The following is a 41,044-nucleotide window of genomic DNA, read 5'->3' on the forward strand; positions in this document are numbered from 1 at the left end:
CGGCGGCGCTCGATCCGGCCATCCACCAGGGTGGCGATGCCGGCGGAATCATAGCCGCGATACTCCAGGCGTTTCAGCGCCTCGACCAGGCGGGACGCGACCGGCCGGGTCCCGACGATGCCGACGATGCCGCACATCAGCTCTTCTCCTGCACACGCCTGGCCTTCTCGGCCTTCTTCTTCTCGCGATAGCCGGGCGCCCAGCCGGGCTTGTCCTCCTGCCGGGCACGGCCGATCGCCAGCGCATCCGGGGCGACGTCGCGGGTGATGACGCTGCCGGCGGCGATGTTGGAGCGGTCGCCGACCGTCACCGGCGCCACCAGCACGGTGTCGGAGCCGACGAAGACCTCGGCGCCGATGCTGGTGCGGAACTTGTTGTAGCCGTCATAGTTCGAGACGATGGTGCCGGCGCCGATATTGGTCTTCGCGCCGACCGAGACGTCGCCGAGATAGGTCAGGTGGTTGGCCTTGGCGCCGGCGGCGAGGTCGGCCGCCTTCAGCTCGACGAAATTGCCGATATGCGCCCCCTCGCCCACCACCGTGACCGGGCGCAGCCGGGCGAAGGGCCCGATGCGGGCGCCGGTGCGGATCGTCGCCCCCTCGATATGGCTGAAGCCGAGGATCTCGACCCCGTCCTCGACGGTAACTCCGGGGCCGAAGAACGTCGACGGCCCGATCAGCACGTCGCGCCCGAGCCTGGTGTCGGCCGAGAGCCAGACGGTCTTAGGGTCGACCAGCGTCGCGCCGCCGAGCATGGCCTGGCGGCGCAGCCGGTCCTGCAGTATGGCCTCGGCATCGGCCAGTTCGACCCGGGAGTTGATGCCCAGCACCTCCGCCGGGTCGCCTTCGACCACGCTGCAGGCCCAGCCGCGGGCCCGCGCCGCCTGGACCGTGTCGGTCAGGAAGAACTCGCCCTTGGCGTTCTCGGCCTTCAGCGCGGCGATCAGGTCCGGCAGGCGGCGGCCGTCGAAGGTCATGATGCCGGCGTTGCACAAGCCGATCTGACGCTCGAAATCGCTGGCCTCGGAGAATTCGACGATGCGGTCGAGGCCGCCATCGCCKGTCAGCACCAGCCGGCCATATTGCAGCGGGTCGGCCGGGCGCATGCCGAGCACCACCACCGCCGGGTCCTCCGCGGCGCGCCGGGCCTCCACCAGCCGCCCCAGCGTCGCCGTGGTCAGCAGCGGCGTGTCGCCGAACAGGACGATGACGTCGCCGTCAAAACCTTCGAGTGCCGGCAGCGCCGCGCGCACCGCGTCGCCGGTGCCCTTCTGCTCGGGCTGGACCACGGTCGGCACCGGGAGGACGCTCTTGGCCACCGCCTCCATCCCCGGCCCGACCACCACGGCGATCCGCTCGGGCACCAGCGCCTGGGCGGCGGCGACCACATGGCCGAGCATCGACCGGCCGGCGATCTCGTGCATCACCTTGGGACGGTCGGATTTCATCCGTGTGCCCTTGCCGGCGGCGAGGATGAGGCAGGCGACAGCGCTCACGGGGGCTCCACAATCACGGACCATATCCCGCGTGGTCTGCCACGAACGCCGCCAAAGCGAAATTCAATTATTGTTTCGGCGAATTACGCGCCGCGGTTGAGCCTAGGACGCACCCGCCACAACCGCACGGAGGTGCACCACCACAAGGCCCCAGGGAGAGTCACTCTGAATCCGCACCGGCACCGCCGGCAGGCCGGCGCCCGGCGAGGCCAGCCAGGTGTCGACCACCCGCTGCTCCGATGTCCGCGAGCTGCGCTGGAAATACTCGGTCGGCCTCGGGCTTCGTCGCTCGTCGCCGAAATTGAAGTCGCCGACCACGGGGGTCAGCGACGCGGTGCAGCGCAGGGCCGACCCGCCATACAGCCCCAGATCCGATTTCTGCAGGGTCACCGTGCCGCCGTCGGCCAGGTCGGCGCGGTATAGCCGGCGCCCGTCGAACACCGGCACCTGGCCCTTGCAGGCCTCGGTGCCGAGACGCAGGGCCTGCAGGATCGAGACCACGCCGCTCAGCGGATCCACGGCATGGACAAGCTGTTCCGGCGGAATGGTCTGCTCGCGCTTCGGCTTCTTGCGCGGGACGATGTCGACATCCATCCGGCCGCCGCCGAGGAAGGTGATGGTGGTGGTGCGGGCGTCGTCGCCGTTGATGCGCTCGACCACGTTGCGGGCCGGGCGCACTCGGGCGCCGTCCAGCGCGCCGCTGGACTGCACGTTCGAATGCCAGTCGCTGAAGGCCGCGGCGACGCCGACGACATGGGCCGACAGGCCGACGTCGTAGCGGTCGCTCGCCAACGACACGCCGGAGGTCACCTCCAGCATGCGCACGCCGCCGACATAGACGTCATAGGTCATGCGGGCATTGGCATCGGCGGCCGCGGCGGGGCCGGCTCCCATCAGGACGCCGGTCAGAGCAGCGATGGCGGTGGGGAGGAGACGGAACATGCGCGTCTTGTACCTCGCAGCGGCGACGGGTCGCCAGACTGGGAAGAAACTGGGGCGCGATTGCGGCGATAACCAGGGGTCCCGGCCAAGAGCCGGCTCACCGTTCGGCCGAGCCGGACCTCAGCCGAGGAAATCCGAGGCGTGTTTCGACGCCTCGACTCCCGGATCCGCTAGAGCCGCCGCATCCAGAACGAGGCCGGCTCCCGTTCGCCGCCATGATAGAGGACGGGGCAGGCCTGCTTGAGCCTTTCCGGATGCCGATGCCACAACCAGTTCATCGCGCACAGCACCTCGAATTCCCGGTTGAAGCTCAGGAACGCTTCAAGCAGGTATTGCTCGTTCCACAGCCGCCGTTCCTCCAGGACCCAATCCGACCGATAATCGCGCGGCGTGAAGATGTCGTGGATGTGAACAAAGCATCCCGATGGGATGATTTGCAGAAGATACAGGTATTCATACAAAACGTCGCCCTGCGGCCGAATGACATGCGTCGAGTCGATGAACAGGATGTCGTTCGGCTCCAGCTCCTTGAAAATGGCCGGATCGATCGCTTCGACCTTTTCGCGGAGGACTTCGACACCGATCCGCTCCAGCCAGGGCTGCTCAAACGGCTCGATGCAGACATGGCGGCAACGATAGCTGCTGTCGTCCTGGATATTCCGCTCTATGGCCAGCCGCGCCATCAGCGTAGACTGGCCGCTGCCGATCTCGATGATACGCGCCGGCTTGAAATGCCGAATCATGTTGTAGAGCGTTTCGGAATCGCCGGGGCCGAAGGTGTCGTTGATGTAGCCGTAGGCGTCTTCCGCCGCCTTCTTCATCGGGATGGATTGCAGTTCGTCGGTGAAGTGGAATTTCTCCATCAGCGCGAACTGGCCCTGATCATTGAAGTCTAAGCTCGGGATCACCCGCTCCTGCTCCAAGGGCCGGGTAATATCCGCCTTTGTCACGAACGGCGAATAGTAGTGATGGCGAATCAGGCTGACCCCGATCCGGTCCACGAGCCCGCGTGACCGCGGCAGCCTGTGATTGCCTTTGACCAGGGCCCATAGCACGGGCGCGGTCAGCGCCACGACCGGCAACGCGAGCAGGTCGAGCACAGGCCCGGCCCGCTTCAGCATGGTCTTCACACCTGCCCTCTTCACCATCACCTCGCTCTCTGATTACTTCAAGGTCTGCACTTTTACTTCTAACAGGAAAAGCAGGCCGGTTAGTGGCGACAGATTATCTGAGGCGGCCGCCGAGGCAAGCCCGGCGACGCAGGTTCGACGAGAAATTTGGAGACAACGATGCACGATTGGGTCGAGGCCTTGTCGCCTCGGCGGCGGGCAACGGACGGGATGAACCGGGCATGCGATCAGTGCGTTCCCCGGAATGGACCGATCTGATCCAATCCCGGCCACAATCGTATCGTAGCAACTATCGTTGCGGGCATCCCATGGATGCATTTGACACCGCGTCGCTCATGCATCACCGTCTGTCTATTCCGATATGGGGGAAGTTGATTGCTGCTTTCAATTCAAGCGTGCAGAGGCATTGCCGCGCTGCTGGTCGTGCTCTACCATTTGAATACGGAAATATTCCATAGGCCGAAATACTTTCCCGGCCGGCCGTTCGGGTCGGTATTTGATTTCGGCCATTCGGGCGTTGAGTTCTTCTTTGTTCTCAGCGGGTTTATCATTGTCTTCGCTCACGGGCGCGACATCGGTCGCGTCGATCAGTTGCCCCGCTATCTGTGGCGCCGATTCCAGCGCATCTATCCGATCTACTGGGTCGTGTTGGTCGGGGTCGCTTCGATCTATTTTACGGTCCCGTCATTCGGCAAGGGCTACGAAACCGACCCTGTTACGATCCTGTCGTCCTTTACGCTGGTCTATGCGGATGGCAACACCGTCGTCGGGGTGGCCTGGACCCTCTACCACGAAATCCTGTTCTACGCGGCCTTTGCTGCGCTGATCTGGAACCGGACAGCCGGCTTCCTTCTTTTCGGCGCCTGGGGCGTCGGCATCGTCGTCTTCCATGCCGTCTCTCCGGACGCACCATCCTTCATTGGTTTCCTGGCCTCGCCGATGAACCTGCTGTTCCCGCTGGGCATGCTGTCGGCCGTCGTCTACAGATCGGACGTCAAGCTGCCTGCCGGAACCGTCGCCTTGGTCGGCGCCTTGGTTTTCCTGGCTTGCGGTGCCGCCGAGCTGGCCTACGGTCGCTCGAAGGCCGGACCGCTGGTCTATGGCCTGGGAAGCGCACTGCTGATCGTCGGTCTCGGGCGGCTGGAGGCGACCGCTCGAATCCGCATTCCGAGACTCCTGGTATACCTCGGTGCGGCGTCCTACTCGATCTACCTGACGCATTTTCCGCTGCTGTCTCTGTTCGCCAAGATTGCGGTGGCGGCCGGCCTGCGATCGGTGCCGGACTGGCTGTCGTTCTTCCTGATCGGCAGCGTCGCGGTTGCGGTTGGATGCGCATTCCATGCCGTCATCGAACGCCCGTTGCTGCGCTGGATCGGGAATGCCCGGAAAGTGTCGGGGCCGCATCCGCAACCGGCGCAGACACGCTGAGCACGGCCAAATCGGTGCCGGTGTCCGGAGAGGCACCGGAAGCGGTGCCGAACTGCAGCTGAGTGCTTGAGAAGAAGTGGTGGGCGCGACAGGGATTGAACCTGTGACCCCTCCCGTGTGAAGGGAGTGCTCTCCCGCTGAGCTACGCGCCCCCGTATCGTCGGGGCCGCTTAAGTACGAGGCGGCATCCCGGCTGTCAAGGCCGCAATGCGGCGGCCTAGCAGAGTTTTCGTCAGGCCGCCCGGCGCTGCTCGATCGCCGTCTCGACCAGGTCGACGGCGGCGCGTAGGACCTCCGGCCCCGCCCCCGGGCGGTGCGCGTTCTCGGCCAGATGCCGGCGGAAGGCGCGGGCGCCCGGCACGGCCTGGTACAGGCCGAGGATGTGGCGGGTCATCGAGCCCAGCGGGACGCCCTTCGAGCGCATCGCCTCGACATAAGGCAGGAAATCGTCGACCACGTCGCGGCGGCCGCGGACGGCACCGTCCTCGCCGAACAGGCGGCGGTCGGCCTCGGCCAGCATCCAGGGGTTCTGATAGGCCTCGCGGCCGATCATCACGCCATCGACATGCTCGAGCTGCTCCGCGGCGGCGTCGAGCGAGGTGATGCCGCCGTTGATGGCGATGGCGAGATGCGGGAAATCGCGCTTCAGCCGGTGCACCACGTCGTAGCGCAGCGGCGGGATCTCGCGGTTCTCCTTCGGGCTCAGCCCGCTCAGCCAGGCCTTGCGGGCGTGGACGATGAAGGTGTCGCAGCCGGTCTCGGCGACCGTGCCGATGAAGGCCACCAGCTCTTCATAGCTGTCGCGGTCGTCGATGCCGATGCGCGACTTGACCGTGACCGGCACGTCGCAGGCGGCGCGCATCGCGGCGACGCAGGCGGCAACGGTCGCAGGTTCCGCCATCAGGCAGGCGCCGAAACGGCCGGACTGCACCCGGTCGCTGGGGCAGCCGACATTCATGTTGATCTCGGCATAGCCCCAGTCGGCACCGATGGCGGCGGCGCGGGCCATCGCCTCCGGGTCGCTGCCGCCGAGCTGCAGCGCCACCGGCTGTTCCGCCTCGGAGAAGCCGAGGATGCGCTCGCGGTCCCCATGCAGCACCGCCCCGGTCGTCACCATCTCGGCGTACAGCCGGACACGGCGCGAGACCTGGCGCAGGAAGAACCGGCAGTGCCGGTCCGTCCAGTCCATCATCGGCGCCACGGAGAAGCGGTGCGTGTCGGCGTTCGGGGTCATAGCCGCAGTCTAGCGGGGAGGACGCCGGGACCGAAACCCCGGCGCACCCTTTTGGTTACCGACCGACCGGCCGGCGGCGCATCGGCGCCGAGCCGGCGTCGTTGGCCGGCGCAGCACGGCGCTCGCCGCCCTGCTGCGCCGGGCGCTGGCCCTGACCCTGATGGCCATGGCCATGCGGACGCTGGCCCTGGGGCCGCTGCCCCTGGCCGTGCGGGCGCTGGCCCTGATGGCCCTGCGGGCGCTGGCCCTGGCCCTGCGGCCGGCCGCGATGCTGGCGCGGAGCCGGGCCGGCGCCGCCCTGGCGGAACGGGACGGTGGAGCGGTAGGCGTGCTCCTCCACCACCGGCACCGGCTGGCGGATCAGCTTCTCGATGTCGCGCAGGAACGCCCGCTCCTCGACGTCGCAGAACGAGATCGCCATGCCGTCGGCGCCGGCGCGCGCGGTGCGGCCGATGCGGTGGACATAGCTCTCCGGCACGTTCGGCAGCTCGAAGTTGATCACGTGGCTGACGCCGTCGACATCGATGCCGCGGGCAGCGATGTCGGTGGCGACCAGCACCCGGACCTTGCCTTGGCGGAAGCCGAGCAGGGCCCGCTCGCGCTGGCTCTGCGACTTGTTACCGTGGATTGCGTCGGCGTTGATGCCGGCCTGGGTCAGCTGCTTGGCGACGCGGTCGGCGCCGTGCTTGGTGCGGGTGAACACCARGACGCGGCGGATGCTCTCGTCGTCACGCAGGATCTCGGTCAGCAGCGACCGCTTGTCGTCCTTCTCGACGAACATGACGCGCTGGTCGATGCGCTCGGCCGTGGTCGCGACCGGCGCGACCTCGACCCGCACCGGGTCGGTCAGCAAGCGGCCGGCCAGGTCGGAGATGTCGGCCGGCATGGTGGCGGAGAAAAACAGGCTCTGCCGCTTCGCCGGGATGGTGGCGACGATCTTCCGGATGGCGTGGATGAAGCCCATGTCGAGCATCTGGTCGGCTTCGTCGAGAACGAAGACTTCGAGATCGCTGAGCCGGATGGCGTTCTGGGACATCAGGTCGAGCAGGCGGCCGGGGGTGGCGACCAGGATGTCGACGCCCTGCGCCATGGTGCGGATCTGCGGGCCCATGCCGACGCCGCCGAACACGGTGGTGCGGGTCAACGGCAGGTGCCGGCCGTAGACGCGGAAGCTCTCAGCGATCTGGCTGGCCAGCTCGCGGGTCGGGCTCAGCACCAGCACGCGGCAGCCGCGACGCGGCGGGGTGCGCCGGTCGGCCATCAGCCGGTGCAGGATCGGCAGGGCGAAGGCGGCGGTCTTGCCGGTGCCGGTCTGGGCGACGCCCAGCAGGTCGCGGCCCTGCAGCAGGTGGGGAATGGATTGCGCCTGGATCGGCGTCGGGGTCTCGTAGCCTTCAGCCGACAGCGCCTTGAGAAGGAGCGGGTTCAGGCCGAGATCGGTAAAGTTGGTCAAGGGATGCTTTCGGTAACAATGACGCCGAACCACTGGACTCCGGGTCGTGCCGGGGTCGTGGCGATAAGCGCGGGGTTGACGATGACGCCCCGCGCGATCTGGGCAGTCGGATGGGTTCGATCGGGACCGACAGGACGCATCCCGGAGGGAGCGCTCACGCGATCGGTGGCCGACGGCTGCTGTGGCAGCGACCGGAATGTCGTTGCGCAGTGCACAAAAGTCAAGCCTGTCGGGACTTTGCATTCCTGCCCTGCATGACGGGTCAGGATATTTCGTTCGGTTTTGCCGATCGGGAACGGCTGCGATCGATTCTCCTTGCCGTCGGTCCTGGATCACGGGACCGTCAGGCATGAACGTCACCCTGCGCCAGATCGCCTACTTCACCGCGGTGGCGGAGGCCGGGTCGGTCTCCGGCGGCGCCGCTTCGGTCGGCATCTCGCAATCGGCGATCACCGATGCGCTGAAGGCGCTGGAGGAGCAGACCGGCGCCCGGCTGTTCGAGCGCCATGCCCGTGGCGTCATCCTGACCTATCCCGGCCACCAGTTCCTGCGCCACGCCCGCACCATCCTGGCCGCCGTGGCCGACGCCCAGAACGCGCTGAAGACGCTGCCGGAGGCGGTGCAGGGCACGCTGCCGCTCGGCGTCACCACCATGGTCTCCGGCTATTTCCTGGCCGACCTGCTGGCCCGGTTCCGGCGGGTGTTCCCGAACGTCACGGTCGAGGTGATCGAGGAGGAGCGGACTTATATCGAGCACCTGATGATCAACGGCGAGATTGCGGTCGCGGTGATGATCGTCTCGACCCTGGACAACCGCGACGCGCTGGAGAGCGAGATCCTGGTCCGCTCCGAAAGCCGGCTGTGGCTGCCGCCGGACCACCGCTTCATGGGGCGCGAGGCGATCCCGCTGGCCGAGATCGTCGACGAGCCGCTGATCGCGCTGGCGGTGGACGAGATCGTCGAGGCCAGCGACCTGTTCTGGCGCGCCGCCGGGCTGATCCCGAAGCGCGTCCTGCGCACCGCCTCGGTCGAGGCCGTGCGCAGCCTGGTGGCGACCGGCGCCGGCGTCGCCATCCTGCCCGACATGGCCTATCGCCCCTGGTCGCTGGAGGGCGACCGGATCGAGGCCCGGCCGCTGGCCGACCCGCTGCCGACGCTCGATGTCGGCGTGGTCTGGCGCCGCGGCTCTCCCCTCTCGACCCAGGCCGAGACCTTCATCCAGGTGGCGCGCACCCATCCGGCGCCGCGCCTGCGGTCGCTGTAGCTCCGCCTCAGTCGGCCAATCCCATCACGAAGGCGATCGCCACGTTCAGCCGCGCGATGTCGGCAGGCGACAACTGGCCGATCCTGCGGCCGATGCGCTCACTCCGCACGGTCACCGGCTTGTCCACCATGATCTGGGATAGGGTCCGAAGGCCATTGTCCGGGCCAGGCTCGATCGTGATCCGGAAGTCAGGGGCGTCGGCGATCTCCGAGGTCATCTGGCAGACGATCACCGACGCATGCTCGGGCGGGAACACGTCGGACTGCACGATGACGGCCGGCCGCGGCTTGCCGTAGTCGCCCGATGCAGCGACGGTCACGATGTCACCGCGGCGCATCGTCGTCGAATTCAGAGACGGTTTCGATCCATGCCAGTGCGTCGTCTTCCACAGCTCGATCGAGAGCTGCGACCTGCTTAGCGACGCGCTTCCGGACGAGGGCCGTCCGGGCATCGGGGACGCTCAACCGGACATCGCGGAGCCCGCGCGACCGTTGCCGCTGACGCATCGCCTTCATACGTTCCGCTGCCGTCACTGCAATCTCCACTGATGTCACGCGTGACGGAGTGTAACGCGTGACATCGGAGAGCACCAGAGGGCCGACGCGAAGGAGCAGGCAAAGCCATCGGTTTCTCCGATAGCAAATCAGGATATTTCATATTTCTCGGCAATCCGGCAACGGACCTACCATTCTCCTCAACAAACAACGGGGAGATCAAGATGGGATCGCAGCTTCGCCGGATGCTCGCCCTGGGCAGCGCCCTGGTGTTTGGCAGCACCACCCTGGCCGGCGCCGCACCGTTGACCAAGGTCGGAGATGGCGAGGGCCAAGTCGATATCGTCGCCTGGGCCGGCTATATCGAGCGCGGCGACAGCGACAAGGCCTATGACTGGGTCACCGGCTTCGAGAAGGAGACCGGCTGCAAGGTCAACGTCAAGACCGCCGGCACCTCGGACGAGATGGTCGCGCTGATGAACGAGGGCGGCTTCGACCTCGTCACCGCCTCCGGCGACGCCAGCCTGCGCCTGATCTACGGAAAGCGGGTGCAGGAGATCAACACCGAGCTGGTGCCTGGCTGGAAGACGATCGACAAGCGGCTGCAGAACGCGCCCTGGTTCACCGTCGACGGCAAGCATTATGGCGTGCCCTATCAGTGGGGCCCGAACGTGCTGGCCTACAACACCGATGTGTTCAAGGAGCCGCCGAAGAGCTGGAGCGTGGTGTTCGAGCCGACAACCCTGCCCGACGGCAAGCCGAACAAGGGCCGGATCGAGGCCTATGACGGGCCGATCTACATCGCCGATGCGGCGCTGTATTTGATGAAGGCGAAGCCCGAGCTCGGCATCAAGGACCCGTACCAGCTGAACGAGGACCAGTACAAGGCGGCGCTCGATGTGCTGCGCGGCCAACGCCAGCTGGTGATGCGCTACTGGCATGATGCGACAGCCCAGGTCGACGACTTCATCAATGAGGGCGTCGTCGCCTCCTCGACTTGGCCATTCCAGGTCAATCTGCTGAAGTCGCAGAACAAGCCGGTGGCGAGCGTGATCCCCGAGGAAGGGGCGACCGGCTGGGCCGACACCACCATGCTGCATGCCGATGCGGCGCACCCGAACTGCGCCTATAAATGGATCGAGCATTCGCTGAATGCGAAGGTGCAGGGCGACCTGGCCGCCTGGTTCGGTTCGGTGCCGGTGGTGCCGGACGCCTGCAAGGGCAACGAGCTGCTCGGCGCCGAGGGCTGCAAGACCAACGGCTTCGACAATTTCGAGAAGATCCACTTCTGGACCACGCCGCGCCAGCAATGCGAGGCGCATCCGGAAGGCTGCGTGCCCTATCTGCGCTGGGCCACGGATTACATCGCCGTCCTCGGCGGACGGTAGGCCCGCCCACCACCCACCTGTCATGCCCGGGCTTGACCCGGGCATTCAGAGAATGTCGACAGCCTCTGGATTGCCGGGTCAAGCCCGGCAATGACAGGTGGTGCTTAGGCAGAAGCCCTTTCCCCATTCCGGGCCATCCCCATGACCGACCGCAGCATCGCCGTCCGCTTCGACCATGTCAGCCGCCATTTCGGGTCGGTGCGGGCGGTGGACGATGTCAGCTTCGAGATCCGCGACGGCGAGTTCTTCTCAATGCTCGGCCCCTCCGGCTCGGGCAAGACCACCTGCCTGCGCCTGATTGCGGGATTCGAGCTGCCGACCGCGGGACACCTGCTGCTGCACGGCGGCGACGTCTCCGCCACCCCGCCCTATGACCGCGACGTCAACACCGTGTTCCAGGACTACGCCCTGTTCCCGCATATGAGCGTGTGGGAGAACGTGGCCTATGGCCTGATGATCCGGCGCGTGCCGAAGCCGGAGCGGCGACGCCGGGCCGAGGAGATGCTGGCCATGGTCAAGCTCGGCGACCTCGCCGGGCGCAGGCCGGCCCAGCTGTCGGGCGGCCAGCGCCAGCGCGTCGCYCTGGCTCGCGCTCTGGTCAACCGCCCCTCGGTGCTGCTGCTGGACGAGCCGCTCGGCGCCCTCGACCTCAAGCTGCGCGAGGCGATGCAGGAGGAGCTGAAGGCGCTGCAGCGTCAGGTCGGCATCACCTTCGTCTATGTCACCCACGACCAGGGCGAGGCCCTGGCGATGAGCGACCGGGTGGCGGTGTTCAACCGCGGCCGGGTCGAGCAGATCGACACGCCCGCCGCGATCTATGACCGGCCGGCTACCGCCTTCGTCGCCGGCTTCGTCGGCGCATCGAACATGGTCGACGCCGCCACGGCCGGGAAGCTGATGGGCCAGGCCCGGGCCTTCGCCCTGCGGCCGGAGCGTATCCGGATCCTGGGCGACGGCCAGCCGGCAGCTGCCGATGCGGTCGAGGTGGCCGGCACGGTCGACGGCGTCAGCTTCCTCGGCGCCACCACCCGCTACCGCGTGGCGCTGGCCCCCGGCGGCGCCGTCGACGTGGTCGAATCCAATCTCGACACCGCCCCCAAGACGCCGGGACAGGCGGTGCGGCTGGCCTGGCGGCGCGACCACGCCCATCCGCTCGCGGATGTCGCGGCATGACCATGGCCGCCACCCTGCCCGCCCCGGCGGCGGACGGCATCGGCCGGCGCATGGCGCGGCTGCTGTACCGCAACGGCTGGCTGCTGCTGATCCTGCTGCTGGCGCCACCGCTGCTGTGGCTCGGCGTGGTCTATCTCGGCTCGCTGTTCGCCCTGCTGCTGCAGAGCTTCTATTCGGTCGACGGCTTCACCGGGATGATCGTCCCGGAATTCACGCTGTCGACCTATGCCGACCTTCTGACCGCCGCCAACATGGACGTGGTGCTGCGCACCGCGGGGATGGCCGCGGCGGTGACGATCCTGTGCGCGCTGATCGGCTTCCCGATCGCTTATTACGCGGCCCGCTATGCCCGCGGCCGGACCAAGGCCGCCTTCTACATCGCGATCATGCTGCCGCTGTGGTCGAGCTACCTGGTCAAGGTCTATGCCTGGAAGCTGATCCTGGCGCGCGAGGGCGTGGTCACCTGGCTGGCCGCCAAGCTGCACCTGACCTGGCTGCTGGACGGCATCCTGGCTCTGCCGGTGGTCGGCGGCGCGTCGCTGTCCAGCGCCTATCTCGGCACCGCCACGGTCTTCGTCTATATCTGGCTGCCCTACATGATCCTGCCGGTGCAGGCGGCGCTGGAGCGGGTGCCGCGGTCGCTGACCGAGGCCTCGGCCGATCTCGGCGCCAAGCCATCCCAGACCTTCTGGACCGTGATCCTGCCGCTGGCCTTTCCCGGGGTGGCCGCCGGGTCGATCTTCACCTTCTCGCTGACCCTGGGCGACTACATCATCCCGGGGATCATCGGCTCCTCCCGCCCCTTCATCGGCCAGGTGGTGCTGCAACTGCAGGGCACCGCCGGCAACGTGCCGCTGGCCGCCGCCTTCACCGTGGTGCCGATCGTGATCATGGCCGTGTACCTGACGGCGGCGAAGCGCCTGGGGGCCTTCGATGCGCTCTGAAGGCAAAGCCACGGCGGGCAAGCTTTCCGCGGGGACCAGCGCTCCGCTCGGTCTGCGCCTGATGGCGCTCGGCGGCATCCTGTTCCTGCATGTGCCGCTGCTGTTCATCCTGCTCTACGCCTTTTCCAGCGACGAGAAGACCTTCCAGTTCCCGCCGCCGGGACTGACGCTGCGCTGGTTCACCGTCGCCTGGCTGGACCGGCCGGATATCTGGGCCGCCCTGTGGCTGTCGGTGAAGGTGGCGGCGATGGCGACGCTGCTGGCGATCGTGCTGGGCACCTGCGGCGCCGCCGCGGTCTGGCGCAGCAAGTTCTTCGGCCGCGAGTCGCTGTCGCTGCTGATCATCCTGCCGATCGCCCTGCCCGGCATCATCACCGGCATCGCCCTGCGCTCGGCCTATTCGCTGCTGGAGATCCCGTTCAGCTTCTGGACCATCGTCATCGGCCACGCCACCTTCTGCATCGTCGTGGTCTACAACAACGTGCTGGCCCGGTTCCGGCGCACCTCCGGCTCGCTGATCGAGGCGTCGATGGATCTCGGCGCCGACGCGTTCCAGACCTTCCGCCACGTGGTGCTGCCGAACATCGCCACCGCGCTGCTGGCCGGCGGCATGCTGGCCTTCGCGCTCAGCTTCGACGAGGTCATCGTCACCACCTTCACCGCTGGCCAGCAGCAGACCCTGCCGATCTGGATGCTGGGCGAGCTGATCAAGCCGCGGCAGCGGCCGGTGACCAACGTCGTCGCCATCATCGTCATCGTCGTGACGTTCCTGCCGATCCTCGGCGCCTATTGCCTGACCCGTGACACCCACGATTTTTCCGGCTCCGGGAAGTGAGGAGACATTCCATGGACATCGAGCTTCTGATCGACGGCGCCCTGGTCAAGGGCGAAGGCCAGGCCGAGAAGGTGCTGAACCCGGCGACGGCCGCGCTGATCGTCGAGGTGCCGGAAGCGTCCCAGGCCCAGCTCAACGCCGCCGTGGCCGCCGCCGCCCGGGCGTTCGAAAGCTGGTCGCAGACCACGCCGGCCCAGCGCGCCGGCCATCTGCTGCGGCTGGCCGACGCGATCGAGCGCGAGGCCGAGGCCTTCGCCCGGCTGGAATCGCTGAACTGCGGCAAGCCCTACGCCCGGGTGCTGGAAGACGAGCTGCCGGCGATCATCGACACCTTCCGCTTCTTCGCCGGCGCCACGCGCTGCCTGACCGGCTCGGCCGCGGGCGAATATGTCGCCAACCACACCAGCATGATCCGGCGCGATCCGATCGGCGTGGTCGGGTCGATCGCGCCCTGGAACTATCCGCTGATGATGCTGGCCTGGAAGATCGCCCCGGCCCTGGCCGCCGGCAACACGGTGGTGATGAAGCCGTCGGAGCAGACGCCGCTGACGGCGCTGAAGCTGGGCCGCACCCTGGCCGAGCTGTTCCCGAAGGGCGTGATCAACATCGTCACCGGCCGCGGCGAGACCATCGGCTCGGCCCTGACCGCCCATCCGCAGGTGCGGATGGTGTCGCTGACCGGCGACATCGCCACCGGCCAGAAGGTGCTGCAGGCGGCGGTGAAGAACCTGAAGCGCACCCATCTCGAGCTCGGCGGCAAGGCGCCGGTGCTGGTGTTCGACGACGCCGATCTCGAGGCGGTGGTGGCCGGCGTCCGTGCCGGCGGATTCTACAATGCCGGGCAGGACTGCACCGCCGCCTGCCGGATCTATGCCGGGCCGAAGATCTATGACCGGCTGGTGGCCGACCTGTCCGGCGCCGTCGCCAGCCTGAAATACGGCTCGCCCGACGACGCGGCGACCGAGCTGGGGCCGCTGATCAGCGAGCGCCAGCGCGACCGGGTGGCCAGCTTCGTCGAGCGCGCGGCGGCGCAGAAGCACACCGAGATCGTCACCGGCGGCGGCAAGGCCGAGGGCAGTGGCTACTTCTTCAAGCCGACCCTGGTGGCCGGCGCGCTGCAGAGCGACGAGATCGTGCGCAAGGAGGTGTTCGGGCCGGTGGTCTCGGTCACCCGCTTCGACGATCCGGACGCCGCCATCGCCTGGGCCAATGACAGCGACTACGGCCTCGCCTCCTCGGTCTGGACCAGCAACGTGAAGACGGCGCTGAAGACCGCGGCCCGGCTGCAATATGGCTGCGTCTGGGTGAACGCGCATTTCACCCTGACCAGCGAAATGCCGCATGGCGGGCTGAAGATGTCCGGCTACGGCAAGGACATGTCGATGTATGGGCTGGAGGACTACACCGTCGTCCGCCATGTGATGCTGAACTTCAGTTGAGGTTCCGCCGGTAGGTGTTGTGTCGGTAGGTTGGGTTCGTGCATACGAACCCAACACCTCCCAGGCGTCGCGGTGTTGGTTTCGCTCCCGCGAACCCAACCTACGGGCCCTGCAACAGCAATCGGCAACCCCTTGCCTCAAACCATCACCATCACCATCATCGGCGGCGGCCCCGCGGGGCTGATCGCAGCGCAGCGCCTGGCCGAGGCCGGGCGGCGCGTGACCGTCTACGACCGCATGCCGACGGTCGGGCGGAAGTTCCTGATGGCCGGGCGCGGCGGTCTGAACCTGACCCATTCCGAGCCGCTCGACCGCTTCATCACCCGCTATGGCCCGGCGCAGGGCTGGATCGAGCCGCTGGTCCGCGCCTTCACGCCCGACGACCTCCAGGCCTGGAGCCATGATCTCGGCGTCCCCACCTTCGTCGGCTCCAGCGGCCGGGTGTTCCCGGAGAGCCTGAAGGCCTCTCCCCTGCTCCGAGCTTGGCTCGGCCGGTTGGCGCAGCTTGGCGTCGAGGTCCGGCCCCGGCATGACTGGATCGGCCTCACAGACGGCAACCGGCCGCTGCTGCGCGGGCCGAAAGGGGAGTTCGAGGCCGGGGCCGACGCCACCATCCTGGCGCTCGGCGGCGCCAGCTGGCCACGGCTGGGCGGCGATGGCGGCTGGGCCCCGATCCTGGCGACGCGCGGCGTCCGCATCGCGCCGCTGCAACCGGCCAATGCCGGCGTCGAGATCGCCTGGTCGTCCCATCTGCGCGACCGCTTGGCCGGCACGCCCTTGAAGCGCATCGCCCTGACCTTCGCCGGCCGCACGGTGCGCGGCGAGGCGGTGATCGCTGTCACCGGCCTGGAAGGCGGTGCCGTCTACGCGCTCGGGCCCGGGCTGCGCGAGGCGATCGCGCGAGATGGCGGCGCGGTGCTGACGCTCGACCTGCGGCCGGACATGAATGCGGCGGAGATCGCCGACCGACTGTCGCACGCGGGCAGCAGCGACAGCGTCCCGAACCGGCTGCGCCGCGCCCTGTCGCTGACCGGCCCGGCGTATTCCCTGCTGCGCGAGGGTTTCGCCGCCGACGCGCTGGCAACACCGGAAGCCATGGCCGCCGCGATCAAGGCGATCCCGCTGCGCGTCACCGGCCTCCGGCCGCTCGCCCGCGCCATCTCCACCGCCGGCGGCATTCGCCTCGACGGCCTGACCCCGGCGCTGGAGCTGAAGGCCCTGCCTGGCATCTTCGCCTGCGGCGAGATGCTGGATTGGGAGGCGCCGACCGGCGGCTACCTGCTGCAGGGCTGCTTCGCCACCGGCGTCGCCGCCGCTGCTGGGTTGCTCGGGGTATCGCGTCCCGCATCGACACACCCGGGCACTACCGACTAGCCTGCGCCTCTCTTACATCCTGGAAGGATAACGCCATGGCCGACCCGGTTCTGACCGGCAACACGGGCTCGGTCGTGACGATCCGGCTCAACCGGCCGGAGAAGAAGAATGCGATCAACCGCGCCATGTACGAGGCGCTGACGGCCGCGCTGCGCGCTGCGGCCACGGCCCGGTCGGTCCGCGTCGTCATACTCCGGGGTGGCGACGACTTCTCCGCCGGCAATGACATCGCGGATTTCCTCGCCAGCGGCAAGCCGGCCGGGATGCAGCCGGTGCTGGATTTCTTCGATGTCCTGGCCGGCTTTCCCAAGCCGCTGATCGCCGGGGTGCGCGGCGCCGCGATCGGCATCGGCACCACCCTGCTGCTGCATTGCGACGTGGTGCTGGCCACACCCTCGGCCCGGTTCCAGCTGCCCTTCGTCCAGCTTGGCCTGGTGCCGGAGGCCGCCTCCACCCTGCTGCTGCCGGCAGCCGTCGGCCGGCTGAAGGCCGCCTGGTGGCTGCTGACCGGCGACGGCTTCGACGCCGAGGCCGCATTGGCGGCGGGGCTGATCACCAAGACCGTCGCTGAGACCGCGCTCGACACCGACCTCAACGCCCTGGCCGCGCGCCTCGCCGCCCTGCCCCCGGCGGCTGTCCGCCAGACCAAGGCGCTGCTGAAGGCGCCGCACCGCAGCGCCGTGCGCGAGGCCATGGCCCTGGAGGCCGAGGCCTTCGGCGCACAGCTCAAATCCGCCGAGGCCAAGGAGGCCTTCACCGCCTTCATGGAGAAGCGGAAGCCGGATTTCAGCCGGTTCGAGTAGCGGGCTGGCCGGATCCGCCAGCGGCGAACCCGGCCGTGGGCCTCACAGCAGCCCGCGCTTCACCAGGCTGGCCATCAGCGCCCGGGCGCCGAAGGTCCAGGGCGCGATCTTGTCGGTGTGGTTCACCCGGTTGACCAGCGTGCCGAGCGTGGGCGTCGAGATGGTGACGATGTCGCCGATCTTGTGGGTGAAGCCCATCCCCGGCGCGTCGCGGTCGTCGGTCGGCGCGAACATGGTGCCGAGGAACAGCACCGCCCCGTCCGGATACTGGTGGTTCGGGCCCAGCAACTGGCTGGCGAGGTCGAGCGGGTCGCGGCTGATCTTCGAGATCGAGCTGTGGCCCTGCAGCGTGTAGCCCTCGGGCCCGTGCACCGCCATCGCCAGGTCCGCCTTGCGGATGTCGTCGATGCCGAAGCCGCCATCGAACAGCCGGATGAAGGGGCCGACCGCGGAGGAGGCGTTGTTGTCCTTGGCCTTGCCGAGCAGGAGGGCGCTGCGGCCCTCGAGGTCGCGCAGGTTGACGTCGTTGCCGAGCGTGGCACCCACCACCTTGCCGCTCGGCGCCACCACCAGCACGATCTCGGGCTCGGGGTTGTTCCAGGTCGAGATCGGGAGGATGCCGATCTCGGCGCCGAGGCCGACCGACGACATCGGCTGGCTCTTGGTGAAGATCTCGGCATCCGGGCCGATGCCGACCTCGAGATATTGCGACCAGGCATTCTGCGACAGCAGCACGTCCTTGATCCGCTGCGCGTCGGCCGAGCCGGGCCGGATCGCGGCGAGGTCGCCGCCGATGATCGAGACGATGCGCTGGCGGATGGCGTCGGCCTTGGTGGCGTCGCCGCGCGCCTGCTCCTCGATCACCCGCTCCAGCATCGAGGCGACGAAGGTGACGCCGGCGGCCTTGACCGCCTGCAGGTCGATCGGCGCCAGCGGCCAGGGCTTCGACGTGTCGCGCGCGGTCTCGTCGGCATTGGCCAGCAGCTCGGCGACACTGCCGATCACCGGGCCGTCCGCCTTGGCCAGCGCGGCCGGGTCGGCGGCGGAGATCAGGTCGGCGACGGTCGGCGCGGCCCGGGTGATGTCGATCACCTGGCCGCCGCGTAGCGCCACCACCGCCGGCCCCTCGATCTGCGGCAGCCAGACCCGGCCGACCAGCGTGGCGCGGTCGGCATCCGCCGGCAGGCAGGCCGCGACGGAGATGTAGTCCTTCATGGGTATCCCTTCCCGCTTCTCTTCTGAACTCGCCCGTTGGGGTCGGTCACCACAGAATATCCTTTAACTGTCATGCCCGGGCTTGACCCGGGCATCCAGAGACTGTCGACATCCTCTGGATTGCCGGGTCAAGCCGGCAATGACGGCGAAAAGAGACGAGCTGGCGTCCAGACCCATCGTCCTCACATCACCGCGCCGATCTGCCAGGGCACGAACTCGTTGTCGCCGAAGCCCTGGGCCTCGCTCTTGGTCTGTGCGCCCGAGGCCACGGCCAGGAACATCTCGAAGATGCGGCGGCCGGCCTGCTCGATCGACTCGTCGCCGTCGATGATGGTGCCGCAGTTGATGTCCATGTCCTCCTCCATGTGCCGGTACATGGTGGAGTTGGTGGCGACCTTGATGCAGGGCGCCGGCTTGAAGCCCGAGACCGAGCCGCGGCCGGTGGTGAAGCAGACGATCTGCGCCCCGCCCGCCACCTGGCCGGTGGCCGAGGCCGGGTCGTAGCCGGGCGTGTCCATGAACACGAAGCCCTTGGCCGTCATCTGCTCGGCGTATTTGTAGACCTCGACCAGGTTGGTGGTGCCGCCCTTGGCCGCGGCGCCCAGCGACTTCTCCAGGATCGTGGTCAGGCCGCCGCGCTTGTTGCCCGGCGACGGGTTGTTGTTCATCTCGCCACCGTTGCGGCTGGTGTAGCCCTCCCACCACTTGATCCGGGCGATCAGCTTCTCGCCGACCTGGCGGTTGACCGCGCGCCGGGTCAGCAGGTGCTCGGCACCGTAGATCTCCGGCGTCTCCGACAGCACGGCGCTACCGCCGTGGCGGACCAGGAGGTCGACCGCGGCGCCCAGCGCCGGATTGGCCGAGATGCCGGAATAGCCGTCAGAGCCGCCGCATTGCAGCGCCACCATCAGCTCGTTGGCCGGCACGGTCTCGCGCCGCGCCTTGTCGGCTTCCGGCAGCATCTCCATCACCCTGGCGATGCAATGGTCGACCGTCTTTCTTGTGCCGCCCAGGTTCTGGATGTTCATGGTCTGGAACAGCGGCCCGCGCTCGATCTGGTAGGCCTCGAGCAGGAAATCGATCTGGTTGACCTCGCAGCCCAGTCCGATCATCAGCACCCCGGCGAAGTTCGGGTTGCGGGCGTAGCCCCACAGGGTGCGCTGCAGGTTGTCGTAGCCTTCACCCGAATCCGCCATGCCGCAGCCGGTGGAATGGGTGATCGCTACCACGCCGTCGACATTCGGGAACTGCTCCAGCACGCCGGAGCGCTCGAAATGCGCGGCGATCATCCGGCTGGTGGTGGCCGAGCAGTTCACCGATGACAGGATGCCGATGTAATTGCGGGTGCCGACCTTGCCGTTGGCGCGGCGGAAGCCCTGGAAGGTCGCGCGCTCCGCTTCCGGCAGGTAGTCGGTCGGCTTGGCGTCGGCGCAGAAGGCGTAGTCGCGCTCGAAATCGCCCATGGCGCAGTTCTGGACATGGACGTGCTCTCCGGTGCCGATGGCCTCGGTGGCGAAGCCGATGATCTGGTTGTAGCGGCGGATCGGCTCGCCCGCCGCGATCGGTCGGGTCGCCATCTTGTGCCCGGCCGGGATGTGGCCGGCGGTGGTCACCCCCTCCTCCGGGATCGGCGTGCCCGGCGTGATGTCGGCACGGGCAAGGACGACGTTGTCGTCGCGGTTCAGGCGGATGAAGAGGCTGGGGCTGGGCATCGGTTTTGCACGCGTTCTTGGGCTTGCCTGGCGGATCTTGGGCGGCCGCTACTTTACGTCGGACTTTTGGGTCGCGCCATCCTCCTGAGAGATGGGAACGACACCGGGCTGAGACGATACCGGTGCATCCGTCTGATGATTGACGATGGATGGGAATTCAGCGCAACATCATTCCTGAAAGAAATGTCGGACGAGTTTGAATCGTTCGCGGGCACAGACCCATCAGGGAGGACCCTATGCTGTTGAACCGTTTTGCCGCGGTCGCTGCGGCTGTCATTCTGTCCACCACCGCCCTCACCGCGCCTGCTGTCGCGGCGCCGAAGACGGTGGACGGGCCGGGCTACCTGCCCGGTTGCTTCGCACCCTGGGCCAAGGACACCAAGTACTTCAAATGGGACGCCCACCAGGGGCCGTTCCGCATCGCCCTGGTCAACGGCTTCGTCGGCAACATCTGGCGCATCCAGATGATCCAGACCGCCAAGGCCTATGCCGCCCTGCCGGACGTCGCCAAGGACATCAAGGAGTTCAAGGTCGTCTCCACCGGCACCGACGCGGCAGCGCAGCTGGGCACGATCGAGGACTTCATCAACCAGGGCTTCGACGCCATCGTCACCATCGCGGTCAGCCCGACCGGCTTCGACCGAGTGATCAAGCTGGCCAACCGCAAGAACGTCGTGCTGGTCCCGTTCGACAACGTCCTCGACACCAAGGAGGTGATGGAGATCAACGAGGACCAATGGGAAATGGGGGTGATGTCGGCCAAGTTCCTGATGGAGCACATCCCCAATGGCGGCAAGATCCTGGAGGTGCGCGGCCTGCCCGGCAACTCGGTCGACCGCGACCGGCATGAGGGCTTCCAGAAGACAATGAAGGACGCGGCCAAGCCCTTCGAGATCGTCGAGGTCGTCGGCAACTGGGCGCCGGGCGATTCGCAGAAGGCCACGGCCGACGCGCTGGCCGTGCATGGCCATTTCGACGGCATCTTCACCCAGGGCGGGTCGAACGGCACGGTGCAGGCGCTGATCGACGCCAAGCATCCCTTCGTGCCGATGGCCGGCGAGGGCGAGAACCTGTTCCGGCAGCAGATCATGCAGTACCAGGACCAGGGGCTGAAGGGTCTGTCCTATGGCCAGTCCCCTGCCCTGGTCGCGATCGCGATGAAGGCGGCGATCGCCGCGCTGAAGGGCGAGACGATGCCGCAGATGGTGTCGATCCCGATCCCGGTGGCGGATTACAAGACGCTGAAGGATGGTGAGAACTACTGGTCGAACCTGACGGTCGACTTCTTCGCGCCGAACGCGTTCGAACCCTGCGGCATCACCTTCACGGCGCCGCAGATCATGGCCCAGAGCGCCGAGAACAAGTAAGCGCTGTGGCGTCGGCAATGACCGTCGCTGCGGACACGCCGCCGCTGGTGCGGCTGACCGGGGTCAGCAAGCATTACGGCGGCGTGCACGCGCTGCGCGAGGTGGAGTTCTCGGCCCGCGCCGGGTCGATCCACGGAGTTCTCGGCGAGAACGGTGCCGGCAAGAGCACGCTGATCAAGATCATCGCCGGGGTGGTGCAGCCCAGCGCCGGCGAGCTCTTGATCGACGAGCGGCCGGCCAGCTTCGCCTCGCCGCAGGCGGCGAACGCGGCCGGCGTGGTCTGCGTGTTCCAGGAGCTGTCGCTGGTGCCGGACCTGTCGGTCGCCGACAACATCTGCATCACCCGGCCGCCCCGGCGCCTCGGCCTGATCGACCACCGGGCCCAGCGGCGGCGGGCGGAGGAACTGCTGGCGCGGATCGGCTGCGCCGACATCGACCCGCGGCTGCCGGTCAAGGCGCTGCCGCTGTCGCGCCGGCAGATGGTCGAGATCGCCAAGGCGCTGGGGCGCGACCCGCGCCTCCTGATCCTCGACGAGGCGACCTCGGCCCTGACCGCGGCGGATGTGGAGAAGGTCTATTCCCTGCTGCACCAGCTGCGCCGCGACGGCCTGGGGATCCTCTACATTTCCCACCGCATGCCGGAGATCAAGGCGCTGTGCGACACCTGCTCGGTGTTCCGCAACGGCCGGCACATCGACACCTTCCCGGCCAGGGCGCGCAGCGACGACGAGGTGGTGCGGATGCTGATCGGCCGCGAGATCCACAACGCCTATCCGCCCAAGCCGGTCCGGACCGAGGCGCCGCCCGCGGTGCTGGAGACCCGCGGCCTGCGCTGGGGCCAACGCCTGACGGACATCTCGCTGAAAGTCGGCCGCGGCGAGATCGTCGGCCTCGGCGGTCTGGACGGCCAGGGTCAGCGCGAACTGCTGCTGGCGCTGTTCGGCGTGCTGCGCGGGGTCGAGGGCAGCGTGCTGGTCGACGGCCGGCCGGTGCGGATCGGCAGCCCGAGCAAGGCCAAGAGCGCCGGCATCGGCATGGCGCTGATCCCGGAGGACCGCAAGACCGAAGGCCTGCTGCTGCCGATGACGGTGGGCGAGAACATTACCCTGGCGGCGCTGGGCAGCATGACCCGGGGCGGCGTCATCGACCGCAAGCGCGAGAGCGACAGCATCGCCCGCATGGTCGAGGCGCTGCGGATCAAGATCGGCTCCGCCGACGCCGCGGTCGGCACCCTGTCCGGCGGCAACCAGCAGAAGGTGGCGATCGCCAAATGGCTGCTGACCGAGGCCCGCATCGTCCTGCTGAACGACCCGACCCGCGGCATCGATGTCGGCACCAAGCAGGAGATCTATCAACTGCTGCACGACCTGGCGGCCGCCGGCACCTCGATCCTGTTCTATTCGACCGATTATGATGAGCTGATCGGTTGCTGCGACCGGGTGCTGATCCTGTATGGCGGGCGAGTGATCCGGACGCTGGAGGGCGACGCCATCACCGAAACCAACATCGTGGCCAGCGCGCTCAACCTCGAGACCAACGGCCAGGCGGCGGAGGCGGTGCCGGCATGATCCCCTTGCTCCATCGCCTCTCGCGCCAGGGCGGCCTGCTGATCGCCATCGCCTTGTTCGTGCTGTTCTACGGCCTCTACTCCTACCAGCATCCGCGCGGCGGCAGCGCCGACCTGATCGTCCAGAACGCCAACGAGACCTTCACCCTGGCCCTGGTGGCGATGGCGCAGACCGTGCCGGTGCTGCTGGGCGGGCTCGACCTGTCCGTCGGCCCGCTGATGACGATGGTGAACTGCCTGGCCTCGCATCTGCTGACCGGCACCGGCTGGGAGTTGGTTTTCGGCATCGTGCTGTGCCTCTGCGCCGGGCTGCTGGCCGGCTTCGTCAACGGCGCCCTGGTCGTCTATGGCCGGATCCAGCCGATCATCGCGACGCTGGCGACCGGGGCGGTGCTGATCGGCATTGCCCTGTTCCTGCGCCCGACCCCCGGCGGTGCGGTGGACAGCGACCTGTCTTGGGCGGCCACCAACACGCTGTTCGACGTGGCCGACACCTATGGCTGGTGGGGCGGCGACCTGCCGGGCTGGTTCCAGGCGATCCAGTCCATCCCGGTGCCGGCGATCCTGATCGTGCTGGTGGTGCTGCTGGTCTGGCTGCCGTTCAAGAACTCGGTGACCGGGCGCGGCTGCTACGCCATCGGCTCGTCGGAGCAGGCGGCCTTCATGTCCGGCGTCGCCATCGACCGATCGAAGCTGGCGGCCTTCACCCTGGCCGGGCTGTTCGCCGCGATCGCCGGGATCTATCTGGCACTGCAGACCGGCAGCGGCAATGCCGACATGCCGATGGCCGGCGGCTACACCCTCAACTCGATCGCCGCGGTGGTGATCGGAGGCACCTCGCTGTTCGGCGGGTCGGGCGGGGCGGTCGCCTCGATCATCGGCGTGATGGTGCTGCGCGCCATCTCCTTCTGCTTCCGCGTGGTGCCGGAGGACAGCATCGTCGGCTTCCTGGCCAACCCGCTGCTGCAGCCGCTGTCCGAGGGCATCATCCTGCTGGCCGCGGTCTCGCTGGGCGCCGCCCGGGTGTTCACGGTCAAGAACCGCCTGCAGCTGTTCGGGTAGCCGAGGATCATGCAAGCCTATCTCCGTTCCATCGACCGGCCGATCCTGGTGGCCTGCGGCTTCGTCATCCTGATCCTGGCGGCGGGCACCGCCTACACCGCGGTCACCCAGGGCACCGCCACCTTCCTGTCGCCGACCTATCTGCTGCAGCAGCTAAAGGTCGCCTCCTTCCTCGGGGTCGTCGCCGCCGGGATGATGCTGGTGATCCTCATGGGGCATATCGACCTGTCGGTGCCCTGGACCGTCGCCGCCTCGGCCATGCTGGCGACCGCGATCGGCGGGCCCGAGGCGATCCCGGTCGGCCTCGCCATCGGTGCCCTGGTCGGGCTGTTCAACGGACTAGGGGTTGCCTTCCTGCGCGTGCCGTCGATGATCTTCACCCTCGGCGTCAACACCGTGCTGCGCGGGCTGATGGTGATGCTGACCGGCGGTTTCTCGCCGACCACCATGGCCACGCCGCCGATGCAGTTCCTGGCCAAGACCGAGGTGCTGGGAATCCCGATGGCGGTGTTCGTCTGGGCCCTGCTGTCGCTCGGCATCGTCTTCCTGCTGACCCGCACGCCGATGGGCCGCTACATCTACGCCATCGGCAACCGCGAATCCGCGGCCTACCTGTCCGGCGTCAACACCCGGCTGGTCATCCTTGGCGCCTTCACCCTGTGCGGGCTGTGCTCGGCCTTGGCCGGCATCCTCCTCTCCGGCTATTCCAGCAAGGCCTATCAGGCGATGGGCGACCCCTACCTGCTGCCCGCCATCGCCGCGGTGGTGATTGGCGGCACCAACATCCTGGGCGGCCAGGGCCGCTACGCCGGCACCGTGGTCGGCACCATCCTGATCGTGCTGCTGCAGAGCGTGCTGTCGGTGATGCAGATGCCGGAGGCCGGGCGGCAGATCATCTACGGCCTCGTGATCATCCTGATGCTGGTGCTGTACGGGCGCGGCGGCCGGTCGGCGGCCTGACCGATTTTCATCCGCCGAATCGTTGACGGCCCTCTCGCCGGGCGCAACACTCCGGCCAGTTATGTCCGATCAATAGGACCGTCCGGGCCAGGCCCGGGCCAAGGGAGGAAACCCGGATGCTCGACCCCTGTTTCGAGGTGCTGGACAAGCGCTTCGCGGGCTATGTCATGGGCAATGTCCATATCGACGTGCTGGCCAGCGACATCGGGCTGCGCTGGTCGGAAGGGCCGGTCTGGTTCGGCGACGGGCGCTACCTGCTGTGGAGCGACATTCCGAACAACCGGATCATGCGCTGGGACGAGACCGACGGCAGCGTCAGCGTCTACCGCAACCCGTCGAACTACACCAACGGCCACACCCGGGACCGGCAGGGGCGCCTGGTGTCCTGCGAGCATGGTGGCCGCCGGGTCAGCCGCACCGAATATGACGGCCGCGTCACCGTCCTGGCCGACAGCCACAACGGCAAGCGCCTGAACTCGCCGAACGACGTGGTGGTGAAGTCGGACGACACCGTGTGGTTCACCGATCCGTCCTACGGCATCCTGTCGGAATACGAGGGCCACCAGTCCGAGCCCGAGCAGGATGGCTGCCACGTCTATCGCTTCGATCCGAAGTCGGGGGCGCTGAAGGCCATCGCCACCGATTTCGTCAAGCCGAACGGCATCGCCTTCTCGCCGGACGAGAAGCTGCTCTACGTCGCCGACACCGGCGCCAGCCACGATCCCGACGGGCCGAAGCACATCCGCCGCTTCCAGGTGCGCGACGACGGCACCCTGGCCGGCGGCGAGGTCTTCGCCGACTGCACCGCCGGTCTGTTCGACGGCTTCCGCCTGGACCATCACGGCAACATCTGGACCAGCGCCGCCGACGGCGTGCATTGCTACGCCCCGGACGGCGCGCTGATCGGCAAGATCAAGGTGCCGGAGGTGGTGGCCAATGTCTGCTTCGGCGGCGTCAAGAAGAACCGCCTGTTCATCTGCGCCACGACCTCGCTGCGCTCGGTCTACCTGAACACGCGGGGCGTGCAGACGCCCTGACCCCCCGCAGGCCATGACCGCCCTGCCGCGGACCGCGGCCGCCCCCGCCGCCGGCATGCTGCTCATGCTGGCGGCGATGGGCAGCTTCACCACCATGGACACCGTGTCCAAGGTGCTGACCGACAGCTACGACCCGGTCCAGGTGACCTGGGCGCGCTACACTTTCCATGCGCTGCCGATGCTGCTGATCGCAGGCCCTGCCAGTTTCCGACGGATGGCGGCGACCACCCGGCCGGCGCTGCAGCTGGCGCGCGCTTTGGCGCTGCTGGCCTCGGCCATGCTCGCCATCCTCGGCTTCAGCCTGATGCCGCTGGCCGACCTGTTCGCGATCAACTTCATCGCACCGCTGCTGGTGATCGTGCTGTCGGTGCTGTTCCTGGGCGAGCATGTCGGGCCGCATCGCTGGGCCGCGGTGGTGGCCGGCTTCATCGGGATGCTGATCATCGTCTGGCCCAGCGGTGATGGCGTCGGCATCCTCGGCGGCCTGGTCGCCTTCGGGGCGGCGTTGTTCTGGGCCGTCGGCCTGGTCGCCACGCGGCGGCTGGAGGGCGAGGATCCCCGCACCACCCTGTTCATCACCGCGCTGGTCGGGACGGTGCTACTGAGCTTGGCGCAGCCTTTCGTCTGGACGCCGCCGGACGCGACCGGCTGGGGCCTTATGCTGGCCATGGGGCTCCTGGGCCTGCTGTCGCACACCCTGCTGATCGCGGCCTTCGGCCAAGCGCCCGCCTCCACCCTGGCGCCGTTCCAGTACAGCCAGTTGATCTACGGACTGGCCTTCGGCTGGCTGGTGTTCGGCGACGTGATCGGCGCGCGCCCGCTGCTGGGCTGCGCCGTCATCGTCGCCGCCGGCGCCTATGTCTGGTGGCAGGAGCAGCGGGTTCCGGGCTAATATCAGCGGTCGCGAGATAGACTCTCCGGCCCTTCCCCGTCATGGCGAGGAGCGAAGCGACGTGGCCATCCAGAGGGCGGTGCCACTGGATGGCCACGCCCCTGCGGGGCTCGCCATGATGGGTTAATATTTCCGGCCACTGGTATAAGCAGAGCCAGGCTACCCCCTCACATAGTCGGGGAACTTGGTGCGGATCTCGTCGACTTGTGCCAGCGTTCCGGACAGGTGCTGGCGCAGCACCTCCTGCGCCCGATCGGCGTCGCCCGCGGCGATCGCATCAAGAATGCAGGTGTGGTCGTCCAGGATCGACTGGGCCTTGCCCGGCGCCGGCAGGTGCAGCCGCCGCAGCCGGTCGAGATGGCCGCCGCGGCTGCGGATCAGCGCCCACAGGTCCGGCACCTCCGCCGCCTCGCACAGCTGGCGGTGAAGCGACTGGTCGGTCTCGGCGAAGGCCTCGAAATCCTGGGCGTCGAGCATGCCGCGCTGGCGGGCGATCAGCGCCTGCAGCCGCGGCACGAAGGACCGGTCCTCGCGCTGCGCCAGGCTGCGCACCACCTCGAGCTCCACTGACCGGCGCAGGAAATGCGCCTGCCGCGCCGCCGGCAGGTCGATCGGGCTGACCACGGTGGCGTGCTGCGGGAAGATGTCGACCAACCCCTCCTCCGCCAGTCGCAGCAGGGCGTCGCGGATCGGCGTCTGGCTGACCCCGAACTGGGCCATCAACTCGTTGCGCGCCAGCACCGAGCCCGGCGCCAGGGCCAGCGCGATGATCTGCCCGCGCAGCCGCTCATAGACCTGCGGCGCCGCCTGCCGGGCGCGGTCGAGCGGGATAGCCACGGTCATGCTGCGGAGGATCCTCGTTCGCGTCTCTGCCGACGATGATCATACCCGCCTGGATGCCGGTGCACTAATGCATTAGTGTTGCGACGATCCGAGTCCATCCTGCCCCAGCCACCGATCATCAGACGGCAGCGAGCCATGACCGATACGCCCCGCAAGACGCCCGACACCCTCCGCAGCGCCCGCTGGTTCGCGCCCGATGACCTGCGCTCCTTCGGCCATCGCTCTCGCGCCATGCAAATGGGCTTTGCGCCGGAGGAGTGGGCCGGCAAGCCGGTGATCGCGATTCTCAACACCTGGTCCGACGCCAACCCCTGCCACGCCCATTTCAAGACGCGGGTCGAGGATGTGAAGCGCGGCGTGCTGCAGGCGGGCGGTTTCCCGATGGAGCTGCCGGCGCTGTCGCTGTCGGAGAGCTTCGTCAAGCCGACCACCATGCTGTACCGCAACATGCTGGCGATGGAGGCGGAGGAGCTGCTGCGCTCCCATCCCGTCGACGGCGTGGTGCTGATGGGCGGTTGCGACAAGACCACGCCGGGCCTGCTGATGGGCGCCACCAGCGCCGGCCTGCCGATGATCTTCATGCCGGCCGGCCCGATGCTGCGCGGCAACTGGAAGGGCAAGGTGCTCGGCTCCGGCTCAGACGCCTGGAAGTTCTGGGACGAGCGCCGGGCCGGCAACATCAGCGACCAGGATTGGATCGATATCGAGGGCGGCATCGCCCGCAGCTACGGCCACTGCATGACCATGGGCACGGCCAGCACCATGACCGCGATCACCGAGGCGATCGGCATGACCATGCCCGGCGCCTCCTCGATCCCGGCTGCCGATGCCGGCCACATCCGCATGGCCTCGACCTGCGGTCGCCGCATCGTCGAGATGGTGTGGGAGGACCTGGTCCCGGCCCGGATCCAGACCCGCGCCGCCTTCGAGAACGCGATCGTGGTGGCGATGGCGATGGGCTGCTCGACCAATGCCATCATCCATCTCGTCGCCATGGCGCGGCGCGCCGGCCACGACGTCGGCCTGGACGATTTCGACGCCGCCAGCCGGACGGTGCCGGTGATCGCCAATGTCCGCCCCAGCGGCGACCAGTACCTGATGGAGGACTTCTTCTACGCCGGCGGCCTGCCGGGGCTGATGACCCGGCTGCGCGACCACCTGGATCTCGACGCGCTGACCGTCAGCGGCCGGACCGTGGGCGAGAACATCGCCGGCGCCGAGATCTACAACGAGGACGTGATCCGGCCGCTCGACAACCCGCTCTATGCCGAGGGCGCGCTGGCGGTGCTGCGCGGCAACCTGGCGCCGGATGGCTGCGTCATCAAGCCCAGCGCCTGCGAGCCGCGCTTCCTGAAGCACAGCGGCCCGGCCCTGGTGTTCGACGACTACCCGGCGATGAAGGCGGTGATCGACAGCGACGACCTCGACGTCACGCCGGACCATGTGCTGGTGCTGCGGAATGTCGGCCCTCAGGGCGGGCCGGGCATGCCGGAATGGGGCATGCTGCCGATCCCGAAGAAGCTGGTGAAGCAGGGCATCCGCGACATGGTCCGCATCTCCGACGCGCGGATGAGCGGCACCAGCTATGGCGCCTGCATCCTGCATGTCTCGCCCGAATCCTATGTCGGCGGCCCGCTGGCGCTGCTGCGCACCGGCGATATCGTCACCCTTGATGTCGTCGCCCGTCGCATCGACGTGGAGGTTTCGGACGAAGATCTGGCGCGCCGCCGGGCCGAGCTGACGCCGCCGCAGCCCCGCTACGAGCGCGGCTATGGCTGGATGTTCAACCGCCACATCCGCCAGGCGCATGAGGGCTGCGACTTCGATTTCCTCGAGACCGGCTTCGGCGCCCCGGTGGCCGAGCCGGACATCTTCTGAAGGGACCGGCGATGAACGGACAGGATGAGATCCGGGGTGGCTGGGCGCCCTCGCCCCGGTATCCCGACCCGGCGGTGCAGGTGCTGGCCCCCAGCTTCGCGCCGTACCGGATCTTCAGCGCCGCGGTAGAGCGCATCGCCACCGGCTGCCGCTGGGCCGAGGGGCCGGTCTGGTTCGGCGACCACCGCGCCCTGCTGTGGAGCGACATCCCGAACAACCGGATCCTGAGATGGGATGAGGAGACCGGGGCGGTCAGTGCCTTCCGCAGGCCGTCCAACAACGCCAATGGCAACACGCGGGACCGTCAGGGGCGGCTGGTGACCTGCGAGCATCTGGGGCGCCGCGTCACCCGCACCGAATATGACGGCTCCATCACCGTGCTGGCCGACGGCTTCAACGGCAAGCGGCTGAACTCCCCGAACGACGTCGTGGTGAAGTCGGACGGGTCGGTCTGGTTCACCGATCCGCCCTTCGGCATAACCGGCAACTATGAGGGCCGCAAGGCGGAGCCGGAGCTGCCCGGCAACGTCTACCGGATCGACGCGGAGACCGGGGCACTCAGCATCGTCGCCGAGGACGTCAAGGGGCCGAACGGCCTGTGCTTCTCGCCCGACGAATCGATCCTCTACCTCGTCGAATCCCGGGCGACGCCGAACCGGCTGATCGTCGCCTATGACGTCGTCGATGGCGACCGGCGCATCGCCAACCGGCGGGTGCTGATCGACGCCGGCCCCGGCACGCCGGACGGCCTGCGTGTCGATGTCGATGGCAATCTGTGGTGCGGCTGGGGCATGGGCAACGAGGAACTGGACGGGGTGATGATCTTCAACCCCGACGGCAAGCCGATCGGCCGGATCGCCCTGCCCGAGCGCTGCGCCAACCTGTGCTTCGGCGGCGAGATGCGCAACCGCCTGTTCATGGCCTCCAGCCAATCCGTATACGCGCTCTATGTGGGCACCCAGGGCGCCGTCGGCGGCTGACCCTTCCGAACGAGGATGATCGAATGACCGGATTGAAGCCCGAGACCCGGGACAAGCTGAAGACCGTCAGCACCGCCACCCTGACCACCGCCCTGTTCAAGCGCGGCCTGCGCAACCAGTTCATCCAGGACGTGCACCCGCTGAACCCGTCGGGCGCGCCGATGGTCGGCGAGGCCTTCACCCTGCGCTACATCCCGGCGCGCGAGGACCTGAACCCGCTCAGCGTGTTCCAGGACCGCGCCCATCCGCAGCGCAAGGCGGTCGAGGACTGCCCGCCCGGCGCCGTCTTCGTCATCGACAGCCGCAAGGACCCGCGGGCGGCCTCGGCCGGGTCGATCCTGGTGGCGCGGCTGATGAAGCGCGGCGTCGCCGGCGTGGTCACCGATGGCGGCTTCCGCGATTCGCCGGAGATCGCTAGGCTCGACATCCCCGCCTACCACAACCGCCCGGCCGCCCCGACCAACCTGACTCGGCACCAGGCGCTGGACATCAACGTGCCGATCGGCTGCGGYGACGCCCCGGTGTTCCCCGGCGACATCGTGGTCGGCGACGGCGAGGGCGTGGTGATCATCCCGGCGAACATCGCCGACGAGATCGCCGACGAGGCGGTCGAGATGACCGCTTTCGAGGATTTCGTCACCGAGGAGGTGATGAAGGGCCGCTCGATCCTCGGCCTCTACCCGGCGACCGAGGAGCAGACCAAGCTCGACTTCGCCGCCTGGCGCAAGGCGAACGGCCGCTGAGGCGTTCCGCCGGGTGGGACGGACGGGGCTCCCGTCCGTCATCCCACCTCGAACAGCCCAGGCGACACCGCTCCGGCCGGCGACCGCCAGCGCTGCCCATCGATCTCGGCACGGTGCCAGCTATGCGCCGTGAGCACTGCCCTCGGGCCAATCGCGGCGACCAGGTCGCGGAAGCGGGCCATCCGCCCCTCCGACCGGCGCAGCAGCCGCCGCAGCGCGGGCTGCGGCAGCACCGGATAGGGCACGCCCGAGGCGAAGCCGTAGTGCCGGCGCATCACGATCACCGGGTATAGGCCCGGCATCTCCGGGACCGGAACGCCCAGCAGCCTGCCGATGCCGTCGGCGCCCTCCTCCCGCAAGCGGTCGACGATCCGGGTCAGTTGCCCCGCCGCCTTCTGCAGCCTCTCGTCGATCGACCGGGCGGTCTCGGCGTCCTGCAGCCAGAAGCTCTTGAACTCCATCAGCACCAGCAGCTTGTCGCGCAGGTCGTAGATGCCGAGATCGATGTCGGTCAGGGGCCCCGACTTCTGTTTCAGCTTCAGGTCGATGACGACCTTGAGCTCCGGTTTGTCTCGGAGGAGTTCCGCCGCGAAGCGGGCGGGCGCATCGCCCAGCGCCTTGCCGACGACGGCGTCATAGCGTAGCGGGTCCAGGGCCTGGGCCAGGCGCAGCAGCACGTCCGGATCCGCCGCGTTCAGCCCCAGCGTCGGGGCCAGCAGCAGCCGGCCCCGCCCGATCTCGATCAATCCGGAATGGACGGAGTTGTGCAGCGCCGGCTTGTCTTTCGGCAAGCTGCGCAGCACGCAGGCGTCGAGGATCGCGGCCGCCGCCTCCGGCGCGATCCCGCACAGGTCGGCGGCCAGGGCCACGACCGCGGCGCTCGACGTGTCGACCAGATAGTCCCCCATCGCCGGCGCGTATTGCCGGGTCGGCATCAGCACCGGCTCCAGCGCCGGGACGAACATCTGGAATCGGCGGCCGGCCTGGAGGCCTGCCGTCTCAGCGGCGGCGCGGCCCAACCGGTGGTGGTGCATGGACAGCGCATACAAAAAGGCGAACATCGCCGTGATCTCGCCCCAGCGGGCCGACCCCAGCCGGACATCGGCGTCGAGGATCGGCCAGGCCCGCGCCGAGCGGACGCGGAAGACGTCCATTTCGATGCGCAGCGCTTCCCGATAAGCCTGCTGCGGCGCGAGGATGCCGGCGATCGCGTCGCGCGGGTGACCCCAGACCAGGGGCCCGCGAGGCCTGGGCTTCGGCAGGGCCTGACGCATCGCGAGCACGGACGACAGGGCCAGCAGCTGCGCCTCGCCCTGCTCCCGCCCGGCGATCCCGGCCAGCGCCTCGTATCGCCGTCTCAGCTCCTCGACCGGCACCTTGCGGGCGCTGTCATAGCCCTCGGCATAGTCATCCGCCCCATGCAGCAGCGATCCCAGCATCGAGCCGCGGGGATCGCTGAAGGTCAGCTCGGCCCGATCGGCCCGGGCCTCGATCTGGCCGAGCAGCGCCAGCTCGCGCAGCTCGTGAAGCAGCCGCGCCTCGCCGGCCAGGGCCAGCACGGCCCTGGCATGCCGGAAGGTCGCGGTGTCAAAGGTCAGGAGCGGTGGCGCTGCGCCGGCGGGGTGGACGGCCAGCACGGCGCGGATGGCGTGCAACAGGTCGCGGATGCGTTCGGAGACGGCCCATCCGCCATGGACGCCGATCTCCGCCTGGTCGGGAACCTGGGTCTCGAAATAGAGGGCGATGGCGTGGAGGGCCGCGGCGCGGCTGCCCCACGGCTGCAACACGGCCTCGTGCAGCCGCTTCCGATAGGCCGACGCGATCGCCTCGATCCGGTCCAGCGCCGCGTCGTCCAACCAGCCCCTCCCGTCGCCGAGCCGATCCGCGGGCTCCGCCATTCTTCCCCATTTCCAGTCTCGCGGGAATGGGGGCCGGAGGGGTGACGTCGGGTCACACCACCGGGGTCAGCAGCGGCTGGCCGGCGAAATGGGCCAGGATGTTGCGGACCACGAGGTCGGCCATGGCGTTGCGGGTCTCGACCGTGGCGCTGCCGACATGCGGCTGCAGCACCACATTGTCGAGGCCGTACAGCGCCTCCGGCACCTTCGGCTCGTATTCGAAGACGTCTAGCCCGGCGGCGCCGAGCCGGCCGTCGACCAGGGCCGAGGCCATCTCCGGCTCGTCCACCACCGTGCCGCGGGCGATGTTGACCAGGATGCCCTCGGGGCCTAGCGCCTCGATCACCGCGCGGTTGACGATGTGGTGGGTGGCGGCGCCGCCCGGGCAGCACAGCACCAGCACGTCGCTGTCCCGGGCCAGGGCCACCAGGTCCGGATAGTAGGGAGAGTCGATCTCCGGCTTCGCCCGCGGCCCGTGCCAGGCGATCGACAGGCCGAACACCTTCGCCCGCTCCGCCACCGCCTGGCCGATCCGGCCCATGCCGACCACGCCGAGGCGCTTGCCGCGCAGGCTGCGGGCCAGCGGCAGGCCGCCCTGGGTCCATTTCCCGGCGCGGACGAAACGGTCGCCGACGCACAGCCGCCGCGCCGTCGCCAGCATCAGCAGCAGGCCGAGATCCGCCACCTCGTCATCCAGCACGCCGGGGGTGTTGGTGACCCGCACGCCGCGCTTCTTGGCATGGGTGGTGTCAACCTTGTCGTAGCCGACGCCGAAATTGCCGATGATCTCGAGCGCCGGGAACCGGTCCATCAGCTCCGCCGAGACGCCAGGGCCGGTGACGATGCCGCGGACCTCCGGCGCCACGCGCTTGATCAGCGCCTCGCGGTCCTCGGCCTCCCACAGCCGGTGCACGGTGCAATTCGCCTCCAGCTCGGCGAAGGGGCCGGGCATCAGACCGGCCAGGGCGAGGACGACGGGTTTGGTCATGGTGGCTTCCTCCATGGCCCCGGGACGGCGGCCGGCGCCCAGCCTATCGTACAAGTCCGACGATTCAAGGCCTTCCGGCAGCCGTTTTCACCGGCCGCCCGATGGCTGCCATGCTGACGCCACGTTCCGCTGCGCTTGATGCCGCAAGGGTGCCGATACGGTACTATGACGGAACAACGACATGAGTCGGCTGTTTTGAGTTCTGAATATACGCAAGAAAAGGCCGGGCCATCTTGACCCCCTTGGAGATCTTCGAATTCAGCGTCTACGGTCTACTGGCCATCGCGCTGACGCTATTATGCCTCCTGTCATGCAACCTCCTCTGGCTCGCGATCACCTTCTGGCGGCATCAGTCGCAGGGGCAGAGCCTGCCGAATCAGGGGATGGCCCCGACCCCTGACGCTGACCTGCCCAGGGTCCTGATCCAGATTCCGGTGTTCAACGAGCGGCATGTGGTGCGCCGCATCCTCGGCGCCGCCGCGGCCCTCGACTGGCCGCAGGACAAGCTGACGATCCAGCTGCTCGACGACAGCATCGACGAGACCCGCGAGATCGCCGAGGCGGCGGTGCAGGAGCTGCGCGCTGCTGGCGTCGACGCCCACCGGCTGCACCGGGTTGACCGCACCGGCTTCAAAGCAGGGGCGCTGCACGCTGGGCTGGGCGTCACCGACCACCCCTATGTCGCCGTCTTCGACGCCGACTTCATCCCGCGGCCGGACTTCCTGCGCCGCACCGTCGGCGTGCTGGAGAACGACAAGAAGCTGGCCTTCGTGCAGGGCCGCTGGGAGCATCTGAACGGCGACGAGAACCGCCTGACCCGCGCCCAGACGCTGATGCTGGACGCGCATTTCGGGGTCGAGCAGCCGGCCCGCAGCATGACCGGCCTGCCCCTGCCCTTCAACGGCACCTGCGGCATCTGGCGCCGCGCCGCGATCGAGGACGCCGGCGGCTGGAAGGCCGACACGCTGACCGAGGACCTCGACCTCAGCCTGCGCGCCCATCTCAAGGGCTGGCGCGCCCGCTACCTGTCCGACATCACCGTGCCCGGCGAGCTGCCGTCGAGCATCGCCGCCTGGCGGGTGCAGCAGTTCCGCTGGACCAAGGGCTTCGCCCAGGTCGCCTGCAAGCTGCTGCCGACGATCTGGCGCTCGGCCCTGCCGCGCAAGACCAAGGTCGTGGTCACCCTGCAGCTGCTGCAGTGCCTGTTCTACCCGCTCGGCGCGCTGGCGATGGTCAATACGCTGATGTTCCTGAGCATCGGCTTCGACCAGCCGGTGGCGCTGACCGTGCTGGGCGTGGTCTCGACCGTGCTCGGCATCTCCGGCACCGTCGCCTTCCTGATCTCCGGCCGCTGCGCCGTGCGGCGGGAGCGGCTGGGTCAGGCGGCCATGGACATCCTGGCCACCATGGCACTGAACGCCGGCCTGTCGCTGTCGAACTCGGTGGGCGTGATCGAGGCCTTTATCGGCCGGCGCAGCGGCTTCGTGCGCACGCCGAAGAAGGGCAGCTCGCGCCGCTCCGGCTACCGCAGCGGCGCCGGCAGCGGCATCCCGGAGACGGCGGCCGGCGTGGTGCTGCTGGGCATGGTGCTGACCGACCTGGCCTGGTACCTGCCGTTCCTGGTCGTGTCCGGCACCGGGCTCCTGATCATGGGCACCGCCCTGCTGGCCGAGCGCTACGACCTCAGGCTCGACCCACGCGCCCTGCCCCGCACCATGCCGGGCGTGAAGCTGGCGCCGCCGGCGGCCCGGGCGCCGCAGCCGAACTCGCGCAGTTAGGCGGCTAGTCTCGACATTTGCTCTGGAGCGAGTTTGAGGTGAAGCGGTCGGGTTGGTCGATGACAGCCTCTCGCCTCAAACTCCCGGCCCCTTGCGCGCGAGTCTAGGGCCCTTTCAATGCATCGCGGTCCGCGAACTCGAAATGCCCTGGGTCAGCGAGGGGACCGGTGCGGCCGCCCCAGGCGAAGCCGTGACGCTCGAAGATCGGCACCACGCGAGCGAGCGATCCCTCGGCCCCGTCCGCCACAGGCGGCTGGCCGTAGCGGTTCCATGACGAGTTCAAGTCGATCGCGATCCCGAGAGCGTGGGCCGACAATCGTCGCAACGGCCCTCTCACCGTCCTCGGTACAAAGGCTCCATCGAACGTGCGGATGTCACCCAGCAGGCCTTGCGCCTCGATCTCGGCGAAGACCGCCTGCAGTGCGGGTGCCGCCGCGCGATGGAACCGGATCTGGCCGTTCGACGTTCCCCCGCCCAATGTCGGAACGTTGCGGAGTTGAGGGATATCGACCGTCACGAGATTAGCCTTATACCAAGGGTCATCCAGCGAAATGACGGGATTTCCTACATCGCTCTGCTGGATGTCGGGACCGCCCAGCAGATCATTCCTCTCCTGCATCGTCAGGAACCGCGGTGCGTCCGCCGTCTGGGCCGGGATACTCGGGCCTTGGCCGGGTTGACGCTGATTCAGGAAGCGCTCGAGGTCGGCTCGGCGCGCCTCGTCGGCGATCAGACCCGCCTTCAACAGGAAGTCCAGGTTTTCAGCCGCCTTATCGGGATCGCCGGTCTTGATCACCTCCAGGATGCGTGCTGCCTCCGCCTTCGTCTCTTCGAGCCTGAGTTGCAGCGAACCGTTGATCAACGCGACCGTCGCATTGCCCGCGGCCGCGAGTGCAGCCGCAAGCACGGCGATTACCAGGGGATTCGTCCAGGCGGCTTGCCGGCTCTTGCTGGCAGCCTCCTGCTCCCTCGCGGCAAGGTCACGCTCCTGGAGGGCGACCTCGCGCTCGCGAAGACGGTGCTCCGCCTCCCATTTTTCACGCTCGAAAGCGGTGTCGGTCATGAGCGGATGGTCCGGCCTCGTCGCCGTCGAATAGTATGGCGAGGCAAGCGCAGCGAGGCAAGGCGCTGAGGTCGGTCGCCCGTGCGGTCACAGCCGCTTCTCCAGCACCATCTCGTAGGGATCGAAGCCGTGCTTGCGATAGGCGCGGATGGCGCTGTCGTTGTTGGCCAGCACGCCGATCCGCATCCGGGTCAGGCCGGTGCCGCGCAGATGCGCCTCGATCGCCGCCAGCGGCCGGCCGGCGACGCCATGGCCCCGCAGGCCGGCGCGGTGCGGTGTAGATGTCCGAGACATAGCAGAAGCGGTTCGAATCCGCGGTCTTGGAGATCAGGTCGTCCTGCTGCACCCAGCCGGCGGAGAAGCCGGCGAGCTCGCCTTCGGCCGACACCGCCACCAGCACCACGCCGCCGCGTTCCGCCGCATGGCCCTCGAGCCAGTCGAGATAGGACCCGGCCGTCTCCCTGCCCGGCAGACGGGTATCGTGCAGCGCCCGCTCGTACTCCTGCATGTCGACCAGCGCCGCCCGCAGCGCTGCGCGATCGCCCGGCCCCGCCGGCCGCACCGTGACCTCGGCCATCCGCTCCGGCCCGCCTCTTTTTTGTCCCAAGCTGATAGTATTGTCCGTGCGAGTCCGACCCGTGGGGTCGGCGACGGAGATTGGCCATGGCCCTGTGGGACAAGATTGCCGGCGAATTCATCGACATCATCGAATGGACCGATGATACTCAGGACACCATCGTCTACCGCTTCGAGCGGCACAACAACGAGATCAAGTACAACGCCCAGCTGACGGTGCGCGAGAGCCAAGTCGCGGTCTTCGTCAACGAAGGCAAGGTGGCCGACGTCTTCCAGCCCGGCATGTATACGCTGGAGACCAAGAACCTGCCGATCCTGTCGACACTGCAGGGCTGGAAATACGGCTTTGCCAGCCCGTTCAAGGCCGAGGTCTATTTCCTCAACACCAAGCGGTTCACCGACCTGAAATGGGGCACGATGAACCCGGTGATGCTGCGCGACCCGGAATTCGGGCCGGTGCGGCTGCGCGCCTTCGGCACCTATGCCATCCGGGTCAAGGACCCGGCCGCCTTCATCCGCGAGATCGCCGGCACCGACGGCCGCTTCACCACCGACGAGATCACCGAGCAGCTGCGCAACCTGATCGTCACCAGCTTCGCCGGCGCCGTGGCGACGTCGGGCATCCCCGTGCTCGACCTGTCGGCCAACTACGGCAAGGTCGGCCAGGTCATCCGCGACGCGATCCAGCCGGAGTTCGACGCCTACGGCCTGGAGATCGCGACGCTGCTGGTCGAGAACGTCTCGCTGCCCGAGGAGGTCGAGCAGGCGCTGGACCGCCGCAGCAGCATGGGCGTGGTCGGCGATCTCGGCCGCTACACCCAATTCCAGACCGCCGAGGCGATCAAGGCCGCGGCCGAGAATCCGGGCGGGGCCGCCGGCATCGGCATTGGCATGGCGACCGCCGGCGGCCTCGCCTCCGCCATGGGCGGGGCGGTGCAGCAGGCCGGGCAGGCCCCCGCCGCCGGTTCGGCGCCGCCGCCCTTGCCCGGCGCCTATCATGTCGCCGTCGACGGCAAGCAGGCCGGCCCCTTCCCGGCGGCCGAGCTGCAGGGAATGGTGCGCGACGGGCGCCTGAGCCGCGACAGCCTGGTCTGGACCCAGGGCATGGCGGGCTGGAGCAAGGCCGGCGATGTCGCTGGCCTGGCCGCGCTGTTCGCCGACCAGCCGCCGCCGCTGCCGCCGGCCTGACCCCGGATCATGGCGGACCTGGCTTTCGCCTGCACGTCCTGCGGCGCGCAGCTCGAATATGCGCCCGGCACCCGGGTGCTGAAATGCCCCTATTGCGGGCATGAGAATCCGATCGAGGCTGCCCTAGCCTCGGCGGTTGCGGAGATCGACTACGCCACCGGGCTGGCCGAGGCCGAGCAGTCGGCGCCGACCGAGACGGTGTCGGTGGTCTCGTGCAAGCGCTGCGCCGCGGAGTTCCAACTGGATTCCGCGATCCAGGCATCGCGCTGCCCGTTCTGCGGCACGCCGATCGTGCTGGAGCCGCGCGCCCTGACCCATCTGCGGCCCGGCGCGCTGCTGTCCTTCGGCTTCGACGCCAAGGCGGCACGGTCGAAATACGAATCCTGGCTGTCCGGCCTATGGTTCGCGCCGAACGACGTCAAGCGCCTGGCCAAGACCGATGCCGGCTTCATCGGCATGTATGTGCCGTACTGGACCTTCGACGCCGCGACTCGCACCGACTATGCCGGCCAGCGCGGCATCAACTACAGCCGGACGGTTCGCGAAGGCGACAAGACCCGCACCGTCGTCGAGACCCGCTGGACCGGCTGCAGCGGCGAGGTGGTGCGCGACTTCGACGACGTGACGGTGGTGGCCAGCCGGTCCCTGCCCGAGGGGTATCTCGACAAGCTCGAGCCCTGGGATCTCGGCGAGCTCGCCCCTTACAACCCGAGCTATCTGCGCGGCTTCGGCGCCCAGACCTACCAGCTCGGCCTCGCCGGCGGCTTCGAGGGGGCGAAGCAGAAGATGGACGGGGTGATCCGCCGCGATGTCTGCGCCGACATCGGCGGCGACAAGCAGACCATCAGCAGCCTGCGGACGGCATACGACGCCGTGACCTTCAAGCACGTGCTGCTGCCGGTCTGGCTGAACAGCTTCCGCTACGGCGGCAAGACCTACAGCTTCGTGATCAACGGCCGCACCGGCGAGGTGCAGGGCCAGCGGCCGTGGAGCTGGATCAAGATCGGCCTGGCTGCGCTGGTCGCCGCGGCGGTCGTGGTGGTGGTCGTGCTGCTGGTGGACAAGCACTGAGCGCGGAACTGGCCGTCCGCATTTTTATCGTCATTGCGAGCCCCGCAGGGGCGTGGCAATCCAGGCTTTCGCGCCGCTGGATTGCCACGGCGCTTCGCGCCTCGCGATGACGGGGCAGGGTTTTCCGTCCCGCACCAGCGGACGGGCCGTGTGAGGACATGCTCGACGTTTCCCATCATCTCTGGATCCTGGCCGCGGCCCTGCTGCTCGACGCCATGGTCGGCGACCCGCCGTGGCTGTGGCGGCGGCTGCCGCATCCGGTGGCGTTGGCCGGCCGGCTGATCGGCTGGCTGGACCGCCGCCTGAATCATGATGGCGACGCCCCGATCCGGCGCCGTGCCGCGGGCATCGCCGCCACGCTGCTGCTGGTGCTGCTGGCCGGCGGCATCGGCTGGGGCCTGTCCGTACTGCTGCACGTGCCCTTCGGCTGGGTGCTGGAGATCGTGATCGCCGCCATCTTCCTGGCCCAGCGCAGCCTGCACGACCATGTTGCCGCCGTGGCTGCGGCCTGCGAGCTGGAGCGGCTGGAGGGCGGGCGCCGCGCGGTGTCGATGATCGTCGGCCGCGACCCGCAGAGCCTGGACATGGCCGGGGTATGCCGCGCCGCGATCGAGAGTGATGCCGAAAACTACTCCGACGGCGTGTTCGCGCCAGCCTTCTGGTTCGCGCTGCTCGGCCTGCCCGGGATCCTGGTCTACAAGGCGGTGAACACCGCCGACAGCATGATCGGCCACCGCACCGCGCGGCACGAGGCCTTCGGCTGGGCCTCGGCGCGGCTGGACGACGTTCTCAATCTGGTCCCGGCCCGGCTGTGCGGCGCCTTGCTGGCC

At 68.4% G+C, this 41,044-nt stretch carries 36 protein-coding genes and 1 tRNA gene; 22 read left to right on the forward strand and 15 right to left on the reverse strand.

Annotated elements, in window-relative coordinates; translation table 11 throughout:
• Window positions 1–136: 136 nt before the first annotated feature.
• From glmU to AB4Z01_RS26140, 3 genes are all read right to left on the reverse strand, one after another.
• Complete coding sequence (gene glmU, locus AB4Z01_RS26130) at window positions 137–1,495, reverse strand: bifunctional UDP-N-acetylglucosamine diphosphorylase/glucosamine-1-phosphate N-acetyltransferase GlmU (protein ID WP_441698791.1); 1,359 nt, start codon at window positions 1,493–1,495, stop codon at window positions 137–139.
• Window positions 1,496–1,597: 102 nt separating this feature from the next.
• Window positions 1,598–2,437, reverse strand: a complete 840-nt coding sequence (locus tag AB4Z01_RS26135; RefSeq protein WP_441698792.1) for a DUF3108 domain-containing protein — start codon at window positions 2,435–2,437, stop codon at window positions 1,598–1,600.
• Between the two features lie 170 nt (window positions 2,438–2,607).
• Window positions 2,608–3,558 carry a class I SAM-dependent methyltransferase gene (locus AB4Z01_RS26140; protein ID WP_441698825.1) on the reverse strand — a complete coding sequence of 317 codons (951 nt, stop codon included), beginning with the start codon at window positions 3,556–3,558 and terminating at the stop codon, window positions 2,608–2,610.
• 384 nt (window positions 3,559–3,942) lie between these two features.
• On the opposite strand from AB4Z01_RS26140, the gene AB4Z01_RS26145 reads away from it, so the two are divergent.
• Window positions 3,943–4,995 (forward strand): acyltransferase family protein, encoded by a 1,053-nt coding sequence (locus tag AB4Z01_RS26145; RefSeq protein ID WP_441698793.1) that lies wholly within the window; start codon window positions 3,943–3,945, stop codon window positions 4,993–4,995.
• A 77-nt stretch (window positions 4,996–5,072) separates the two neighbouring features.
• Here the strand turns inward: AB4Z01_RS26145 and AB4Z01_RS26150 are convergent.
• The 3 genes from AB4Z01_RS26150 to AB4Z01_RS26160 all read right to left on the reverse strand — a co-directional run bounded on the left by AB4Z01_RS26150 (window position 5,073) and on the right by AB4Z01_RS26160 (window position 7,682).
• Window positions 5,073–5,147: transfer RNA gene (locus AB4Z01_RS26150), tRNA-Val, on the reverse strand.
• 80 nt (window positions 5,148–5,227) lie between these two features.
• Window positions 5,228–6,229: a tRNA dihydrouridine(20/20a) synthase DusA gene (gene dusA, locus AB4Z01_RS26155; protein WP_441698794.1), complete on the reverse strand. Its 1,002-nt coding sequence runs from the start codon at window positions 6,227–6,229 to the stop codon at window positions 5,228–5,230.
• A 55-nt stretch (window positions 6,230–6,284) separates the two neighbouring features.
• A complete protein-coding gene (locus AB4Z01_RS26160; RefSeq protein WP_441698795.1) occupies window positions 6,285–7,682 on the reverse strand; it encodes a DEAD/DEAH box helicase in 1,398 nt (465 codons plus the stop codon).
• A gap of 349 nt (window positions 7,683–8,031) precedes the next feature.
• Between AB4Z01_RS26160 and AB4Z01_RS26165 the strand changes: the two genes are divergently transcribed.
• Complete coding sequence (locus AB4Z01_RS26165; RefSeq protein WP_441698796.1) at window positions 8,032–8,946, forward strand: LysR family transcriptional regulator; 915 nt, start codon at window positions 8,032–8,034, stop codon at window positions 8,944–8,946.
• Between the two features lie 7 nt (window positions 8,947–8,953).
• Here AB4Z01_RS26165 and AB4Z01_RS26170 read toward each other — a convergent pair whose 3' ends face one another.
• Both AB4Z01_RS26170 and AB4Z01_RS26175 read right to left on the reverse strand, forming a co-directional pair.
• Window positions 8,954–9,283, reverse strand: a complete 330-nt coding sequence (locus AB4Z01_RS26170) for a type II toxin-antitoxin system PemK/MazF family toxin (protein WP_441698797.1) — start codon at window positions 9,281–9,283, stop codon at window positions 8,954–8,956.
• Window positions 9,270–9,461: an antitoxin MazE-like protein gene (locus AB4Z01_RS26175; RefSeq protein WP_441698826.1), complete on the reverse strand. Its 192-nt coding sequence runs from the start codon at window positions 9,459–9,461 to the stop codon at window positions 9,270–9,272. The genes AB4Z01_RS26170 and AB4Z01_RS26175 overlap by 14 nt, the downstream gene beginning before the upstream one ends.
• A gap of 203 nt (window positions 9,462–9,664) precedes the next feature.
• Here AB4Z01_RS26175 and AB4Z01_RS26180 point away from each other — a divergent pair, with 203 nt between their 5' ends.
• The 7 genes from AB4Z01_RS26180 to AB4Z01_RS26210 all read left to right on the forward strand — a co-directional run bounded on the left by AB4Z01_RS26180 (window position 9,665) and on the right by AB4Z01_RS26210 (window position 17,396).
• A complete protein-coding gene (locus tag AB4Z01_RS26180) occupies window positions 9,665–10,828 on the forward strand; it encodes an ABC transporter substrate-binding protein (protein ID WP_441698798.1) in 1,164 nt (387 codons plus the stop codon).
• A 141-nt stretch (window positions 10,829–10,969) separates the two neighbouring features.
• Window positions 10,970–12,001 carry an ABC transporter ATP-binding protein gene (locus AB4Z01_RS26185; protein ID WP_441698799.1) on the forward strand — a complete coding sequence of 344 codons (1,032 nt, stop codon included), beginning with the start codon at window positions 10,970–10,972 and terminating at the stop codon, window positions 11,999–12,001.
• Window positions 11,998–12,945, forward strand: a complete 948-nt coding sequence (locus AB4Z01_RS26190) for an ABC transporter permease (protein WP_441698800.1) — start codon at window positions 11,998–12,000, stop codon at window positions 12,943–12,945. Before AB4Z01_RS26185 ends, AB4Z01_RS26190 begins: the two co-directional genes overlap by 4 nt.
• The gene (locus AB4Z01_RS26195) at window positions 12,935–13,780 is read left to right on the forward strand and encodes an ABC transporter permease (RefSeq protein ID WP_441698801.1); all 846 of its coding nucleotides are present in this window, start codon (window positions 12,935–12,937) and stop codon (window positions 13,778–13,780) included. The genes AB4Z01_RS26190 and AB4Z01_RS26195 overlap by 11 nt, the downstream gene beginning before the upstream one ends.
• An 11-nt stretch (window positions 13,781–13,791) precedes the next feature.
• Window positions 13,792–15,219, forward strand: coding sequence for a gamma-aminobutyraldehyde dehydrogenase (locus AB4Z01_RS26200; RefSeq protein ID WP_441698802.1), 1,428 nt, complete (start codon window positions 13,792–13,794; stop codon window positions 15,217–15,219).
• A 132-nt stretch (window positions 15,220–15,351) separates the two neighbouring features.
• Window positions 15,352–16,593 (forward strand): TIGR03862 family flavoprotein, encoded by a 1,242-nt coding sequence (locus AB4Z01_RS26205; RefSeq protein WP_441698803.1) that lies wholly within the window; start codon window positions 15,352–15,354, stop codon window positions 16,591–16,593.
• A gap of 35 nt (window positions 16,594–16,628) precedes the next feature.
• On the forward strand, window positions 16,629–17,396 hold the full coding sequence (locus AB4Z01_RS26210; protein ID WP_441698804.1) for an enoyl-CoA hydratase-related protein: 768 nt from the start codon (window positions 16,629–16,631) through the stop codon (window positions 17,394–17,396).
• A gap of 42 nt (window positions 17,397–17,438) precedes the next feature.
• Here AB4Z01_RS26210 and AB4Z01_RS26215 read toward each other — a convergent pair whose 3' ends face one another.
• Window positions 17,439–18,611 (reverse strand): fumarylacetoacetate hydrolase family protein, encoded by a 1,173-nt coding sequence (locus AB4Z01_RS26215; RefSeq protein ID WP_441698805.1) that lies wholly within the window; start codon window positions 18,609–18,611, stop codon window positions 17,439–17,441.
• Window positions 18,612–18,793: 182 nt separating this feature from the next.
• Window positions 18,794–20,323 carry a UxaA family hydrolase gene (locus AB4Z01_RS26220; RefSeq protein ID WP_441698806.1) on the reverse strand — a complete coding sequence of 510 codons (1,530 nt, stop codon included), beginning with the start codon at window positions 20,321–20,323 and terminating at the stop codon, window positions 18,794–18,796.
• A 236-nt stretch (window positions 20,324–20,559) separates the two neighbouring features.
• Between AB4Z01_RS26220 and AB4Z01_RS26225 the strand changes: the two genes are divergently transcribed.
• From AB4Z01_RS26225 to AB4Z01_RS26250, 6 genes are all read left to right on the forward strand, one after another.
• The gene (locus AB4Z01_RS26225; protein WP_441698807.1) at window positions 20,560–21,690 is read left to right on the forward strand and encodes a sugar ABC transporter substrate-binding protein; all 1,131 of its coding nucleotides are present in this window, start codon (window positions 20,560–20,562) and stop codon (window positions 21,688–21,690) included.
• A gap of 17 nt (window positions 21,691–21,707) precedes the next feature.
• Entirely contained in the window at window positions 21,708–23,258 is a 1,551-nt protein-coding gene (locus tag AB4Z01_RS26230) for a sugar ABC transporter ATP-binding protein (protein ID WP_441698808.1), read from the forward strand.
• Window positions 23,255–24,319: an ABC transporter permease gene (locus AB4Z01_RS26235; RefSeq protein ID WP_441698809.1), complete on the forward strand. Its 1,065-nt coding sequence runs from the start codon at window positions 23,255–23,257 to the stop codon at window positions 24,317–24,319. Before AB4Z01_RS26230 ends, AB4Z01_RS26235 begins: the two co-directional genes overlap by 4 nt.
• A gap of 9 nt (window positions 24,320–24,328) precedes the next feature.
• Window positions 24,329–25,279: an ABC transporter permease gene (locus AB4Z01_RS26240; protein ID WP_441698810.1), complete on the forward strand. Its 951-nt coding sequence runs from the start codon at window positions 24,329–24,331 to the stop codon at window positions 25,277–25,279.
• A gap of 116 nt (window positions 25,280–25,395) precedes the next feature.
• Window positions 25,396–26,316, forward strand: a complete 921-nt coding sequence (locus tag AB4Z01_RS26245) for an SMP-30/gluconolactonase/LRE family protein (protein WP_441698811.1) — start codon at window positions 25,396–25,398, stop codon at window positions 26,314–26,316.
• A 13-nt stretch (window positions 26,317–26,329) separates the two neighbouring features.
• A complete protein-coding gene (locus tag AB4Z01_RS26250) occupies window positions 26,330–27,208 on the forward strand; it encodes a DMT family transporter (RefSeq protein ID WP_441698812.1) in 879 nt (292 codons plus the stop codon).
• A gap of 159 nt (window positions 27,209–27,367) precedes the next feature.
• Here AB4Z01_RS26250 and AB4Z01_RS26255 read toward each other — a convergent pair whose 3' ends face one another.
• Window positions 27,368–28,051, reverse strand: a complete 684-nt coding sequence (locus tag AB4Z01_RS26255) for a GntR family transcriptional regulator (RefSeq protein WP_441698813.1) — start codon at window positions 28,049–28,051, stop codon at window positions 27,368–27,370.
• A gap of 135 nt (window positions 28,052–28,186) precedes the next feature.
• Here AB4Z01_RS26255 and araD point away from each other — a divergent pair, with 135 nt between their 5' ends.
• From araD to AB4Z01_RS26270, 3 genes are read left to right on the forward strand one after another with little or no spacing between them, the layout of a single operon-like run.
• Entirely contained in the window at window positions 28,187–29,929 is a 1,743-nt protein-coding gene (gene araD, locus AB4Z01_RS26260; RefSeq protein ID WP_441698814.1) for an L-arabinonate dehydratase, read from the forward strand.
• Between the two features lie 11 nt (window positions 29,930–29,940).
• Window positions 29,941–30,909, forward strand: coding sequence for an SMP-30/gluconolactonase/LRE family protein (locus AB4Z01_RS26265; RefSeq protein ID WP_441698815.1), 969 nt, complete (start codon window positions 29,941–29,943; stop codon window positions 30,907–30,909).
• Window positions 30,910–30,932: 23 nt separating this feature from the next.
• Window positions 30,933–31,652 carry a ribonuclease activity regulator RraA gene (locus tag AB4Z01_RS26270; protein ID WP_441698816.1) on the forward strand — a complete coding sequence of 240 codons (720 nt, stop codon included), beginning with the start codon at window positions 30,933–30,935 and terminating at the stop codon, window positions 31,650–31,652.
• A 38-nt stretch (window positions 31,653–31,690) separates the two neighbouring features.
• On the opposite strand, the gene AB4Z01_RS26275 is transcribed toward AB4Z01_RS26270, so the two are convergent.
• Together AB4Z01_RS26275 and AB4Z01_RS26280 are read right to left on the reverse strand one after the other, a co-directional pair.
• Window positions 31,691–33,550 (reverse strand): hypothetical protein, encoded by a 1,860-nt coding sequence (locus AB4Z01_RS26275; RefSeq protein WP_441698817.1) that lies wholly within the window; start codon window positions 33,548–33,550, stop codon window positions 31,691–31,693.
• Window positions 33,551–33,602: 52 nt separating this feature from the next.
• Window positions 33,603–34,538: a 2-hydroxyacid dehydrogenase gene (locus tag AB4Z01_RS26280; RefSeq protein ID WP_441698818.1), complete on the reverse strand. Its 936-nt coding sequence runs from the start codon at window positions 34,536–34,538 to the stop codon at window positions 33,603–33,605.
• A 383-nt stretch (window positions 34,539–34,921) separates the two neighbouring features.
• On the opposite strand from AB4Z01_RS26280, the gene AB4Z01_RS26285 reads away from it, so the two are divergent.
• Window positions 34,922–36,316, forward strand: coding sequence for a glycosyltransferase (locus tag AB4Z01_RS26285; protein ID WP_441698819.1), 1,395 nt, complete (start codon window positions 34,922–34,924; stop codon window positions 36,314–36,316).
• A gap of 103 nt (window positions 36,317–36,419) precedes the next feature.
• On the opposite strand, the gene AB4Z01_RS26290 is transcribed toward AB4Z01_RS26285, so the two are convergent.
• Together AB4Z01_RS26290 and AB4Z01_RS26295 are read right to left on the reverse strand one after the other, a co-directional pair.
• Window positions 36,420–37,379: a M15 family metallopeptidase gene (locus tag AB4Z01_RS26290; RefSeq protein WP_441698820.1), complete on the reverse strand. Its 960-nt coding sequence runs from the start codon at window positions 37,377–37,379 to the stop codon at window positions 36,420–36,422.
• An 87-nt stretch (window positions 37,380–37,466) separates the two neighbouring features.
• Window positions 37,467–37,673: a GNAT family N-acetyltransferase gene (locus tag AB4Z01_RS26295; protein WP_441698821.1), complete on the reverse strand. Its 207-nt coding sequence runs from the start codon at window positions 37,671–37,673 to the stop codon at window positions 37,467–37,469.
• 369 nt (window positions 37,674–38,042) lie between these two features.
• Here AB4Z01_RS26295 and AB4Z01_RS26300 point away from each other — a divergent pair, with 369 nt between their 5' ends.
• From AB4Z01_RS26300 to cbiB, 3 genes are all read left to right on the forward strand, one after another.
• A complete protein-coding gene (locus AB4Z01_RS26300) occupies window positions 38,043–39,143 on the forward strand; it encodes an SPFH domain-containing protein (protein ID WP_441698822.1) in 1,101 nt (366 codons plus the stop codon).
• Between the two features lie 9 nt (window positions 39,144–39,152).
• Window positions 39,153–40,214: a hypothetical protein gene (locus AB4Z01_RS26305; protein WP_441698823.1), complete on the forward strand. Its 1,062-nt coding sequence runs from the start codon at window positions 39,153–39,155 to the stop codon at window positions 40,212–40,214.
• Between the two features lie 158 nt (window positions 40,215–40,372).
• The coding region (gene cbiB, locus AB4Z01_RS26310; protein WP_441698824.1) for an adenosylcobinamide-phosphate synthase CbiB at window positions 40,373–41,044 on the forward strand (672 nt) is incomplete at its 3' end.

This window comes from Inquilinus sp. YAF38 (assembly GCF_052113205.1).
GTDB lineage: Bacteria > Pseudomonadota > Alphaproteobacteria > DSM-16000 > Inquilinaceae > Inquilinus.

Bases quoted from the DNA above. Each gene is read 5' to 3' on its own strand.
- AB4Z01_RS26135 (WP_441698792.1), bottom strand. From the start codon at position 2,437: ATGTTCCGTCTCCTCCCCACCGCCATCGCTGCTCTGACCGGCGTCCTG.
- AB4Z01_RS26140 (WP_441698825.1), bottom strand. From the start codon at position 3,558: ATGCTGAAGCGGGCCGGGCCTGTGCTCGACCTGCTCGCGTTGCCGGTC.
- dusA (WP_441698794.1), bottom strand. From the start codon at position 6,229: ATGACCCCGAACGCCGACACGCACCGCTTCTCCGTGGCGCCGATGATG.
- AB4Z01_RS26165 (WP_441698796.1), top strand. From the start codon at position 8,032: ATGAACGTCACCCTGCGCCAGATCGCCTACTTCACCGCGGTGGCGGAG.
- AB4Z01_RS26170 (WP_441698797.1), bottom strand. From the start codon at position 9,283: ATGCGCCGCGGTGACATCGTGACCGTCGCTGCATCGGGCGACTACGGC.
- AB4Z01_RS26175 (WP_441698826.1), bottom strand. From the start codon at position 9,461: ATGAAGGCGATGCGTCAGCGGCAACGGTCGCGCGGGCTCCGCGATGTC.
- AB4Z01_RS26180 (WP_441698798.1), top strand. From the start codon at position 9,665: ATGGGATCGCAGCTTCGCCGGATGCTCGCCCTGGGCAGCGCCCTGGTG.
- AB4Z01_RS26190 (WP_441698800.1), top strand. From the start codon at position 11,998: ATGACCATGGCCGCCACCCTGCCCGCCCCGGCGGCGGACGGCATCGGC.
- AB4Z01_RS26195 (WP_441698801.1), top strand. From the start codon at position 12,935: ATGCGCTCTGAAGGCAAAGCCACGGCGGGCAAGCTTTCCGCGGGGACC.
- AB4Z01_RS26200 (WP_441698802.1), top strand. From the start codon at position 13,792: ATGGACATCGAGCTTCTGATCGACGGCGCCCTGGTCAAGGGCGAAGGC.
- AB4Z01_RS26210 (WP_441698804.1), top strand. From the start codon at position 16,629: ATGGCCGACCCGGTTCTGACCGGCAACACGGGCTCGGTCGTGACGATC.
- AB4Z01_RS26215 (WP_441698805.1), bottom strand. From the start codon at position 18,611: ATGAAGGACTACATCTCCGTCGCGGCCTGCCTGCCGGCGGATGCCGAC.
- AB4Z01_RS26220 (WP_441698806.1), bottom strand. From the start codon at position 20,323: ATGCCCAGCCCCAGCCTCTTCATCCGCCTGAACCGCGACGACAACGTC.
- AB4Z01_RS26225 (WP_441698807.1), top strand. From the start codon at position 20,560: ATGCTGTTGAACCGTTTTGCCGCGGTCGCTGCGGCTGTCATTCTGTCC.
- AB4Z01_RS26230 (WP_441698808.1), top strand. From the start codon at position 21,708: ATGACCGTCGCTGCGGACACGCCGCCGCTGGTGCGGCTGACCGGGGTC.
- AB4Z01_RS26235 (WP_441698809.1), top strand. From the start codon at position 23,255: ATGATCCCCTTGCTCCATCGCCTCTCGCGCCAGGGCGGCCTGCTGATC.
- AB4Z01_RS26240 (WP_441698810.1), top strand. From the start codon at position 24,329: ATGCAAGCCTATCTCCGTTCCATCGACCGGCCGATCCTGGTGGCCTGC.
- AB4Z01_RS26245 (WP_441698811.1), top strand. From the start codon at position 25,396: ATGCTCGACCCCTGTTTCGAGGTGCTGGACAAGCGCTTCGCGGGCTAT.
- AB4Z01_RS26250 (WP_441698812.1), top strand. From the start codon at position 26,330: ATGACCGCCCTGCCGCGGACCGCGGCCGCCCCCGCCGCCGGCATGCTG.
- AB4Z01_RS26255 (WP_441698813.1), bottom strand. From the start codon at position 28,051: ATGACCGTGGCTATCCCGCTCGACCGCGCCCGGCAGGCGGCGCCGCAG.
- araD (WP_441698814.1), top strand. From the start codon at position 28,187: ATGACCGATACGCCCCGCAAGACGCCCGACACCCTCCGCAGCGCCCGC.
- AB4Z01_RS26265 (WP_441698815.1), top strand. From the start codon at position 29,941: ATGAACGGACAGGATGAGATCCGGGGTGGCTGGGCGCCCTCGCCCCGG.
- AB4Z01_RS26275 (WP_441698817.1), bottom strand. From the start codon at position 33,550: ATGGCGGAGCCCGCGGATCGGCTCGGCGACGGGAGGGGCTGGTTGGAC.
- AB4Z01_RS26280 (WP_441698818.1), bottom strand. From the start codon at position 34,538: ATGACCAAACCCGTCGTCCTCGCCCTGGCCGGTCTGATGCCCGGCCCC.
- AB4Z01_RS26285 (WP_441698819.1), top strand. From the start codon at position 34,922: ATGGCCCCGACCCCTGACGCTGACCTGCCCAGGGTCCTGATCCAGATT.
- AB4Z01_RS26290 (WP_441698820.1), bottom strand. From the start codon at position 37,379: ATGACCGACACCGCTTTCGAGCGTGAAAAATGGGAGGCGGAGCACCGT.
- AB4Z01_RS26295 (WP_441698821.1), bottom strand. From the start codon at position 37,673: ATGTCTCGGACATCTACACCGCACCGCGCCGGCCTGCGGGGCCATGGC.
- AB4Z01_RS26300 (WP_441698822.1), top strand. From the start codon at position 38,043: ATGGCCCTGTGGGACAAGATTGCCGGCGAATTCATCGACATCATCGAA.
- AB4Z01_RS26305 (WP_441698823.1), top strand. From the start codon at position 39,153: ATGGCGGACCTGGCTTTCGCCTGCACGTCCTGCGGCGCGCAGCTCGAA.